Genomic DNA, 56,098 nt, shown 5'->3' on the forward strand with positions numbered 1-56,098 from the left:
CCCAGTCCCCCCCCCGCCCCCCCGCCAGCGCGGAGGCGGCCCCGACCGGCCGGCGGAACCCACCCCGCCGGCGCTTCCTGAGCTTCGCCGCGGCCGCCGGCAGCGTCGGCCTCCTCGCGGCCTGCACGCCCGGCGGCGCCACGTCGGCCGGCCCGCAGGCCACCGGCGGCGCGCTCGAGGACAAGCTCAGCATCTACACGTGGGGCGACTACGACTCCCCCGACGTGATCGCGGCCTTCACGGAGGAGCTCGGCCCGAAGGTCACGCTCGACTCCTACGGCTCGAACGAGGAGCTCATCTCGAAGCTCATCGCGGCCAAGGGCACGAGCGGCTACGACCTCATCGTGCCGACGGGCGCGTACATCCCGCAGATGGTCGAGAACAAGCTCATCCAGCCCCTGAACAAGGACCTGCTCCCGAACATCGAGTTCATGGATCCGGCCTTCCTCGGCCGCGGCTGGGACCCCGACAACGAGTACTCCATCTGCAAGGCCTGGGGCACGACGGGCTTCGTCTACGACAAGACGGTCATCACGCGCGAGCTCAAGACCTGGAACGACTTCCTCGACGCCGCGCAGAACGAGGCCAGCGGCAAGACGAGCGTGCTCGACGACCCGGCCGAGGTCACGGGCATCTACTACTGGGCCAACGGCATCGACTGGACCACGACCGACCAGGCCGACATCGACGCGTGCGAGGACTACATCGTCAACACGCTGGCGCCGCACATCGCCGCGTTCGACTCCTACCCGGGCGGCCAGGCCATCCCGCAGGCCACGCAGGTGCTCATGCAGGCGTGGAACGGCGACGCGCGCATCGGCATGATCGAGAGCCCCGACCCCGACCGGTGGCAGTGGGTGCTCGGCTCGCCCGCGACCGAGCTCTGGATGGACAACTGGGCGATCCCCGTGGGCGCCCCGCACCCGGAGGCGGCGCACGCGTTCATCAACTACACGATGGCGCCCGAGAACCAGCTCCTGCAGGTCGACTACATCGGCTACCACACGGGGGCCACGGGCATCCAGGAGACGGCCGAGGCCGAGGGCCTCGAACTGCTCGGCCTGGTGTTCTTCACTCCCGAGCAGCTCGAGACCATGCACGACGGCGAGGTGAACGAGGCGCAGCAGCGCACCGTCGACATCTGGAACAAGGCGAAGGCCGCTGCCGGTGCGTAGGATCCCCTTCGGCCTGGCCATCCCGGCGTGGGCATGGCTGGTGTTCTTCTTCGTGCTGCCCGTGGGCTCGGTGATCTGGTTCAGCTTCGGGTACAAGCCGGGCATGTTCGGCACGCACGCGAACGACGTCCTCTCGTTCGACCGCTACGCGGAGGCCCTCTCGCCGACGTTCTTCTCCGTGTTCCTCAACACGCTGTGGGTCGGCGTGTGGGGCACGGTCATCTGCCTGCTGATCGGCCTGCCGGTCGCGTACTGGATGGCGGTCAAGTCGCCGCCGTCGCTCCGCGGCCTGCTCATCGCGCTCGTCATGGTGCCGTACTGGGCCAACTTCCTGGTGCGCACGATCGGCTGGCAGATCATCCTCGCGCCCGAGGGCTGGTTCTCGCACCTGCTGCAGGACGTCGGCTTCATCAACGGCCCCCTCGACGTGCTCTACACGCGACCGGCCGTGCTGCTCGGCGTGGTCTACAACTACCTGCCGCTCATGATCCTGCCGCTCTACGTCGCCTTCGACCGGGTCGGCGACCCGCTCCGGGAGGCCAGCAAGGACCTGGGGGCGAACCGGTTCTCCACGTTCCTGCGCGTCACGCTCCCCCTCGCGCGCCCCGGCATCATCGTGGGCGCACTGCTCGTGTACATCCCCCTCATGGGCGACTACATCACGGCGACCGTGCTCGGCGGCGCGCAGGGCAACATGGTCGGCCAGCTCGTCGCCAGCCAGTTCCAGACCGCGCAGAACTGGGCGCTGGGCTCGGCCATGGCGGTGATGCTGATCGTCGTGATCATGGCCTCGGCCGCGGCGATCGGCGGCCTGCTGTGGCTGATCGCGCTCCCGTTCCGCAATCGATACCGCGTCACGCTCGAGGAGGCACGATGACGAACAGCACCGTGAGCAGTGCGCCCGACACCCAGGCGGTGGCGGCGACGGGCATCGGCCCGTCAGGGTCGTCGGATGCCGCGACCCGGCCGGCTGCGGCATCCGCACCCCGTCGTCGTCACCGGCGGTCGGCGCTCGACATCGGCATGACGGTGTGGAGCGTGCTCGTCTTCCTGTTCCTGTTCGCGCCGATCCTCGTGATCATCGTGTACTCGTTCAACACGGGCCGGCTGCTCATCGCGTGGGACGGCTTCGGGTTCGACCCGTACCTGACGCTCTTCCTGAAGCCCGCCGTGCAGGACGCGGTGCTGGTGTCGCTGCGCACCGGCGTCATCGCGGCCCTGGTCGCGACCGTGCTCGGCACGCTCGCCGGCATCGCGCTCGCGCGTCGCCCCGGCAAGTGGACCTTCTGGTTCGTGGGCCTGCTGCTGCTCGTGTCGGTCACGCCCGAGATCGTCGACGCGGTGGCCCTGCTGCCGTGGCTCGTGTTCCTCGGCCAGGACCTCGGCATCGGCCTCTTCAACGACGGCATCGTGCGACTCGTGATCGGCCATTCGCTCTTCGCGACGGCGGTCGTGGCGTACATCGTGCGGGCGCGGCTCGTCGGCCTCGACGAGCAGCTCGAGGAGGCGTCGGCTGACCTCTACGCGACGCCGTTCACGACGTTCCGGCGGGTGACGCTGCCGCTCGCGATGCCCGCCGTGCTCGCCGGCGCCCTGCTCTCGTTCACGCTCTCGCTCGACAACACCGTGGTGGCGTCGTTCGTGCAGGTCTCGGGCTCGACGTCGTGGCCCGTGTACGTGCTGAGCGCGCTGCGCTCCGGTCTCCGGCCCGAGATCGCCGCGGTCTCCACGGTCATGCTGCTGTTGACGCTGGGCGCGCTCGCCCTCGTGGCCGTCGTACTGAAGCGCGCGGGCGACTCGGCGACGCAGATCGCGCGCACCATGGCCGGCAGCTGACGCCGGCCTTCCATCCTCGAACCGACCTTCCGCGACATCCGGATGCCGCGTGCCGGCGCCGTGCGCGCCGTGAAAGGAGCACCATGACCCACGCCGACCTCGTCTTCTCGGGCGGGCCCGTCTTCACCGCGACGACTCAACGCTTCAGGGCGAGCGCCGTGGCCGTCACCGACGGGCGCATCGTCGCCGTAGGCCACGACGAGGTGCTCGAGCTGATCGGCCCCGACACCCGGCACGTCGACCTCGCGGGGCGACTGCTCGTGCCGGGGTTCCAGGACGCGCACGTGCACCCGGTGTGGGGCGGCCTCGACCTCATGCGCTGCAACCTCGCCGAGCTCGACACGCGCGAGGCCTACCTCGAACGCCTCCGCGAGTACGCGGAGGCGAACCCCGACGCCGAATGGATCCTCGGCGGCGGCTGGTCGATGTCGGCGTTCCCGGGCGGCACGCCGACGGCCGCCGACCTCGACTCCGTCGTGCCCGACCGGCCGGCCTTCCTGCCGAACCGCGACGGGCACGGCGCCTGGGTGAACTCGGCCGCGCTGCGCCTCGCGGGCATCGACCGGGACACCCCCGATCCGTCCGACGGGCGCATCGAGCGGGATGCGACGGGCGCGGCATCCGGAACCCTGCACGAGGGCGCCATGGGGCTCGTGAACCGGCTGCTGCCCCGCACGACCGACGAGGAGCTCGAGGAGGCACTGCTCCTCGGGCAGGCGTACCTGCACTCGTTCGGCATCACCGCCTGGCAGGATGCGATCGTCGGCACCTACGGCGATGCCGGCGACCCCGGGCCCGCCTACGTGCGCGCCGCGGAATCGGGCAAGCTCACGGGTCGCGTCGTCGGCGCGCTCTGGTGGGATCGCCTGCGCGGCGTCGAGCAGATCGACGATCTCGTCGACAAGCGCGAGCGCTACCGCGCCGGCCGGTTCGCCTCGACGAGCATCAAGATCATGCAGGACGGCGTGGCCGAGAACTTCACGGCGTCGATGCTCGAACCGTACTGCGACGGGCACGGGCACTTCACCGACAACTCGGGCATCTCGTTCGTCGACCCGGCCGTGCTGCTGCCCGCCGCAGCCGAGCTCGACGCGCTCGGGTTCCAACTGCACTTCCACGCGATCGGCGACCGCGCCGTGCGCGAATGCCTCGACGCCGTGTCGCATGCCATCGAGGCGAACGGGCGCAACGACCACCGACACCACATCGCCCACATCCAGGTCGTGCACCCCGACGACATCGGGCGTTTCCGCGAGCTCGGCGTCGTGGCGAACATGCAGTCGCTCTGGGCCGCGCTGGAGCCGCAGATGGTCGAGCTCACGCTGCCGTTCCTCGGGTCGCCGCGCGACGCCTGGCAGTACCCGTTCGGCGACCTGCAGCGTTCCGGTGCGGTGCTGGCCGCCGGCAGCGACTGGTCGGTGTCGACGCCGAACCCGCTCGCGGCGATCCACGTCGCCGTCAACCGCGTCTCGGCGCCCGGATACGAGGAGGGCGAGTTCGACGTGTTCCTGCCCGAGCAGGCCATCGACCTCGCCACCTCGCTCACCGCCTACACCGCGGGCTCCGCGTACGTGAACCACCTCGACGACGTCACCGGCACGATCGAGGTGGGCAAGTTCGCCGACCTCGTCGTGCTCGATCGCGACCCGTTCGCCGGCCCCGCCTCCGAGATCGGGGCGACCCGCGTGCTGCAGACCTTCGTCGAGGGCGACTGCGTGTACGCGGCATCCGACGACTGACGCCCTGATCGGCCCGGTCGGCGGTCGGGTCGGCCGGGTCGAGGCGTCCGCGGACGCGCCGGCCCGACCGGTCGGCGGATGCCGCCTAGGCCGCCGATTCCTCCAAGGAGTCGTCCGACGCCTGCGAACGGGCGAGCTCGTCGAGCACGCTCGCGTGCCGGGGCTCCCATCCGAGCGAGCGGGCCTTCGCCCCGTCGGCTGCCTGGTCGAGCAGCAGCGCGTCGGCGAACGCGGCGCCGAGCCGCTCACGGGTCGCCTCGACGCCCTCGCCGACCACCCCGCCGGCTCCGGATGCCGCGGCCGCCGCCTCGGCGATCGCACGCACCGTCGTGGGCGAGCCGTCGACGGCGATCACGCGCCCGGACGCATCGACGTTCGTGAGGGCGACCACGTAGAGCCGGGCGAGGTCGTCGACGTGCACGAGCGACCAGCGCTGCTCGCCGTCGCCGATGAGCGAGAGCTCCCCCGCCTCGGTGACGGGTGCATCGACGACGAGGTTCACGAGCCCCTTGCCGTGGCCATGGACGACGCCCGGGGCGAGCACCACTGCGTCGACCTCCGACGCGAGGAGGCGCTCCTCGATCGGCACCCGCCAGGCGACGAGCGCGGGCGGTGCGACGGGGTCGTCGTCGGCGATCTCGCCGGCCCCGAACTCCCAGACGCCGCTCGTCAGGACGAATCGCCGGCCGGTGCCGGCGTACGCGCGAATGGCCGCGTCGACCACGGCGGTGTTGAACGCCTCGGCGTCGGAGTCGGGCGCGGCCGCATGGATCGCGCCGTCGGCGCCGGCGAGCGCGGCGGCGAACCACGCGACATCCGTCACGTCGCCGATGATCGGCGTCGCGCCACGGGCGACGACGCGTTCGGCGGCGGACTGGCTGCGGACGACGGCGTGCACGTCGTGCCCGTCGGCGAGGAGGGCGTCGAGGACGGCCGAACCGATGTACCCGGTCGCGCCGGTCAGGAGAATTGTCATGCCCGTCACGCTACGGATCCGCGTCCGGTATCTTCAACGGAACTTCCCTCGACGAAACCAGGAGTCACATGGCGTCCATCTCCGTCACCCCGGCGGGGCCGGCGAGCCCGGTCGCGGCCGGCACGAGCGAGACCGTCTCGACCTGATCGGCGCGAGCGGCGTCAGCCCTCTGCGGGGGCGAGCCGCTCGGAGAGGAACGCGAACATCGCCTCCCGCTCGGCGAATGCACGGTTCGGCGGGTCCTCGCGCACGCCCTTCGTGAGCACGGAGTGGCCGCCCTTCGGCGTGCCGTCGGTGCTCTCGTCGCCCGAGGGGATGCGAACGACCCTCGCGGCCCGCCCGAGGTGGCGCTCGAGCGCGACCAGTCGCGCATCGCCCGACGTGCGGTCCTGCGAGAACCGGAGCCCGAGCACGCAGTGCGACGATCCGCTGCGCGAGGCTGCATAGCGCTCGAGCGCCTCGGCGGGCACGCCGATGCTCCGCGCGCGCGACGGCGTCACCGGGAACGTCGTCGGTGGTCACGGCGGTCGCGATCGCGAAGCCGCCGGTGAAGCACATGCCGACGATGCCGACGCCGCGTCCGGGCGTGCGCCCGGCGAGCTCGCCGGCCACGAGCCGGAGGAAGTCCGTGACCTCGCCCCTCAGGTCGAGCGAGAACGCGCGGAACTCCGACATCACGCAGAGCCTGGCCACCGCGACGGCCTGCACGAGCGCGCTCGCCCGACGACCCGGCACGCCGAAGAGCGACGGCATGACCACGGTGAAGCCGTGCTCGACGAGGAGGTCGCCGAGCGCGATCGTGCCCGGCATGATGCCCGGGATCTCGGGCAGCAGGATGACGCCGGGGCCCTCGCCGCGCTCGAGGCACTCGACGGCGAGCGTGCCGTCGGCGACCATGGTGCGCTTCCACCTGCTGAGCTCGGGCACCGTGTCGACCTCGGGCATCGGTCCTCCGCTCGTCGGGATGCGGCCAGCCTAGGGCTGCGACGCGCCGTGGCGACAGTGCGTCGGCTAGCGTGGCTCGCGTGACCCGCACCCTGCTCATCATCGACATCCAGAACGACTACTTCGCCGGCGGCGCGCATCCGCTGGTCGGCCCCGACGCCGCGGCCGCGAACGCCGCCCGCCTGCTCGCGTCCCACCGCGAGGCCGGCCAGCCGGTCGTGCACGTGCAGCACGTGTGGGACGCCCCGGATGCCGCGTTCTTCGCGCCCGGCACGCACGGCGTCGAGATCCACCCGCTCGTCGCCCCGGTCGACGGCGAGCCCGTCGTCGTCAAGGCGCACCCGAACTCCTTCCTCGGCACCGACCTCGACGTGCGCCTCCGCGAGGCCGGCGCCGATGCCGACGGCGTCGTGATCGTCGGCATGATGTCGAGCATGTGCGTCGATGCGACCGTGCGCGCGGCGGTCGACGCCGGCTACTCCGTGACGGTCGCGCACGACGCGTGCGCCGCCCCCGACCTCACGTTCGGCGACACGGTGGTGCCCGCGGCGCAGGTGCACGCCGCCTTCATGGCCGCGCTCGGCGACAGCTACGCGCAGGTCGTGAGCGTCGACGACCTGCTCAGCTGACGGGCCCCTCCGAGCGGTTCGCCCCGTAGGCCTCGACGAGCCGCACCCCGAACGCCGCGAGTCGGGCGCGCACCGCCCGTGGCTCGACCACCTCGACGCCCTCGACCCAGGCCGAGAGGCGGCGCGCGAGCGCCATCTCGCTCGGGGCGGTGACCCGCACGAGCACCCGGCCGGCGGCATCGGGTGCCGCGTCGGCGACGAGTTCGGTGCCGCCGACCCACCCCCGGAACTCCTCGAGCACGTCGGGCTCCACGCGCACGGTCGCCGTCGCACGGGCGCGCGCGCGTGCCACCTCGCCGCCGACCTCGGCCCACGCCGCCTCGAGGTCGAAGCCCTCGGGCGGCTCGAACGTCTCGTCGAGCGTCTCGGCGTTCGAGAGACGATCGAGGCGGTAACTGCGAAGAGCGGTGTCGGATGCCGCGGGCCGCCGCGCTGCGGCATCCGGAACGTCCTCGGCGTCCGCGCCGCCCGTGGCATCCGGAACGCCCGCGGCATCCGGAACGCCCGCGTCCACCTCCACCGCTCGGGCGATGAGGTACCACGTGCCGCCCTTGTCGATCAGGCCGAGCGGATGCACCGTGCGAGTGCGCGCCGGTCTGCCCCATGCCGTGTAGTCGAAGCGCACGGCACGGCGCTCGAGCACCGCGGCCTGCAGCAGCGCGACCTCCGGCGGCCGCACGGCGGGCGATCCCCAGCCGCCCGCCTCGACGATGACCGACTCGGCGGCGGCCTCGGCGTCGGCTCGGAACGTCTCGGGCAGGGCCCGCATGACCTTGCGCAGTGCGGACCTGGCCTCGTCGCTCTCGCCGGCGCGGGGCCCGAGCGTCAGGAAGAGGGCGCGCGCCTCCGATGCGGTGAACCCGCTCAGGTCGGTGCGGCCCTCGCCGAGCAGCTGCCAGCCGCCTCCGCGCCCGGTCTGCGGGTAGACCGGGATGCCGGCCGCGGACAACGCCTCGAGGTCGCGGCGAGCGGTGGCCACCGAGATCTCGAGCTCCTCGGCGAGCTCGGCGGCGGTCACCCGTCCGCGCGCCTGCATGAGGAGGAGGGTGGCCACGAGTCGGTCTGCGCGCATGATTCGATTCTCCTCGGAAAAGTAGTCATAAGGTGAGCACTTTTGGGGAGCAGGATGGAATCACCAGGTCGGCATCGGGTCGCCTGGCCGAATGAGGGAGACACCATGCTGCGAGGCATCGCCACCGTCAACTGCTACGTCGAGGACCCCGCGGCCGCCGCGGCCTGGTACGCCGAGGTGCTCGGCTTCGAGCCGTACTTCACCCGCGAAGGGCCCGACGGGCGCGCCGCCTACGTCGAGTTCCGCATCGGCGACCACCAGCAGGAGCTCGGCTTCATCGACCGCCGGTTCAGCCCGGCCGGCTTCGGCGCCGGAACGGGCGGCACGATCATCCACTGGCACACCGACGACCTCGAGGGCACGCTCGACCGCCTGATCGAGCTCGGCGCGACGCCCCTGCTGCCGATCACCGAGCACGGGCCCGGGTTCGTCACGGCCTCCGTCGTCGACCCCTTCGGCACGGTGCTCGGCGTGATGACGAACACGCACTACCTCGAGATGCTCGACCGCGAAACCACGACGCAGGCAGCAGGACGGTGATTCTTCCGTGTGTCTCGGCGGATAAACGCGATGATCTGCCACAATCATCCGCCGATGCGCAGAACTTCGGCGAGAGTTCTGTTTGCGGCATCCGCTCGCGCGTGTGACCATCGAAAGATGATCACCGCCGATCGCAGTCCCCGCCTCGCCGCTCCCGCCCCGCACCACGCGGGCCGGGTCGCCGCCGAGCGCGCCGAGATCGACGACGCTGCGACCACCGAGGTCGACGCCCTCACGCTCGGCCGCCGCATCCGCGAGCACCGCACCGCACGTTCGATGACGCTCGGAGAACTCGCCGCCGCCATCGAACGGGCGCCGTCGCAGGTGAGCGCGATCGAGAACGGCAAGCGCGAACCCCGGCTCTCGATGCTGCGCACGATCGCGTCAGCGCTCGGCACGACCGTCGACGAGCTGCTGAGGACGGATGCCCCGTCCGAGCGCGCCGCCCTCGAGATCGCCGTCGAGCGGGCCCAGCGGGGGCCCGTCTTCGCCGCGCTCGGACTCGACCCGTTCCGCGTGGCGAAGGGCATGAACGACCAGACACTCGCGACGATCCTGGCGCTGCACAACGAGATCGACCGCCTGCACCGCGAGCGTGCGGCGACGCCCGAGGAGGCCCGCCGCGCCAACGCCGTGCTCCGCGCCGAGATGCGCTCGCGCGACAACTTCTACCCCGAGCTCGAGGCGAAGGCCGCCGAGCTGCTCGAGGCGGTCGGCCACACCGGCGGGCCGGTGTCGCACCAGCTCGTCGCCGACATGGCCAGCCATCTCGGCTACTCGCTGCACTACGTCGGCGACCTGCCGCACTCGACCCGCTCGGTGACCGACAAGCGCAACGGCCGCATCTACCTGCCAACGCAGCAGTCGCCGTCGCGCGACTCGCGCTCGCCCATCCTGCAGGCGCTCGCGAGCCACCTGCTCGGCCACTCCGAACCGCACGGCTACGCCGACTTCCTGCGCCAGCGCATCGAGACGAACTACCTCACGGCGGCGATCCTGCTGCCCGAGCAGGCGGCCGTGCGCTTCCTCACCGAGGCGAAGAACCTGCGCCGCATCTCCATGGAGGAACTGCGTGACCACTTCGCCGTGTCGTACGAGACGGCGGCGCACCGCTTCACGAACCTCGCGACGGCGAGGCTCGGCATCCCGGTGCACTTCACGAAGGTGCACGAGTCGGGCACCATCATCAAGGCCTACGAGAACGACCGGGTGCGCTTCCCGAGCGACGCGCTCGGCGCCATCGAGGGCACGACGATGTGCCGCAACTGGACGGCCCGCACCGTGTTCGACGTCGAGGACCGCTTCAGCCCCTGGTACCAGTACACCGACACCCCGTCGGGCACGTTCTGGTGCACGTCGCGCATCGAGAAGGCGAAGGAGGGCGAGTACTCCGTGTCGGTGGGCGTGCCGTTCGAGCACGTGAAGTGGTTCCGCGGGCGGGAGACACCCCACCGTGCGGTTTCACGCTGCCCCGATCCGGCGTGCTGCCAGGCCCCGGCGGGCCTCGCCGAGCGATGGGCGGATGCCTCGTGGCCGGCCGCGCGCACCCCGACCTCGCTGCTCGCGGCGCTGCCGACGGGCACGTTCCCGGGCGTCGACCAGACCGAGGTGTTCGCGTTCCTCGAGGCGCACGCGCCGCGCGCCTGAGCTCGGACCGGCGCAGGCGTCTCGCCGCGCCTCGCTGCGCCGCGCCTCGCTGCGCCGAGCAGCACAGCTTGTCCGAGTGCGAGCGGATGTCCCGACACCGCGCACGTGGCGCCGCGACGTGCTGCGCGGGAGGATGGAGACCTACCCAGACCGCCTTGGAGTGATCGCCGTGGGAACGACCGTATTCGAACGACGCCGACCTCCGGCATCCGTTGTCGAACATGCACTGAAGCCGACCCGACAGGCGGTGTTCTGGCTCGAGGACCTGCCCGAGGGCGCCGTCGGCGGGCGTCCGAAGCTCACCGGCACGAAGGTCGCCGACCTGGTGATCGTCGGCGGCGGCTACACGGGCCTCTGGAGTGCGGTGCTCGCGAAGCGCCGCAACCCCGCCTCGCGCGTCGTGCTCGTCGAGGCGAAGTCGATCGGCTGGGCGGCATCCGGCCGCAACGGTGGGTTCTGCGAGGCGAGCCTCACGCACGGCCACGAGAACGGCATGTCGCGCTGGCCCGCCGAGATGCCCACGCTGACCCGGCTGGGGCTCGAGAACCTCGACGCGATCGAGGCCTCCGAGGCCGAACTCGGCATGGACTTCCACTTCGAGCGCACCGGCCAGCTCGCGCCGGCGATCGAGGAGCACCAGGTCGAGTGGTTGCGCGAGATGCACGCCGAGGCCGTCGCCGAGGGCGATGACGACGTCGTCTTTCTCGACGAGCGCGAGGTGCAGGCGTCCGTCGCCTCGCCGACCTTCCTCGCCGGCGTCTGGGAGAAGCGCTCGAACGCCATGCTGCATCCGGCGCGACTCGCGTCCGAACTGGCGCGCGTCGCCGAGGAGCTCGGCGTCGAGGTCTTCGAGCACTCCCCCGTGAAGCGCATCGACACCCCGGGCTCGACCGGCGCGGTCAGCGTCATCACCGACGGCGGCCGCGTCGACGCGACGAACGCGGTGCTCGCGACGAACGTCTTCCCGTCGCTGCTGAAGCGCAACCGGCTCATGACCGTGCCCGTCTACGACTACGTGCTCATGACCGAGCCGCTCTCCGAGGCGCAGCTGTCGAGCATCGGATGGCGCGACCGCCAGGGCATCGGCGACATGGCGAACCAGTTCCACTACTACCGGCTCTCGAAGGACAACCGCATCCTGTTCGGCGGGTACGACGCGATCTACCACTACGGCCGGCGGGTGCGCACGGGCTACGAGAACCGCCCCGAGACGTGGGAGAAGCTGGCGAACCACTTCTTCACGACCTTCCCGCAGCTCGAGGGCCTGTCGTTCAGCCACCAGTGGGCCGGAGCGATCGACACGAGCACGCAGTTCACGGCGTTCTTCGGCACGGCCCGCGACCACCGCGTCGCCTACGCCGCCGGGTTCACCGGGCTCGGCGTGGGGTCGACCCGCTTCGCCGCCGAGACGATGCTCGACCTGCTCGATCGGCGCGACACCGAGCGCACGCGGCTGCAGATGGTGCGCAAGCGCCCGCTGCCGTTCCCGCCCGAGCCCGCGGCTGCGATCGGCATCAACGCCACGCGGTGGTCGCTCGACCGTGCCGATCACAACCGCGGTGAGCGCAACCTGCTGCTGAAGACGCTCGACGCCCTCGGCCTGGGGTTCGACTCATGACCGGCCTCACCCGGCTCCTCGCGGGTGCCGTGACGGATGCCGCGGGCCTGGCACTCGAGCACGAGCCCGTCGCTGCCGACCAGGTCGTGACAGGTGCTCCGACGACCGGCCATCTCGTGCTCGACTCGACCGAGCCCGACGGCGGTGACGACCCGGATGCCGCAGCCGACGCCGGCCGGACGATCGGCGTCTGGGAGATGACCCCGGGCGCGATGAGCGACGTCGAGGCCGACGAGCTGTTCGTCGTGCTCACGGGCGACGCGACCGTCGAGTTCGTCAGCCCGGCGCTCGCATCGATCGAGCTCCGGCCCGGCTCCGTCGTGCGGCTGACGTCCGGCATGGAGACCGTCTGGACGGTGCGCGAGACGCTGCGCAAGGTCTACGTCGCGCCCTAGCCGGCCTCGATAGGCTCGACGCATGAGCGTTCCCGACGAGCTTCTCACCGCGCCCGCGTCCGTCGTGTCGGTGTCGCGCGACGACGCGCACCACTTCAGCAAGCCGCGACATGACGAGATCCGTCTCGTCACGGGGTTCGGAGTCGAGGGCGACGCCCACTTCGGCAGCACGGTCCAGCACCTCTCGCGGATCAGGCGCGACCCGTCGACACCGAACCTGCGCCAGGTGCACCTCATCCACGCCGAACTGCTCGACGAGCTGGCGACCGACGGCTACGCGGTCGCGCCGGGCGCGCTCGGCGAGAACGTGCTGACCCGTGGCGTCGACCTGCTCGGCCTGCCCCGAGGGTCCCGCCTGCGGCTCGGCGACGAGGCCGAGATCGAGATCACAGGACTCCGCAACCCGTGCGTGCAGATCGACCAGCTCGGCGACGGGCTGATGAAGCGCCTCGTGTCGCGTGGCGACGACGGCGAAGTCGTGCGTCTCGCGGGCGTCATGGCGGTCGTGCTCGCCGACGGCCCCGTGATCCCCGGCGACGCGATCACCGTCACACTGCCCGACGGCGAACACGAGGCGCTGCAACCGGTCTGACCCCGACCGCGAACACCGTTCCCAGCGGGGCCGGGCGCGGTGCGGTGTCGACGCACGGGGTCACGCGTGTTGCACGGCGGTCGATGCCACGGGTAGGAATTGAGCGGCCCCTCCCCCGAACAGTCAGGAAGCACGCCCATGCGCACGCTCGTCACCACCGGATCGCCCTGGGAGACCAAGATCGGCTACTCGAGGGCGGTCGTCGTCGACGACACGATCCACATCTCGGAGACGGCCGGCGCCGGCGACGACCTGTACGCGCAGACGCGGGCCGCGCTCGCGACCATCGAGTCGGTGCTCGTCGAGCACGGCTTCTCGCTCGCAGACGTCGTGCACAGCCGCCTCGCGGTGAGCGACTTCGAGAACTGGGAGGAAGCCGCCCGCGCCCACGGCGAGGTCTACGCCGAGATCCGCCCCGCGTTCACGCTCACGCACGCCCTGCCGTTCGTCGACGCCGCGATCCTCGTCGAGGTCGGCGCGGTGGCGACGCGCAGCCGCGGCTGACCCGGATCAGCCGCACATCTCCTTCGGCGCACTTGGACGCTCCGACGAACCCATCGCCCACACGACGTCGCCGTCCACGATGAAGTCCATCCACCCGTTCTCGTCGTCACCGACCGCGTAGCCGTAGGTGTCGGAGGCGGTCTGCCCGGCGAGCTCGAGCTCGGGGTACGCCGCCGCGAGCTCATCGCCCGATGATCCGAGGTGGATTCCCGCTGCCGTCGTCGGCGCGACCGGAACGACGCCGTCCACGCCGGCGAGACCGCTCACCCAGACCGACGCGATCTCGGTGCCGTCATCTGAGAGTCTCAGCAGGATCTGCGCCGTCGCGTCCTTCGAGAGGTCGATGACACCCGGGCAGTACTCCGTCACCTCGAACGTCGCCAACGGCGCGATCGACTCGGGGTACGGGGCACCGCGCACGATGGGTCCGATGCCGGCCGCCGTGATCTCCCACGACGCGACGTCGGCGAGGTCCGGAACGACCGGCGTCGGGATCGGGGTCTCGGACGGTGGCGGCGTGGTCGCGGACGGCTCAGGTACCTGCGACGCCGTCGAGGTGGGCTCACTCGCATTCGCTCCACCGAGGGCGCAACCTGCGAGTCCCATCAGGGCGAGCGCAGCCAGGCCGAACGCAGCCGGCGCCGATGCGAACGGGCGGAATCGTGACACGGGTTCTCCTCTGGGTGAACGTGCGGGGGGAACCGCATGGTCACGCTATCGGGGTGATCACGCCATCGACATCCGGCCAGCATCTCGCTTCGATAACACCCGCTTCACACGGGTGATTCAGGCCGCGGCATCCGCTGCCGGTGCGCGCTCGGTCGGCGGCGCCGCCGGACCGATGCGGAACGTCAGCACGAATCGCTCGAGCAGCTCATCGTCTCCGGCCAGGACGGTGGCCCGCGCGGCGTCGCCGGCGAGCAGGTCGCGAAGGGAGTCCGGTTCGAGTGCGAGTTCGAGCAGGGCGCCCGGCACGGGCTCGAAGGCCGAGCGCCGCCTGGGCTGCGGCAGGGCGCCGGGACCGATCGGCACGATGTCGAGCGTCGCGCCGAGGACGATGACCGAGAGCGAGACGCCGCCCACGTGGAGCACGTACTCGGTCGGCGGCAGGCCTGCCGCGGCATCCGCTCGGAACGCCGCTCGCAGCGAGATCGCGAGCGCGTCGGCGCCGACCGTGTCACCCTCGACGGGTTCGCCGAGCTCTGACCAGCCCCACCGTTCGAGCGCGACGACGACCGGCTCGAGCGCGAGCCCGAGGCGGGTCAGCTCGTAGCCGCCGCGCACGGTCGGCACGCGGCGGACGACCCCGGCCTCCTGCAGCTCCTTCAACCGGTCGCTGAGGATGTTGGTCGGGATGCGCGGCAGCGAGGCCTTCAGGTCGCCGTATCGACGCGGCCCGACGAGCAGGTCGCGCACGATGAGCAGCGCCCATCGGTCGCCGATGCGCTCGAGCGCGCGGGCCGTGCCGCTGTACTGCCCGTACCCGCGCGCCGCGCGTGTCGCCACGAGGTCGGCCGGATCAGGCGGTGGCCTGGCCGGCGCCCTGCTCGGCCATGTAGGCCTCGGGGCCCTTCTCGGCGGCCACCTGGTCCATGTAGAGGAACCCGAGGATGTTGCCGTCGGGGTCTTCGAGGTCGCGCGAGTACATGAAGCCGTAGTCCTGCGCCTCACGCGGCTCGGTGCCGCCGGCCGCGAGACCCTTCACGAGCACCGCGTCGACCTCGTCGCGCGAGTCGCGGGTGAACGAGATGCTCGTCTGGGCGTGCGTCTTCGGGTCGATGATCTGCTTGTCGGTGAAGGTGCCGAGGTACTCGCGCGTGAGCACCATGAAGTAGATGTTCTCGTCGAGCACGACGCACGCGGCGTTCTCGTCGGTGAACAGCGGGTTGATGCGGAACCCGAGCCCCTCGTAGAACGCCTTCGAGCGCTCGAGGTCATTGGTGGGCAGGTTCACGAAGATGCTGGTCGCGGTCATGATCTCCTCCTGGGGAGCGTCGTCTGAAGTGCTTCGTGCGTCCCAGCTTGCTCTTTGCAAGTGAACTTGTCAATAGCAAGTAAACGAGGCGACCCGGCGGGCCGCGATCAGCGCGACGCGCTCCGCCGCACGAGCAACGCGAGGTGCAGCCCCGTCAGCACCTCGCCGTCGTCGAGGTCGAGCCCGAGCAGGTCGCCGATGAGCGCGAGCCGCTGGTAGAACACCGAACGAGAGAGGTGCGAGGCCGCCGCGGCCGCCGTGCGATTGCCCGGATGCGCGAGCATCGCGCCGAGCACGCTCAGCAGGTCGCCGTCGCGGGCGAGGTCGTACTCGATGAGCGGCGAGAGCATCCGCTCGCTGTGGCGGAGCAGCCGATGGTCGTCACGCAACGACGTCACGAGCCGCATGAGCGGACGGTCGTCGGCACGCCGCACGATGACGCCGCGCACCCCGCGCGGGCGTGCCCCGCGGGCGAGGTCGGTCGCCTCCTGCACCGAGCCGAGCACGCCCTCGAGCCCGGTCGCGGCCGCGCCGATCGAGAGCACCAGCCGATCAGCGGATGCCGCGTCGCCGCCCACGAGCGCCGACCCGAACTCCTTCGCCTGGGCGTCGGACAGCGCCTTCGGCACCGACAGCAGCACGATGCGGGCGCCGGTCGGGGCGCCCGCGGCGTTCGCGGCGCCGTCGATCGCGCGCCCGGCGAGTGCGCGCGCCGCGGCATCCGCAGCCCCCGGCGCGACCGTCGCCCCGGTGGAGACGATGCCGTAGAGCGTCGCGCCGTCGATGGGCAGGCCGGCCGCCTTCACCCGCGCCTCGGCGCCTGCGAGGCCCGCGAAGCGGCCCGCCACGAGCCCATCGACGAGGCGCTGGCGGCCGATGCGGGTCCACTCGTCGTTCTCGCCGTCGGCGAGTCGCCCGAGCGCGAGCGCGATGGCGCCCTGCTCGAGGACGCTCGTGCGTCCGGCGGGGTGCGTCGGGCCGGGCAGCGCGATGAGGTGGCCCCACCGCGTGCCGCGGGCCTCGACCGGCACGATGAGCCAGTCGTCATGCGTCGGATGCGGCGCGACCGGGCCCCCGCCTGCGGGCGCCCCGCGATGGCGCAGCTGCTGGTCGCGGCGATGGGCGAGCCGCGAACGCGCCTCCCAGTTCGTGAAGAGCTCCTCCTCGGCGGCGGGCGGCACCTCGGCCGCGACGACCTCGTGCGCGAGGTTCTCGAGGATGACGGCCGACCCGAGCGTCTGCGCGAGCTGGTGCACGATGAAGTCGGCGGGCGACCCGCGCAGGCTGAGCGCCGTGAACCGCTCGCGCACCTCGTCGCGAGCGCGAAGCGCGGCCGTCTGCTCCGAGATGATGCGGCTGTGCACGGCCTCGGTGAGCGCCACGAACTTCACCTCGCGGTGCAGCACCACGAGGGCGAGCCCGCGGTCGCGCGCGGCCTTCTCGACCACGGCCGGCACGTACCGGTAGTGCACGCCGAGCTCGAGCACGAGCCCCGAGAGCCCCGCCTCGACGAGGCCTCCGATGAACGCGTCGAGGTCGGCCGGCTCGGTCGGCCACCCCGACCCCGTGGACAGCAGCAGTTCGCCGCCGTCGAGCAGCCGGGCGACGCCCGAACTGTCGGACAGGTGCACCCAGCGCACGCGCGCGTCGAGCGCGTCATCGCCCGCGAGCACCTCGGGCAGGCCGTCGACGACGGCGTCGAGCGAGAGGATCTCCCGAACGGTCGGCAGCCCGTCGTCGACGAACGCCGCTCCCAGACGATCCGTCTGGATCGACCGGTCTTCGCGACGTTCTGACATCGATGAGTCCTCGCACCCTCTGAAAAGCTTGAGCTGCAAGCCTAACCGACGGTTCGGGCGAAGTGTCCGGGTGCGAAGGCGTCCGACTCGCGGCATCCGTCACCACCCAGTCACGAAGGAACCACCATGAGCCTCACCGAGACCGCCACCTCGCCCGCGTCGTCCCCGCACGTGCCGGTGATCGGGCACTGGATCGACGGTGCGCCGAGCGCCTCGTCGTCGGGGCGCACGGCCCCCGTGTACAACCCCGCCACGGGTCGTGTGCAGGCCGAGGTCGCGCTGGCCGACCAGGCCGAGATCGATGCGGCGATCGCCTCGGCGCACGCCGGCTACCTCGAGTGGAGCGGCTACTCGATCGCGAAGCGGCAGACCGTGCTGTTCTCGTTCCGCGAGCTGCTGAACGCCCGCAAGGGCGAGCTCGCCGCCATCATCACCGCCGAGCACGGCAAGGTCGTCTCCGATGCGATGGGCGAGATCCTGCGCGGCCAGGAGGTCGTCGAGCTCGCCACCGGGTTCCCGAGCCTCATCAAGGGCGCCTACTCCGAGAACGTCTCGACGGGCGTCGACGTCTACACGCTGAAGCAGCCCGTCGGCGTCGTGGGCATCATCAGCCCGTTCAACTTCCCGGCCATGGTGCCGCTCTGGTTCTTCCCCATCGCGATCGCCGCCGGCAACGCCGTCGTCCTGAAGCCGAGCGAGAAGGACCCCTCGGCCGCACTCTGGATCGCGCAGCTCTGGAAGGAGGCGGGACTCCCCGACGGCGTCTTCACCGTGCTGCAGGGCGACAAGCTCGCCGTCGACGGGCTGCTCACGTCGCCGCTCGTGCAGTCGATCTCGTTCGTCGGCTCGACCCCGATCGCCCAGTACATCTACGAGACCGCGTCCAAGCACGGCAAGCGGGTGCAGGCGCTCGGCGGCGCGAAGAACCACATGCTCGTGCTGCCCGACGCCGACCTGGACCTCGTCGCCGACCAGGCCGTGAACGCCGGGTACGGCGCGGCCGGCGAGCGCTGCATGGCGATCTCGGTCGTGCTGGCCGTCGAGCCGGTCGCCGACGAGCTGATCGCGAAGATCACCGAGCGCATCGCGAAGCTGAAGATCGGCAACGGCGCCGGCATCGACGCCGGTGACGGCAAGCTCAGTGAGCCCGACATGGGCCCGCTGATCACCGACGTGCACCGCGACAAGGTGTCCTCGTACGTCGACATCGCCGAGGCCGACGGCGCGACCGTCGTCGTCGACGGCCGCGGACTCACCGTCGACGGGCACGAGGACGGTTTCTTCTTCGGCCCGACCCTGCTCGACCACGTGCCCACCTCGTCGCGGGCGTACACCGAGGAGATCTTCGGCCCGGTGCTCTCGATCGTCCGCGTCGAGTCGTACGACGAGGGCCTCGACCTCATCAACTCCGGCCAGTTCGGCAACGGCACCGCCATCTTCACGAACGACGGCGGCGCGGCGCGCCGGTTCCAGAACGAGGTGCAGGTCGGCATGATCGGCATCAACGTGCCGATCCCGGTGCCGGTCGCCTACCACTCGTTCGGCGGATGGAAGCAGTCGCTGTTCGGCGATGCGAAGGCCTACGGCGCCCACGGCTTCGACTTCTTCACGCGCGAGAAGGCCATCACGAGCCGCTGGCTCGACCCGGCCACGCGCGGCGACTCCGCGCACACCGGTATCAACCTGGGCTTCCCCCAGAACCACTGATCCCGGCGAATCGCGAAAGGACCACGACATGACCGACACCCTCCTTCCCGACACGGATGCCGCGACGCCGACCGAGGCCGCGACGCCGACGTTCGTCGACCGGGCCGGCACGCGGCATCCGCTGCCCGACGCCTCGGCCGAGGCGCAGGTGCGCGCCGACGACCGTGCGCACGTGTTCCACTCCTGGAGCGCGCAGGCGCTCATCGACCCGCTGCCGATCGCCTCGGGCGAGGGAGCGACGTTCTGGGACTACCAGGGCAACGCGTACCTCGACTTCAGCTCGCAGCTCGTGAACCTGAACCTGGGGCACCAGCACCCCGACCTCGTCACGGCCATCCAGCAGCAGGCGGGCCGCCTGGCGACGATCCAGCCGTCGATGGCGAACGACGTGCGCGGCGAGCTCGCGCGGCGCATCGCCGACGTGGCGCCCGGCGACCTCGACAAGGTGTTCTTCACGAACGGCGGCGCCGACGCCAACGAGTACGCGGTGCGCATGGCGCGCGCCGTGACCGGCCGGCGCAAGGTGCTCTCGATGTACCGCAGCTACCACGGCGGCACCGCGACGGCGATCTCGCTCACGGGCGACCCGCGCCGCTGGGCGAACGAGCCCTCCGACGGGTCGGTCGCGCACTTCATGGGGCCGTACGCCTACCGCTCGTCGTTCCACAGCGACAGCCCCGAGCAGGAGGCCGAGCGGGCGCTCGCGCACCTCGAGCAGGTCATCGTGCTCGAGGGCGCCTCGACCGTGGCCGCGATCATCCTCGAGACGATCGTCGGCACGAACGGCGTGCTCGTGCCGCCGCCCGGCTACCTCGAGGGCGTTCGCGCCCTGGCCGACAAGTACGGCATCGTCTACATCGCCGACGAGGTCATGGTCGGCTTCGGCCGCGTCGGCGAGTGGTTCGCGGTGAACCACTTCGGCGTCGTTCCCGACCTCATCACCTTCGCGAAGGGCGTGAACTCGGGCTACGCGCCGCTCGGCGGCGTCGTCATCTCGCAGCGCATCGCCTCGCACTTCGACACGGTCGCGTTCGCGGGCGGGCTCACGTACTCGGGCCACCCGCTCGCGTGCGCCCCCGGCGTCGCCACGTTCGAGGTCTTCGAGCGCGACGGCATCCTCGAGCGCGTGCGCGACCTCGGCGAGCGCGTCGTCGGCCCCCGCCTGCGCGAGATCGCGGCGAAGCACCCGAGCGTCGGCGAGGTGCGCGGGCTCGGCCTGTTCTGGGCGATCGAGCTCGTGAAGGACCCGGCCACGCGCGAACCGCTCGTGCCGTTCAACGCCGGTGGTGCGGATGCCGCGCCCATGGGCGCCGTCGCCGCGGCCTGCAAGCAGGCGGGCCTCTGGCCGTTCGTGCACTTCAACCGCCTGCACGTCGCCCCGCCGCTCGTGATCTCGGAGGCCGACCTCGTGCGCGGCCTCGACATCATCGACGAGGCGCTCACGGTGGCCGACTCGTACGTCGTCTGACGCGGCGCCGCACGGCCCCTCACGGGCGGTGCGACCTCGATGAACACCGGTGGAGGCCGGGCCTGCGGATGCCGCGGGCCCGGCCTTCGCCGTTCCAGGACGCGGTCGCACCGATGCGCCGCGGCCCTCGTCGGCTAGCCTGAGTCGCATGGACGAACGGGGCGCGTCGGGCGGCATGGCCCGGCGCAGCTTCCTGGCCGCCGGACTCTCGGGCGTGGTCGCGGTCGTGCTCTCGAGCTGCACCTGGGGCGATGAGCCCGTCCCGACCAAGGCGCCGACGCCGGGGCCGACGTCGACCACGCCGCCGTCGCCGGTGCCGCGGCCGACGAACATGCGGCGTTCCGCGTGGGGATCCGACCCGTACGCGCGCGGCTCCTTCAGCTTCCCCGAGTTCGGCTCCACCGACGCCATGCGCGAGCGCCTCGCGACGCCCGTGGGCGGGCGGATCGTCTTCGCCGGCGAGGCCACGTCGACCGCCGCGCCCGGCACGCTCGACGGCGCCCGCCGGTCGGGGCTCCGGGCGGCGGGCGACATCGCCGGCCTGGCCGAGCCGGGTGAGCGCATCGCCGTCATCGGCGCGGGCATGGCGGGCCTCACCGCTGCCCGACAGCTCGCCGACGACGGCTTCGAGGTGCTCGTGATCGAGGCGCGCGAGCGCATCGGGGGCCGGGTCGAGTCCGTCCAGGACGACGCCCTCGGCGGCACGATCGAACTCGGCACCTGGTTCGTCCCGAACGACGACGACCTGCTCGAGGCGATGGCATCGGCATCCGTGACCACGACCACGGTGGGCGGCGACGCCGCCGTCTACCGCAACGACGGTACGCCCGTGGCGCCCTCGCCGGTCGGCGTCGAGGCACTCGAGCAGGCGCACATCTGGGCGGGCGGGCAGCCGCACGACGTCCCGGTCGCCACGGCCCTGCTCGGCGCCGGCATGATCCCGATGTCCGAGACGGCGGGCGACGACGGCGTGAGCCCCGCCGCGTGGCTCCGGCACGCACTCGCGAGCGGCCTGCAGCCGACGACGGGGGCGTCGCCCACGGTCGTGTCGGCGCAGCAGTTCGATCCCACCCGGATGCTCGGCGCGTTCGCGTCCGAGGACGACCCGTACGCCGACATCCGCCTGCCCGCCGCGCCGCTCTCCGACCTGTTCACGCCGCTCGCCGAGGGCCTCGACCTCGTGCTCTCGAGCGCCGTGAGCCGCATCGCCTACGACGAGCAGCGCGTCAGCCTGCGCCTCGACACGGGCGAGTCGATCAACGTCGACCGCGCGGTCGTGACCCTGCCGCTCGGGGTGCTGAAGACCGACCAGGTGCGATTCGAGCCCGCGCTCCCCCGCCCGCAGCAGCACGCCATCGCGCAGATCGGCATGGGCGTCGTCGACGTCGTCTGGCTCGCGTTCGAGGAGCCCTTCTGGCGAGCGGATGCCGCGGGCGAGCCGGATGCCGCCGGCTCGGCCGCGCCCGCGGCATCCCTGCTCAGCGTGGTCGGCGACTACCCGACGGTCGCATTCTGGATCGACGCGGGCGTCGCCACGGGAAGCGGCGACCCCGTGCTCGTCGGCGTCATCGCATCGACGCAGGCGACTCGACTGGAGCAGTTGTCGGACCAGGACTTCGTGGCTGCCGTGCTCGTCGATCTCGAGCCCTTCGCCACAGCAGGCGATTGACGAACACGAGCGTCGACGTCAGCGCGAGGAAGATCCCGAGCACGATCGCGCACGACACGACCACACCCGCCACGCTGCCGACCTGCGCCTCGTCGAGGAAGAAGTACGGGTACCACCCGACGTCCGCGCCGCGGATCAGCGTGTAGACGAGCCATCCGACCGGGAACACGAGCACCCAGCCGACCGTCGACCACGGCACCTTCGGATTCACGGCGAGCACGCTGTCGGTCGTCCACGCGACGAGCGCCAGCGCCGGCACCACGAAGTGCAGCAGGGTGTCCGACCACGGCACGTCGACCCGGTACCCGTGCGACGACGACTCGGCGACGATGACCGCGAACACGAGCCCCGACAGCACCACGTAAACCGTCGCCATCGTGCGGAGGATGCCGAGCCAGGCGGGGTCGCGCGGCGCCCGGAGCGCGAACACCGCGGCGATCGAGAGCGTGACGACGGCGATGAACGCGGACTGGATCGTGAAGTAGCTGAAGAAGTTCGCGGTCGCGAAGCTCTGGAAGCCCTGCACGTACCGGAAGTTGCCGATGAGGGCGACGAGCTCGAGCACGACGAGGCAGAGCCGGAACACGCCGAGCAGTCGCCGGGCCCGCCTGATCCGGGCCTCTGGCGAGAGTCCGGTGGCGGCGGGCATGCCTCAACGCTACGCCAGCGGCCCCGTCAGTCCAGTGGACGCAGGATGCGGTCGAGGAAGCGTCGCGTGCGCTCCTCGGCCGGATTCGTGAAGATGTCCTTCGGCGCGCCGCGCTCGACCACGATGCCGCCGTCCATGAAGAGCACCTCGTCGGCGACCTGCCTGGCGAACCCGAGCTCGTGCGTCACGACGACCATGGTCCAGCCCTCGTCGGCGAGCTCCTTGATGACCTTCAGCACCTCGCCCACGAGTTCGGGGTCGAGCGCGCTCGTCGGCTCGTCGAAGAGCAGCAGGTCGGGCTTCAGCGCGAGCGCCCGCACGATGCCGACGCGCTGCTGCTGCCCGCCCGAGAGCGCGAACGGGTACTCGTCGCGCTTCTCCGACAGGCCCACGCGCCCGAGCAGGGCCTCGGCCTCGGCGATCGCCCGCGCCTTCGGCACGCGCTGCACGCGCACGGGGCCCTCGATCACGTTCTCGAGCACGGTCATGTGCGGGAAGAGGTTGTGCTGCTGGAAGACCATGGCCGAACGGTCGCGCATCGCGAGCCGGCCCTGCCTCGTCACGCTGCCGGCGAAGTCGAGGTCGGGTCCGCCGGCGAAGCTCAGGATGCCGGCGTCCGGCGTCTCGAGCCCGTTGAGCGATCGCAGCACGGTCGTCTTGCCCGAGCCGCTCGGCCCGATGAGCACGACGACCTCGCCCCGGCGCACCTCGAGGTCGATCGAGCGCAGCACCTCGTTGTCGCCGAAGGACTTGCGGATGCCGCGTGCGGTCAACAGCACGGCGTCGTCGGGCGTCGCGGCGGGGGCGAGCGGGTCGCCGGCACTCGGCCGGCCCGCGGCATCCGCCCGGTTCTCGTCGGGTTCGCGCTCAGACGGCGACATAGCGATCGAGCCTCCTCTCGATGACGCTCTGGCCGCTCGAGAGCACCAGGCAGAAGAGCCAGTAGATGAGGGCCGCCTCGAGGTAGATGAGCATGAACTCCTGGCTGAACGCGGCGATCTCCTCGGAGACCCGGAACAGCTCGGTCACGAGGATGAGCGATGCGAGCGAGGTGTCCTTCACGAGCGAGATGAAGGTGTTCGACAGCGGGGGCACCGAGACGCGCGCCGCCTGCGGCAGGATGATGCGTCGCAGCGTCGTGCCGCGGCCCATGCCGATCGTGTACCCGGCCTCCCACTGGCCCTTGGGCACCGAGAGGATGGCCGCGCGGATGATCTCGGCGCCGTAGCCGCCCACGTTCAACGAGAACGCGATGATCGCGCTCGGCCACGGGTCGAGCACGATGCCGATCGCGGGCATGCCGTAGAAGATCACGAAGAGCTGCACGAGCAGCGGCGTGCCCCTGATGACCGAGATGTAGAAGCGCGCCGCGCCCGAGAGCACCCGGTTCTTCGAGATGCGCGCGAGCGCGACGCCCAGGGCGATCACGAGGCCGATCGCGAACGACGCGAGGGCGAGCGGGATCGTCCCGCTCAGCCCGCCCCAGACGATCGGCCAGAAGGAGTCGAGGAACAGCTGCCAGCCGGAGGAATCCACGTCGGCCTCCTTTCGAGGTCGTGTGGTGCGAGGCTACTCGGAGACGTCGGCGCCGAAGTACTTCTCGCCGATCTCGGCGATCGTGCCGTCGGCGCGGAGCGTGTCGAGGGCCTCGTCGACGGCCTTCACGAGCGCCGTCTTGTCCTTCGTGAACGCGAGCGCGCTCTGGGTGGGGTCGGTCTCGGCAGCGACCTCGAGCTTCGCGTCGGGGTTCTGCTTGAGGTAGTCGAGGTAGGTGAGCTTGTCGTTCACGGTGGCGTCGACACGACCCTGCTCGAGCAGCGCGACAGCCTGCGCCCAGCCCTCGACCGACTCGACGTTCGCACCGGCGTCGACGGCGAGCTGGTAGAAGTTGCTCGTCAGCGACTGCGCGGTGGTCTTGCCGGCGAGGTCGTCGAAGCTCGTGATCGACGTGTCGCCCTCGTTGACGACGACGACGCTCGGCGACACCGTGTACGGCGAGCTGAAGAGGTACTTCTCCTCGCGCTCGGGGTTGATCGAGACCTGGTTGGCGATCACGTCGGAGCGGCCGGACTCGAGGCCCGCGAAGATCGCGTCCCACTGGGTCTCCTGGAACTCGACCTTCAGGCCGAGCTCGTCGGCGACCGCCTCGGCGATCTCGACGTCGTAGCCGACGAGGTCGCCGGACCCCTCGTCGTGGTACGTGAACGGACGGTACGTGCCCTCGGTCGCGACGGTGAGCGTGCCCGCCTTCACGAGCCCGAACTCGTCGCCGGCCGCGTCGTCGCTGGCCTCGGGCGCGCTGCTCGAGCAGGCGGCGAGGGCGAGGACGGCGGCGGATGCGGCGGCGAGGCCGAGGATGGTGCGGGCGCGTGACATGCGGGTGGTGCTCCGTTCGAGGCGTGTGGCGTTGTGGGCCGACGTAGCGGATGGCGGGGAGGCGCGTGGTCGCGCCGTCCCATGAGTCCATCACGCAGACGACTCAGGGTGAAACCGGATGACTCCCGGTTGCATTCCCATCTCTTGCATCGGGTGACATACGCCTCGCGGAATACACGGGATCCCGGGCGCGGCGCAACCCCTCGCGACCATCTTCACGGCGTCGATAGTGTTCGGTGACCGGTGGAACCCCCGTCCACCGCATCGGTGCTGCGGCACCGCCACCCGAAAGGAACCTCATGATCACCCTGACCTGGCTCCTGCTCATCGCGCTCGTCGGCGGCATCCTCGCCCTCGTCGACGGCATCCTGCGACTCCGCGCCCGCGGCGGTTCGACCGTCGTCGGCGTCATCGAGGTCATCGTCGCCGCGCTGTTCCTCCTGTCCTTCTTCGTTCCCGGAATCCCGTGGGGCTCGGTCGTGCTCGGCGTCGCGACGCTCATCGTGCTCGTCATCGCCCTCTTCGTCGGCGGCCGCACCGGTCGCGGCATCACCCTGGCCGCGCTCGTCGTCACGGCGATCTGGCTCGTCCTCGTGAACCAGTGGATCGTGGTGCCCGGCGTCAACTGACGCCGCACGGCACGCGCGAAGGGCGCCCCGGCGTCGGCCGGGGCGCCCTTCGTCGTCGACGGCGGGCTACACCGCGTCGTGCCCGCTCGCCCAGGCGAGCGCCTCGACGGCGTCGATGCCGATCTCCGGATGCCGCGTGCGGAACTCCTCCGAGCATCCGCCGTAGTCGGCCTCGAGGCGGCGTGCGGCCATGGCGAGTGCCGGGCCGGCCGTCGCGCCGAACCTGGCGATGACGCGGGCGTCGTCGCGGACCGGGACCGGGGCGGTGCCCCATCCGGTCCACTCGACGACGGCGCGGGTGAGTCGAGGCTCCATTGCCTTCATGACGGCTCCTTGATTGTGGTGCGGTGGTGATGGTGGTGATGGTGGTGCGGTGGTGATGATCGGCCTGCGCTGGAACGCGCGGGCCTAGAACGCGGCGATGCCCGTGAGGGCGCGACCCAGCACGAGCTGGTGGATCTCGTCGGTGCCCTCGTAGGTGCGCACGGACTCGAGGTTCGCCGCATGCCGCATGACGGGGAACGCGTTCGTGATGCCGTCGCCCGCGAGGATCGAACGCGCCTGATGCGCGATCTCGAGGGCCTCGCGCACGCTGTTCAGCTTGCCGACGGAGATCTGCGCGGGCGTCAGCGCCCCGCGCTCCTTGAGCCGGCCGAGGTGCAGGGCGAGCAGCACGCCCTTCTCCACCTCGACGAACATGTCGGCGAGCTTGGCCTGGGTGAGCTGGTTCGCGCCGATCGGCTTGCCGAACACCTCGCGCGTCATCGACCGCTCGAGCGCGGCCTCGAGGCACGAGCGCGCGGCGCCCATGGCCCCCCAGACGATGCCGTAGCGCGCCTCGTTGAGGCAGCCGAACGGCCCCGAGAGTCCGGATGCCCCGGGCAGCATGGCGTCGGCGGGCACGCGCACGCCCTCGAGGTCGATGTCGCACTGCACCGAGGCGCGCATCGAGAGCTTGCCGTCGATCGGGGTGGCCGTGAAACCGGTCGTCGAGGTGGGCACGAGGAACCCGCGCACAGCGCTGCCCCCGGTGCCGAACTCCCCCGACGGGTCGTCGACGCGCGCCCAGACGACGGCGACGTCGGCGAGCGAGGCGAGGCCGATCCAGCGCTTGGCGCCGTCGATGACCCACTCGTCGCCGTCGCGTCGTGCGACCGTGGTCATGGCCGCCGGGTCGCTGCCGCCCTGGGGCTCGGTCAGCGCGAAGCATCCGATCAGGTCGCCCGCGGCCATGCCCGGCAGCCACCGCTGCTTCTGCTCCTCGGAGCCGTACTTGTGGATCGCGCTCATCGCGAGCGAGCCCTGCACCGAGACGAACGTGCGCCAGCCGCTGTCGGCCGCCTCGAGCTCGAGGCACACGAGCCCGTACGCCACGGCGCCCGCGCCGGCGCATCCGTAGCCCTTCAGGTGCATGCCGAGGAACCCGGCGTCGCCCATGACCTTCACGAGCTCGCGGCGGAAGTGCTTGTTCTCGAAGTCGTCCTCGATGATCGGCAGGATGCGCTCCTGCGCGACCGTGCGCGCACGCTGCTGCCACTCGCGCTCCTCCTCGGTGAGGAGGGCGTCGAGGTCGAACACCGTGTCGATGCGGGGGGCGATGGCGGTCATGCGTGCGGTCCTTCCGAGGGTGGTGCGGCGAGCGGATGTCGGGTTCGGTGCGATCGGGGTCTCGATACGGCCCGGCGGCCTACTCGACCCGCGCACGCGGATGCCAGTCGGCGCCCGTGTGCTCGTCGAGCGCGGGCGGCGGCGTGCGGTACGCGGCGGGGGTCGCCGCGAGGTGGATGGGGTTGGCGATCGAGCGGCTGACGATCGCATCGGGCCCCGCCGCGCCGGCGACGTCGGCGCCCGCGGTGCGCCGCGTCTCGGCGACCGGTTCGAGGCCGAGCGCCTCGGCGAACGCGATGGCCTCGCCGATGTCGTTCACGAGTCCGGCCGGCACGCTCGCGGCGGCCAGCTCGTCGATCCAGTGCGCGGCGGATGCGGCGGCGAGCCGCTCCTCGATGATCGAGGACAGCTCGGCCCGGTGCGCGACCCGCGAGGCGTTCGTCGCGAAGCGCGGGTCGTCGGCGAGCCCGCGCTCGGCGAGACCGAGCACGCCGGCGAGCGCCCGGAACTGCTTGTCGTTGCCGACGGCGATGACGAGCTCGCGGTCCTCGGCCGTGAAGACGGCGTAGGGTGCGATGCTCGGGTGCGCGTTGCCGAGTCGGCGGGGTGGTGTGCCGGTCGCTAGCGTGGAGCCGGCCTGGTTCGTGAGCGCGGAGAGCAGGCTGCCGAGCAGGTCGACCTCGACGAGCTGGCCGTCGCCGGTACGGTCCCGCTCGCGGAGGGCGAGCAGGATGCCGGCGAGCGCGTTCTGCCCGGTGAGCACGTCGACGAGGGCGACCCCCGCCTTGGCGGGGCCGCCGTCGGCCTCGCCCGTGATCGACATGAGCCCGCCGACGGCCTGCACGAGCAGGTCGTACCCCGCCAGCGCAGCACCGCGCCCGGCGCCGAAGCCCGTGATCGAGCAGTAGACGACGCCGGAGTTGAGCGCCCGCACGTCCTCGTACGCGAGGCCGAACCGCGCCATGACGCCCGGCCGGAAGTTCTCGATGACGACGTCGGCGGATGCCGCGAGCCGGCGGGCCTCGGCCAGCCCCGCGGCATCCGCGAGGTCGAGCGCGACCGAACGCTTGTTGCGGTTGACGCTGCCGAAGTAGGTGGCCTGCCCGCTCGCGTCGACGGGCGGGGTCCAGTGCCGGGTGTCGTCGCCCGTCGGCGACTCGACCTTCACGACGTCGGCGCCGAAGTCTGCGAGCATCATGGTCGCGTAGGGGCCCGCCAGCACGCGGGAGAAATCGGCCACGCGGATGCCGCGGAGCACCCCTTCGGGTGCGACGTGCCGGGTCTCGGGGGACTCGTCGTGCATCGCTTCCGCCTCTCCGCGTGTGGGGCGGCCACGATGCCGCTCGAATTCATCCTATCTTGAATGATTATTACGCGAGCCGCCAGCCGCGACCGCCTCGCTCGGCTAGCCTGAGCAGATGGAATCGAGGGTGGGACCCGGCGCGCGTGAAGCCGTGTTCGCCCAGCTCGCCGACACCGGCCGCGCCGAGCAGGTCGCCCAGCGCCTCACCGACGGCATCGTGCTCGGCGTGATCGGCCCGGGCGAACGCCTGCCGAGCGAGCCCGAACTCGCCCGCCGCTTCGGCGTCGCGCTCATCACCGTGCGCGAGGGCCTCGGCATCCTCCGCGAGGCCGGTCTCGTGCAGACGCGCCGCGGGCGCGACGGCGGCAGCTTCGTCACCGCGGTCGACGACGACCACCACGCGCTCATCGCCGCACGTCTCCGCTCCCTCGCCCAGGTCGAGCTCAGCGACATGGCCGTGTACTTCGGCGCGATCCTCGGGGGCGCGGCCGAACGCGCCGCCGAGCGCGCCTCCGCCGGCGACGCCGAGCGGCTCGCGGCCTGGCTCGCGGCATCCGACTTCGACACGGCGGCATCCGCCCGCACGAACCAGGGCGGGTTCTTCCTCGAGGTCGCGGTGCTCAGCCAGTCGGCGCGGCTCGTGCGCGAGCAGATCCGCCTGCAGGCCGAGTTCGGCCCCCTCCTGCTCCTCGGCCTCGACGACGCGCAGCAACGAGCGGATGCCGCGGCCCACGACCGTCGCATCGTGCGCGCCGTGGCGGCGCATCGTCCCGCGAAGGCCCGCGAGGCGGCCGGCGACCTGCTCCGCGGCCTCACCGTGCCGCTCCTCGCCGCGAAGGCGCGCATCGAACGAGGAGGTGCGCTCGATGCCCCGCTCACCGCATGAGGTCGCAATCACCGTCGGCGAGGTGTTCGCCGGGGTGTTCGACCAGCTCGTCGCCTGGCGCGCGCCCGTCGAGCACGTCATCGACGCCTCCCCCGAGACCCGGCCCGCCGAGATCGACCAGGTCGTCGCCTCGCTCGTGCTCCCCCGCCTCACCGAGCCCGAACCGCTGCTCGTCGGCGCCGGGTTCATCGCCGACGGCGAGATCGTGCGCGGGCGCGACGTGCACTTCGCGTGGTGGCTCGGCCCGCTCGACGCGAACCCCGTGCTCGGATCGACGACCGAGCCGGTGCGCCTCGACCTCACGACCCGCGGCTACACCGAGTACCTCCGCGACTTCCGCGCGCTCGAGTGGTACCGCATCCCCGCGACCACCCGGCACGCGCACGTCACCGGCCCCTACGTCGACCACCTCTGCACGTGCGACTACATCCTCACGCTCACCATGCCGGTGCACGCGACGGATGCCGCCGGCACAGCCGCTCACGGCGAGACCGGCGAGCCGCGCATGGTCGGCGTGATCGGGGCGGATGTCGCGGTGCGCCGCCTCGAACGCGAGCTCCTCGCCGCGTTCCTCGACGTCGACGTGCCGCTCGCCCTCGTGAACGACGAGGGCCGAGTCGTGCTCTCGACCGAGCCGGCGCTGGAGGTCGGCCAGCTCGCGCCGGTGCCGCCCGCGGATGCCGTCGTCGAACCGTGTCCGGGCACCCCGCTGCGGGTGCTCGTCAACCCCCTCGCATCCGGGTCGAACTGAATCATTCGTTGTTATATCTTTGAGGTGAGCGTAGGCACCGAGGCAGACGAAGCTCTGCGTGCGTGCACCCGATAAGGAGAAACCCCATGAGCTATGCCGTGATCAATCCCGCCACGGGCGAGACGGTCAAGTCCTTCGACACGATCACCGACGAGGGCCTGCAGGCCGCGATCGTCAAGGCGACCGACGCGCACCGCACCTGGTCGAAGAACACCACGGTCGCCGAGCGCGCCGCCCTCATCCGCCGCGTGGCCGAGCTGCACAACGAGCGCGCCCAGGCGCTCGGCGAGATCATCGTCCGCGAGATGGGCAAGCCCATCGAGCAGGCCGTCGGCGAGGTCGAGTTCGCCGCCGCGATCTACGAGTACTACGCCGACCACGCCGAGTCGCTGCTCGCCGACGAGAAGATCGACCTGCTGGCCGGCGAGGGCTCGGCGCTCATCCGCCGCTCGTCGCTCGGTCCGCTGCTCGGCATCATGCCGTGGAACTTCCCGTTCTACCAGGTGGCCCGCTTCGCCGGCCCGAACCTCATCATCGGCAACACGATCCTGCTCAAGCACGCCGAGCAGTGCCCCGAATCGGCCGCCGCGATGGAGCAGATCTTCCTCGACGCCGGGTTCCCCGAGGGCGCGTACGTCAACATCTACGCCTCGCACGACCAGATCGAGCAGGTCATCGCCGACCCGCGCGTGCAGGGCGTCTCGCTCACCGGCTCCGAGCGCGCCGGTGCCGCGGTCGCCGAGATCGCCGGTCGCCACCTGAAGAAGGTCGTGCTCGAGCTCGGCGGCTCCGACCCGTTCATCCTGCTCTCGACCGACGACCTCGACGCGACCGTCGAGGCCGCCGTGTTCGCCCGCGTCGACAACAACGGCCAGGCCTGCAACGCCGCCAAGCGCTTCATCGTCGTCGAGGACCTCTACGAGCCGTTCCTCGAGAAGTTCACCGCCGCGATGAACGCCGTCGAGGAGGGCGACCCGTCGAAGGAGGGCACCGCCCTCGGCCCGCTCTCCTCGGCAAAGGCCGCCGACGGCCTCGCCGACCAGGTCGCCCGTGCCGTCGAACAGGGTGCGACCCTGCACGCGGGCGGCGCCCGCAACGGCAACTACTACTCGGCCACGATCCTCACCGACGTCAAGCCCGGCTCCGACGCGTTCCACGAGGAGTTCTTCGGACCGGTCGCCCAAGTCTTCAAGGTCGCCGACGAAGACGCCGCGATCGAGCTCGCGAACGACACCCCGTTCGGCCTCGGCTCCTACGTGTTCACGACCGACGACGAGCAGGCGCTCCGCGTCGCCGACAGGATCGAGGCGGGCATGGTCTTCGTGAACGTCGTCGGAGCCGACGGCGCCGAGCTGCCCTTCGGCGGCGTCAAGCGCTCCGGCTCCGGCCGCGAGCTCGGCCGCTTCGGCGCCGACGAGTTCGTCAACAAGAAGATGATCCGCATCGGCTGACCTCCGCCGAACGGCTCGCACGAGCGAGCGGATGCCCCGGGCACGACCGATCCACGTCGGCGGCCCGGGGCATCCGTCGTCCTCGCCCTTCGCACCCTTGCCCCTCGACCACGTGCGCCGCCGCGGCGGCGCACGCCACGCGCGCGGGGTAACGTCGATCGGGTGTCGTCTTCCATGCAGCGTTTCCAGGCCGTGCTCTTCGACTGCGACGGCGTGCTCGTCGACTCCGAGGCGATCACGAACGGGGTGCTGCGCACCATGCTGCACGAGCTCGGCTGGCCGATCAGCGCCGAGGAGTGCGTCGAACGCTTCATCGGCCGCGCCCTGAGCGACGAGTTCGACGTGATCGAGGAGCACACCGGGGTCCGCCCCGACCAGGCGTGGCTGCTCGAGTTCCGGGACCGCCGCAACGCCGCGCTCGCGGTCGACCTCGAGCCGATCGACGGCGCGGTCGCCGCGGTCACGGCCGTCGCGACCGCGTACGAGGGGCGCATCGCCTGCGCCTCGGGCGCCGACCGGGCGAAGATCGAACTGCAGCTGGCGAAGGTCGGCCTGGCTGATGCGTTCGGCGGGCACGTGTACAGCGGCATGGAGACGGCGCGCAGCAAGCCGGCCCCCGATGTCTACCTCGCCGCGGCTGCCGGTCTCGGCGTCGACCCGCGCGAGTGCGCCGTCGTCGAGGACACGGTCGCGGGCGTGACCGCCGGCGTGGCCGCGGGCGCGACCGTCTTCGGCTTCGCCTCCGGCGGACTCACGTCCACGAGCCCCGAGGCGCTCACGGCGGCCGGGGCATCGCACGTGTTCACGAGCATGGCGGAGCTGCCGGGACTCCTGGATGCCGGGATTCCGCAGGCCGCCCGCCGCGCCTGAGACGACGCCGTCGACCGCTCGCCCGACGGCGTCGAGAGATCCGCCGGACTAAATCATCCCAATCTATAGTTTTACAACCGGATGTATGGCTATGCTGGCGCAACCACGATGCGGTGGTCGAGGCGCGGGGGGCGCTGCGGGCACCTCATGACGACCCCCGAAAGGCGCACATGTCCGTCGAACCAGCCAAGCCGACCGACCTCGGCGACAGCGATCACCTCGAAGTCCTCGGCTACCAGGACAACTTCAATCGCTCGATGAGCCTCTGGGCGAACTTCGCCCTCGGCTTCACCTACCTCTCGCCCCTCGTCGGCGTGTACTCGCTCTTCGCGGTCGCGCTCACGATCGGCGGGCCGCCCTCCATCTGGTGGATCGTCATCGTCGGCGCCGGGCAGCTGCTCGTCTCGCTCGTGTTCGGCGAGGTCGTGTCGCAGTACCCGATCCACGGCGGCATCTACCCGTGGGCCCGCCGCCTCTGGGGTCGCCGCTACGCCTGGATGGCAGCGTGGATCTACATCTGGGCGATGATCGTGACCATCACGGCGGTCGCCGGCTACGGGTCGGGCTTCGTCGCGAGCCTGTTCGGCATCGCCGCGACGCCCGAGGTCGTCCTCGGCTTCTCGCTCGGCCTGCTGCTGCTCGCGCTCGTCTTCAACTTCACGGGCACGAAGACCCTCGCCCGCGTCGCGCAGATCGGCCTCGCGGCCGAGCTCATCGGCGTCATCGGCGTCGGCCTCTACCTGCTGATCTTCCAGCGCAAGCAGGAGTTCAGCGTCTTCTTCGACACCATGAACGTCGAGGGCGACGGGTCGTACGCGACCGCCTTCATCGGCGCGGCCATCGCCGGACTCTTCCTGTTCTACGGATTCGAGGCCTGCGGCGACGTCGCCGAGGAGGTCGAGAACCCGGGTCGTCGCATCCCGAAGGCGATGATCCTCACCATCCTCGTCGGCGGCGTCTCGGCGCTCTTCTCGTTCGGCGGCTACGTGCTCGCCGCACCCGACCTCGCCTCGATCGTCTCGGGCGAGGACGCCGACCCGATCCCCGGCATCCTCGAGGCCACGCTCGGCCCGGTCGGCGCGAAGGTCTTCCTCGTCGTCGCCGTGCTCGCCTTCATCTCGTGCGTGCTGAGCCTGCAGGCCGCGGCCAGCCGCCTGCTCTACAGCTTCGCGCGCGACGGCATGATCCCGGGCCACCGCTGGCTCGCGAAGGTGAGCGCGAACAAGGTGCCCCGCAACGCACTGATCGTGGCGTGCACTGTTCCGGCCATCATCACGCTGCTCATCTACGTGAACCCCGCGATCACGCTGCCCGTCACGGCGTTCGCGGTGCTCGGCATCTACATCGCGTTCCAGATGGTCGTGCTCGGCGCCCTGCGCCAGCGCCTGCGCGGCTGGAAGCCCGCCGGCACGTTCTCGCTCGGCGCCTGGGGTCTCGTGGTCAACATCGTGGCGCTCGCCTATGGCCTGTTCGCGATCTGGCTCATGGCCACGCCCGGCAGTTCCGGAGACTTCGTCGCCGACTACGCGGTGTGGATCGGCCTCGGCGTCGTGCTCGTCTCGGGCTTCGGGTACCTGTTCATCGCTCGCCCCGACCGCAAGTCCGACGCCCCCGCGGGCGACGCGATCGAGGTCGCGGAACGCCTGCGTCAGCGCCGCGTCGAGACGGCCGCGATGACGACGGTCGACTGACCCGCGCCTCGGCGCGCTTCATCACCAGAGCGGATGCCGCTCCCGAGCTTCGGCCGGGGGCGGCATCCGTCGTTCGTGGGCGGGCGGCTACCGCCTGCGACCGCTGCGGTCGAGCTGCGCGTCGATCTGGGCGATGCGCACCTCGAGGATGCGCCGGAGCAACGGCTCGGGGATCTCGTGGTCGGCGCTGAACTTCAACGCACCGGGCGACCAGTCGAAATCGGTCAGCTCGTCGGCGATGGAGGCGAACACGCTGCCGCTGAACGGGTACAGCCCGAGATGCGCCTTCGCCTCGAGCGCGGCGACGTAGCCCTTGCCGCGATGCAGGAGGGCGGCCATGCCGTAGCTCTCGCCCTCGGTCGCGGTCGGATCGACCTTGCGCGCGATGTCGTATACGCGCGCGAGAGCGGCGCGATTCCCGGCCGCGACGCCGTCGAGCTGCGCGTCGATGAGTCCCATGCGTGCATCTTCCCACCGCACGTTCGCGCCTGCCACCACCCACCCGGGGGTATGCCGAAGGGCCCGTCGGCGAACCGACGGGCCCTTCGTGGATCTCGGAGACGCGCGAGCGCGCCCCGGTCACCGGATGGTTCAGATGGCGTTGACGTCCAGCGGGATGCCGGGGCCGAACGTGGTCGACACGGCGCCCTTCTGGATGTAGCGGCCCTTGGCGCTCGACGGCTTGAGACGGACGACCTCTTCGAGGGCGGCCTTCACGTTCTCGTCGAGCTGCTCGGTGGTGAACGACGCCTTGCCGACGACGAAGTGCACGTTGGCGTGCTTGTCGACGCGGAACTCGATCTTGCCGCCCTTGATGTCGGAGACGGCCTGGCCGACGTTCGGGGTCACGGTGCCGGTCTTCGGGTTCGGCATGAGGCCACGCGGGCCGAGGACCTTGCCGAGACGACCGACCTGGCCCATGAGCTCGGGGGTCGAGACGGCCGAGTCGAAGGCGGTGTAGCCGCCGGCGACCTTCTCGATGAGCTCGGCGCCGCCGACCTCGTCAGCGCCGGCCGCGATCGCGGCTTCGGCAGCGGGGCCGGTCGCGAACACGATGACGCGGGCGGTCTTGCCGGTGCCGTGCGGGAGGATGACGGTGCCGCGCACCATCTGGTCGGCCTTGCGGGGGTCGACGCCGAGCTTCAGCGCGACCTCGATGGTCGAGTCGAACTTCGCCGAACCGGTCTCCTTCGCGAGCGCGACGGCGTCGGTCGGGGTGTAGAACTTGTCGGCCTCGATCTTCTCGGCCGCGGCCCGGTAGGCCTTGGACTTCTGTGCCATGTTGGTTCTCCTTGAGAGAGTGTGGTCATCGCGCCTGGCGGGCGCTGCCACGAGTGAGGAATTCTGAGGTGTCGGACGCCGCGCGGCATCCGTCTGGGTCTCGCACCCCGATCTCGGCGCTTCGCGCTGATCGATCGGTGGGGACTCGACCCGGGCGACTACTCGACCGTGATGCCCATCGAGCGGGCGGTGCCGGCGATGATCTTCGACGCGGCGTCGAGGTCGTTGGCGTTGAGGTCGACCATCTTCGCCTCGGCGATCTCGCGCACCTGCGCCTGGGTCAGCTTGCCGACCTTGGTGGTGTGCGGGACGCCCGAGCCCTTGGCGACGCCGGCAGCCTTCTTGATGAGCTCCGCGGCGGGCGGGGTCTTCAGGATGAAGGTGAACGAACGGTCCTCGTAGACGGTGATCTCGACGGGGATGACGTTGCCGCGCTGCGACTCGGTCTGCGCGTTGTACGCCTTGCAGAACTCCATGATGTTGACGCCGTGCTGACCCAGCGCCGGGCCGATGGGCGGGGCGGGGTTGGCGGCGCCGGCCTTGATCTGAAGCTTGATCAGACCAGTGACCTTCTTCTTCGGTGCCATGATTTCTCTCTTTCTGTTCGAACGCCCATGTCCTGGGCACTCTCCCGCTCGACCGGCGGTTCCGGAGGGCGGTGGATCGGGTGCTGCGTCGGCAGTGCTGACACAGCACAACCCTCCGAGTATACCGGAGGGTTGGCTGAGCTTCGGGTGGGAACCCGAACGCCCGGAGGCTAGAGCTTGGTGACCTGGTCGAAGCTGAGCTCGACCGGGGTCTCGCGCTCGAAGAGCGAGACGAGCACGGTGAGCTTGCCGCTCTCGGGCTTGATCTCGCTGATCGTGCCGGGCAGGCCCGCGAACGAGCCGTCCTTGATCGTGATGGTCTCGCCGACCTCGAAGTCGATCTCGGCGGGGATGACGCGGGCCGCAGCAGTGCCGCCGCCGGCCTTCGCGCCCTTGGCGGGTGCGACGTCCTTGGGCTCGACGAGGCTCTTCAGCATGCCGAAGGCCTCTTCGAAGCGGAGGGGCGTGGGGTTGTGGGCGTTGCCCACGAAGCCCGTGACACCGGGGGTGTGGCGGATGACCGACCAGCTGTCCTCGTTCAGGTCCATGCGGACGAGCACGTAGCCGGGGATGCGCACGCGGGTGACCATCTTGCGCTGGCCGTTCTTGATCTCGACGACGTCTTCCATCGGCACTTCGACCTGGTAGATGTAGTCGGCCATGGCCATCGACTCGCGGCGCTGCTCGATGTTCGCCTTCACGCGGCGCTCGAAGCCCGCGTAGGAGTGGATGACGTACCACTTGCCCGGGAGGAAGCGCAGTTCGTTGCGGAACTCCTCGTAGGGGTCGTGCTCGGGCTCGTCGCTCTCTTCGCTGACGGCCTCGAGTGCGGCGTCGGCCTCTTCGACGGAGTCGATGTCGAGGGCGTCGTCGACGACGGCGTCGGCCTCGGGGTCGTTCGCCTCGGCGATGGCATCGAGAACGGCATCGAGGTCGACGTCGTTGCCCTCGTCGTCGATCACGTGCACCGCACGCTGCTCGGCCGGTTCGACCGACTGCTCGTCGTGCTCGAGCGAGTTGCCCTCCTGGGCCTCGTCGTCTTCGGCCGACTGCTCTGCAGCCGTGGCCCAGTCGACGTCGTCGCGCTCAATCTTTGCCAATTTCTCGATTCCTTCTCATTCGTGCGCCTCGCGGCACGCGGTTCTTCAGGACGAGTGGCTGATCAAGCCCCCGTCGACCCGAAGACGTACAGCACCAGCCAGCCGAACACCGTGTCGAGGACCCAGACGAGCGCCATCATGATGATGACGAACACGAGTACCACGACGGTGAAGCTGAAGAGTTCCTTGCGGGTCGGGGTGACGACCTTCTTCAGCTCGGCGAAGACCTGACGGATGAACAACGCGATCCGCGCGAATGGATTTCGCCGCGCCGCGCGCTCGCGCTTCGCGTTGGCGACGACATCCTCGCTGGGTTCGTCGATGATCTTCCGTGCCACCTCGTACACCTTTCGTGGGCCGGCAATCACTGCCGGCTCGCAGGGCGGACAGGACTCGAACCTGCAACCTGCGGTTTTGGAGACCGCTGCTCTACCAATTGAGCCACCGCCCTTCGGAGGCAACGCCTCCGAAGATCACACCTTGTGACCGGCTCACCCTACCTGAGTTCTCGAGGAATTCGGGCACGGGAAAGCTTGGTCGTCGTGCGCAACCTCAGCAAGTTTAGGCGACGGATGCCCCACCGCCAAACCGGTCCTCCCGACGGCGCCTCGGCGGGGCCCACAGGGCGACGCCGACGACCGCGACGATCGCGCCGACGAGGGTCGCCGACCACGCGGCATCCGCCGGGATGTCGAGGTACACGGTGATGCCGAGGATGCGCGACAGGCCCCACGGGAGCAGCGCCATCTGGTCGTTCCACGCGGTCAGGGCCTGCTCGAGCCCGATCACCGCGACCAGCCCGGCCACGAGCGCGAGGGCGAGCCCGCACGCGCTGAGGACCACGCCGGTCGCCCGCCGGGCGCCGACCGCCTGCGCGAGCGCCCACGCCGCCGCGACGATCACCCAGGCGAACAGGGCGAAGGCGACCGTCGAGTACGCCGACCTCGCGACGGGGTCCGTCCAGAAGCCGAACCAGTAGCCGCCGGGGCCCGTCGGCGCGAGCGCGAACGAGAGCAGCGCGACGCGCAGCATCACGGCGCCGCCGACCGAGGCCGCGACCTGGGCCACGGCCTCGCGCCCGCCGATCCAGCGGGCGAGAAGCAGTACCACGGCGCCGAAGACGAGCCAGGCGCCGAGTGTCGCCACGAGGTGCGCGGGCGCCGCGAACCAGGTGAGGATGCACCGGCTGAGCACGAGCGCGATCGCCGGCACCGCGACGAGGAGCACGCGCTCGACGCGGCCGAGCGAGGCGGTCGCCTCGGCGGCGCGCCACGGACGCGTTCCCGCCACCCACATCGCCCTGGCCAGGCGCGCGCCGGGCCAGGCGCCGATCCGGCGCGAGCGCGCCGCGATGCCGTAGGCGATCCAGAGCAGCGTCAGCACGAGCGTCGCGCCCGCGGCCCAGCCCATGGCCTGGTCGCGTTCGCCGCGCTCGAGCCCCAGCCGCGCCGCCTCGAGGTTGTACGCGGGGTGGTACGGGTCGCCGGCGTAGTCGCGCTCGTGCGCCGCCGAGCTCTCGACGAAGGCGTCGCGGGCGGCCTGCCACTGCCCGTACACCTGCGGATCCCTCGTGTCGTGCCACTGCGCCTTGCGCAGCACCATCTCGCGGTAGCCGGCGAGCATGGCCAGCGTGCTGTGCTCGTACGCGAGCGACTCGCCGAAGGCGTCGCGGAGCGCGGCATCCTTCCACGAGTCCGGGTCGGTGTCGGCGATCACGGCCTGCATGGCGTCGACGGCGTCGAGCGCGCGATGCCCGCCCGCGATCGCCTCGTCGAGGTCGTCGCGCGCGATGGCGTAGATCACGTCGAGGGCGGCGCTGTCGCCCGTGGGGATGTCCCACTCGAAGATCCACATCATGGGCGGCGGCTCGAGGCCGATCGCGTACACGCGATGCTCGGCGAACGGGCCGATGTAGAGCCCGTCGGTGATCGCCTCGCGGCTCTGCGACATCGCCTCGGCGATGGCCTGCACGGTCGCCGGGTCGTCGGAGAACCAGCGCCTCGCCCAGTCGACGGTGACGGATGCCGGATCCAGCGACGGATCCCGCGCGAGGCGCACGGCGAGCTCGGTGTTCAGCTCGGCGAGCTGCCAGAGGCCGGCCTTCAGCTCGAGCGAGAGCGGACCGGCCCGCCAGGGGCCGCCGTCCTGCGTCCAGGTCCAGATGCCCTCGATGTTCGGATTGGCCGCGAGCAGGCGGTCGAGGGCCTGCGCGTAGAGGTCGCCGAGGTCGTTCGGCCACGCCCCGAAGTTCTCGAACTCGCGACGGCTCTGGAACTCGATGATCCTGCGCTGGTCGCCGACCTCGAGCGTGTCGTTGAACGGCAGGTGGCTGTAGAAGTCGCCGAGCGTGTACTTCGTCGAGACGATGAGGCGGTCGGAGTCGATGCCCTCGAACACCGTGCGGTAGGAGTCCGCGTTGGTGTGCAGGTCGCCGACCGCCCCGACGCCCACGGTCCAGGTGCGGAAGATCACCTCGCGGTCGGCGCGCTCGGCCTGGTCGAGCAGGGTCGAGAGCATCGCGCGCACGGCGTCGACGGTCGTCACGGCGAGCGCGGAGCGGTAGTCCCAGTCGGGCAGGTCGTAGACCTGGCCCGCCTCGCCGATGCGGATGAGCACGCCGTCGATGGCGGGCATCTCGCGGTAGAGCTCGTCGAGCCCGGCCGCGTAGACCTCCCAGAACTCGGGGTTCTCGGTGTCGAGGCCGCCGAACCGCTCGGTGAGGTACTCCTCGAGCGGCGTCGTGACGACGAGCATGTCGGTGCGGAGGAACACCTGGAGCCCGGCATCCCTGGCCGACTGCCACATCGGTCCGAACGCCTCGCGCATCGCGAGCGCGCGGGCCACGTGCTCGTCGTCGGGCCCGTAGACCTCCGTGCCGTCGCCGACGTCGGAGAACGTGATGTACTCCAGCAGGCCGGGCACCGCGATCGCCGTGTACCCCTCCGCGAGCAGGTGGTCCACGTACGCGTCGAAGTCCTCGCGGGCGACGGCGAGCGCCGCCTCGTCGATGTAGGGCGCATCGGGCAGGATGACGTCCTCGAACGCCTTGGAGTTGTGCGAGTAGTCGTCGCCCGCGGCCCAGGCCTCCTCGTCGACCGCGACGCCGACCGCGCCGAGGTCGGCCATGCGGAACCCGAGTCGCGACTCGACCTGCTCGCCGAGGTGCTCGGCGGTCGAGCGGCCGTCGCGCACGGCCTGCGCGAGGTCGTAGACACCGCGCACCGCGCCCGTCTCGCTCGCCGCGACCACGCGCAGCGCGCCGGGATCGCCCTCGAGCGAGTACGTCTCGTCCGCGGGGTCGCCGTCGCCGGCCTCGACCGCGAGCGTCGCGGTGCCCGAGGTCGTCGCGGCATCCGCGACGGCCCCCTGCAGTTCGTCGAGCGCCGCGTCGACGCGCGCCGACGGGGGCGAGGCGACCACCTCGAAGACGGGCGGGGGCACGGCCGCCTCGACCTGCGCCACCGAGGAGGCCTCAGTCGGGATGTCGGCATCCTCCGTGCGGATGCCGAGGGCATCGGTCAGCACGAAGGCGATGCCGGCCCCGAGGGCGAGCAGGATCAGGGCCGCCACCGCGGCGAGCAGGGGTCGACCGGGGCGCTTCATCACGCGCGGAGCATACCCCAGACTGGGTCGCGTGACCCACTTGTGATCTTCGGGAGCCGGCAGTCGGGGCGTCGCCCGGGCGCACGGGCACCCGTAGATTGGGAGCGGGCCGGCCGCGGCATCCGTCGTCTCGAGCGGCATCCGTCACCTGAATCGCGGCCGGGGAGGGACGCAGATGTCGATCGAACGCGGAACACGGCTCGTCGCGGAACCGCAGAGCAGCGTGCAGGTCACCGGCGAGCACTCGCAGTTCCGGCTCGACCTCGAGCGCATCCGCTTCTCGCCCTACTTCTCACGCCTCTCGGCGGTCACGCAGGTCATCGCCCAGCCCGGCGCCGGCCCGCTCATCCACAACCGGCTGACCCACTCGATCAAGGTCACCGCGGTCGCGCGCGCCATCGCGGTCGGGCTCACGGATGCCGCGTCGCCGGCGCGCGCCCTCGCCGCCGAGCACGGCTGCGACGCCGTCGTCGTGCAGGCCGCCGCGAGCGCCCACGACCTCGGGCACCCGCCGTTCGGGCACCTCGGCGAACGCGTGCTCGACCGGCTCGCACGCGAGACGCTCGGGCTCTCCGACGGCTTCGAGGGCAACGCCCAGACCTACCGGATCATCGCGACGCTCGACGTCTCGGCGAACGCTCCCCACGGGCTGAACCTCACCGCCGCCGTGCGCTCCGCCGTCGCGAAGTACCCCTGGACCCGCTTCGTCGACGCGGCGTCGCTCGCCCCCGGTCCCCTGCCGCGCGGCATGCGGCGCGTCTCGGGCGGCGTCGACGTGGGCAAGTTCTCGGCGTACGACCTCGACGCCGCCGACCTGTTCTCGGCGCGCACGGGTCTGCCCCCGCTGCAGCAGTCGCTCGAGTGCTCGATCATGGACATCGCCGACGACATCGCGTACTCGATCCACGACGTCGACGACTTCTACCGTGCCGGCCTGCTCAGCCAGGGCTCGGTGGCCCGGGAGTTCCGCGGCTTCATCGAGGACGGCGAGACGCTGCGCGCGCTCGACGAAGCGGCGCTCGGCGCGCGGTCCGCGCCGCCCGGCGCCGCGCTCGAGGGCCTGCGCCGCAAGCTGCTCCGCAGCGACGCCTGGATCGCGTCCGACGAGGCCTTCGCCGAGGCCGTCGACATCGTGGCCGACGACCTCGTCGACGGCCTGCTCGCGACCCCGTTCGACGGCTCCATCGCCACGGAGCGCGGGCTCTCGTCGTTCACGAACCGGTGGATCAACCACCTGCAGACCTCGGTCGTGCCGGCTCCCGCCGACGAGGTGCGCACGGGTCTCGTGACGCTCGACCGGCTCGCCTGGCACGAGGTCGAGGTGCTGAAGTTCGTGCACCGGCACTTCATCCTCGACCGCGCCGACATCGCCATGTACCAGCGCGGGCTCAGCCGCGTGCTCACGCGCGCGGTCAAGGGCCTCACCGCGTGGATCACCGACGACATCGACCGGCACCGCGTGCCGGAACGGCTTCGCGAACTCGTCGAGCTCGCGACCGAGGGCTACGCGCTGCTCCGGGTCACGAGGCCCGAGGGCGTGCCGATCCCCGATGCCGGCGAGGTGCACCGGCTCGGGCTCGGCCGCGGCGTCATCGACTACGTCGCATCGCTCAGCGACGACCAGGCGCTCGCCGTCTCGGAGGCCATCGACGGCCGCCCCGACCGGCTGTGGGACATCGGGCAGAACCTCTGACACCCGCCGCGCGGCAGGGAGGGCGGATGCCGCGGCCTCCGCTCCGGCATCGGCGCTCCGCTCGTTCAGTACAGGCACTGAGTGCGGGCGGCTCGGACCGCGAGTAGCCTCCGGTCATGTCGAAGGCCCCCATGTGGACGACTGCTGGCGCATCCCTCGCAGCGACACTCCTGTTCGCCGGATGCACGGCGGCCCCGTCCGCGAACACGGACGGCGACGGCGCAACGGCCGATGCCGACGCGTCGGCGCCGGCCCCGGCCGGAACGTCGTTCGACGAACTCGTCGAGACCGGCGACGGCCGCTCGCTCGCGGTGACCTGCTGGGGCGAGGGCGACGTGAAGGTGCTCTACCTGCATGGCCTGATCCAGCCAGGCGACGCCTCGAGCTGGGCACACGCACCCGAACTGCAGGAACGGCTCGCGGATGAGGCCGAGTATTGCGAGTACGAGCGCACGAATGTCGGCGAGAGCTCCACGGCGGACGGACCGATCCCGTTCGAGCAGACCGTTGCCGATGTCGACGCGGTCCTGGGCGCGATCGGCGCGACGGATCCCGTCGTGCTCATCGGCGGGTCGTTCGGCGGCCTGGTAGCGACGACGTACGCGGGTCTGCACCCGGATCGCGTGGCCGGCATGGTGCTCCTCGACCCCTCGCTCGCGGGCAGCAATGCGCTGGAAGAGCAGTACCTCCCGGTCGAGTACCGCCTGACGCCCGAGGCGTGGAACGACAGCACGGAGAAGGTCGACGTGTACGGCGCCGACCCGATCGCCGAAACCGCGCTCGATACGCTTCCCGCCGTGCCCGGCGTCGTCTTCGTGACCAGCACCATCGATCTCCCGCCGGTGAACACCGAGGCGTTCCTCGCCGCGATCCGCACGCAGCAGTCGGACCTCGCGAATCGGTTCTCACCCGGTGAACTCGTCACCGTCGATACCCCGCACGCGATGGTTCCCGTGATCCCGGACGAGATAGCCGACGCGGTCGCCGACGTCGTCGCGCAGGCCGGTCTCGCCGGCTGACGGGGAGGCGGTCCCGGCCGGTCGCCCCGCGGCGTCCGGCCCCTGACCGCCTGTGGGACATCGGGCAGAACCTCTAGGAGCATCGGCGCCGGCCTCATGATCGCGGCCGGCCCGCGGCGCCGTGCGCCACCGCGTGGTTCCACGCCGTTCGTCCAAGCTTCGCTCGCAGGCCACCCACACGGTGGGCTGCGGACGATTGGCTCGCGGCATGAGCCGAAACCTCTCGCGACGCGCCCTGCCGCGTCTCATCGCCCTGACCGCCGCGGTCGTCGCCACCGCAGCCGTCCTCGTCCCCGTCTCCGCGGTCGCCGCCCCGGGCGACGACCGCGGCGGCGCCTCGGGGGCGCCGTCCGTGCGCGCCGTCGAGCCCACCCTCGTCGCCCGCGCGACCCTCTCCGCCGATCACCTCGAGTCCGGTCCCGCGTCGGGCGCGCTCGCGTCCCCCGCGAACGGACGAGTCGGCCCGTGGGCCGGGCAGGTCATCCCCGGGTTCTCCGCCGCGATCGACAACGGGGACGGCACGTTCTGGGCCCAACCCGACAACGGCTTCGGCACCAAGGCCAACTCGGCCGACTTCCTCCTGCGCAACTACCTCGTGCGCCCGGACTGGCAGACCGCCGGCGGCGGCGACGGCTCCATCGCCGTCGAGCGCTTCATCTCGTACAACGACCGCAAGCGGGTGCTCGACTTCCCCATCGTGAACGGGAGCACCCCCGAACGCCTGCTCACCGGCGCCGACTTCGACATCGAATCCGTCGTGCGCGCCAAGGACGGCACGTTCTGGGTCGGCGAGGAGTTCGGGCCGTTCCTGCTGCACTTCGATGCGAAGGGCACGCTCCTCGAGAAGCCGTACTCGCTCACCGGAGCGAAGTCGCCGCAGAACCCGTACCTCCTGGCCGGCGAGACCCCGCGCGTCCGCGCGAGCCGAGGCTTCGAGGCGCTCGCGGCATCCGCCGACGGCCGCTACCTGTACCCCGTCGTCGAGGGCTCCTACGCCGATGAGACCGACCTCCGCCGCCGCGAGGTCCACGAGTTCGACACGCGCCGCGGCGCCTACACGGGTCGCACCTGGAGCTACCAGGTCGACCAGGAGGCCAACGTCATCGGCGATGCCTTCACCGTGCGCAAGAACGTGCTGCTCCTCGTCGAGCGCGACGACTTCGAGGGCGACCAGGCGGTCACCAAGCGCATCTACGAGGTCGACCTCCGGCGCGCCGACTCGCAGGGGTACCTCGAGAAGACGCTCGTGGTCGACGCGCTCCACATCGCCAACCCCGACGGCATCGGCGACGGCGACGGGTACGGCACCGGCGCGGTCTTCTCGCTCCCGGTGCAGTCGTTCGAGACGGTCGTGCAGCTGAAGGACGGGAACCTGCTCATCGCCAACGACAACAACTACCCCGGCAACGACGCGCGCGTCCCCGGCACGCCCGATGACACCGAGTTCGACGTGATCGACCTCGACACGGTGCGGATCACGCCGTCCGACGTGACCATCGTCGGCCACCGCGGCGCGAGCGGCTACCGCCCCGAGCACACGCTGGCCTCGTACGAGACCGCGATCGTGCAGTGCGCCGACTACATCGAGCCCGACGTCGTCTCCACGAAGGACGGCGTGCTCGTCGCCCGGCACGAGAACGAGATCGGCGGCACCACGGATGTCTCGGCCAGGGCCGAGTTCGCCTCGCGCAGGACGACCAAGACGATCGACGGTGCGAGCATCACGGGCTGGTTCACCGAGGACTTCACGCTCGCCGAGCTGCGCACGCTGCGCGCCAAGGAGCGCCTGGCGATCACGCGTCCGGCGAACACCGCGTTCGACGGGCTCTACCAGGTGCCGACGCTCGACGAGGTCATCGACCTCGCCCGCCATTCGGTGAGCTGCGACGGCCGCCAGGTCGGCGTCTACCCCGAGACGAAGCACCCCACGTACTTCGACTCGATCGGCCTCTCGCTCGAGGAGCCGCTGGTCGCCGCCCTGCAGGCGAACGGCGTCGACCGCGCCGACGCCCCGGTCATCGTGCAGAGCTTCGAGGTCGGCAACCTCAGGGAGCTCGACGGGATGACGAACGTGCACCTCGCGCAGCTCGTCAACTCCGCCGGCCGTCCCTACGACTTCACAGCCTCCGGCGACCCCCGCACGTACGCCGACCTCGTCACGCCCGCCGGACTCGCCGAGGTCGCGGGCTACGCCGACGGCGTCGGCCTCGAGAAGTCGGTCATGATCCCGCGCACGCCCGCAGGCGCCCTCGGAACGCCGACCGGCGTGATCGCCGACGCCCACGCGGCGGGCCTCACGGTGCACGGCTGGACATTCCGGCTCGAGAACCAGTTCCTCCCGGCCCAGTTCCGTTCGAGCACCGACCCGAACGCGCCGGGCGACCTGCTCGGCGAGCTCCGCGTGTTCGTCGACGCCGGCATGGACGGCGCGTTCAGCGACCAGCCCGACGTCGCGGTCACCGTCGGCTGACCCCGCCGACCCGGACGACGGCGACGGATGCCGCGGCGCACGCCCGTGGCATCCGTCGCCCGGTCATGCGACCAGCGCGCCTCGTGACGGCGCCGCTGCTCGCGCGCTACCGTGACGCAGCACCATCTGCCTCGCCGCAGATCCGCGGCGACGCTGCTTCGACGCCAAAGGGAGCCTCACCATGAGTGACACCGAGAAGACGGGCTGGGTCGGCTGGGGGGTCTTCGCGGCCATCATGCTCATCATCGCCGGCGGATTCGACGTGCTGTACGGATTCATCGCGCTCGCGATGCCCGACAGCGCCTACCTCACGACCGGCGGGGGCGCCCTGTTCCTGTTCGACGTGCAGGGGTGGGGCTGGTGGCACGTGATCAGCGGCGCACTGCTCGTCCTGGTCGGCGCGGCACTCTTCTCGGGCGCCACGTGGGCGCGGGTGGTCGCCGTGATCCTCGTGATCGTCAACGCCATCGGGCAACTGTTCCTGCTGCCGGTGCAGCCGTGGTGGTCGCTCATCGTGCTCGCGATCGACGTCCTCGTGATCTACGCGCTGACGGTGCACGGGCGCGAGCTCAAGACCCGCCGCTGACCCGGACGACGGCGACGGATGCCGCGGCGAGGTGCCGTGGCATCCGTCGCCCTGTCATGCGCGGCTCGCGCGCCGTAGGCTGGTCGTCGTGACCGAACGCACCCGCCTGTCTGCCCGTATCGCCGCCATCGCCGAGTCCGCGACCCTCAAGGTCGATGCGAAGGCGAAGGCCCTGCAGGCCGAGGGCCGCCCCGTCATCTCGTATGCCGCGGGCGAACCCGACTTCGCGACGCCCGACTACATCGTCGAAGCCGCGCTCGCGGCCGTGCACGACCCGAAGAACTACCGCTACACGCCCGCGACCGGCCTGCCCGAACTGCGCGAGGCGATCGCCGCGAAGACGCTCCGCGACTCGGGCCTCGAGGTCTCCCCCAGCCAGGTCGTCGTCACGAACGGCGGCAAGCAGGCCGTGTACCAGGCCTTCCAGGTGCTGCTCGACGCGGGCGACGAGGTGCTCGTTCCGACGCCCTACTGGACCACCTACCCCGAGGCGATCAAGCTCGCCGGCGGCGTGCAGGTCGACGTGTTCGCCGGCTCCGACCAGGGCTACCTCGTCACGGTCGAACAGCTCGAGGCCGCGCGCACCGAGCGCACCAAGGTGCTGCTGTTCGTCTCGCCGTCGAACCCCACCGGCGCCGTGTACTCGTCCGACCAGACGCGCGCCATCGGCGAGTGGGCGCTCGAGCACGGCATCTGGGTCGTCTCCGACGAGATCTACCAGAACCTCACCTACGCGCCCATCGACGGCGACGCGGATGCCCCGGCCCCCCGCGCCCTGTCGATCGTCGAGGCCGTTCCGGGCCTCGCGAACCAGACCATCCTCGTCAACGGCGTCGCCAAGACGTACGCCATGACGGGCTGGCGCCTCGGCTGGATGGTCGGCCCCGCCGACGTCATCAAGGGCGCCGCGAACCTGCAGTCGCACCTGAGCTCGAACGTCTCGAACATCTCGCAGCGCGCCGCGATCGCAGCCCTCAACGGCCCGCAGGACGCGGTCGAGGAGATGCGCCGTGCATTCGACCGCCGTCGCCGGCTCATCGTGTCGGAGCTCTCGAAGATCGACGGGCTCACGGTGCCGGTGCCCGAGGGCGCCTTCTACGTCTACCCCGACGTCACCGGCCTGCTCGGGCGCGAGTGGGGCGGCGTGACGCCGAAGAACTCGCTCGAGCTCGCCGACCTGATCCTCGACCAGGCCGAGGTCGCCGCGGTGCCCGGCGAGGCATTCGGCCCGAGCGGGTTCCTGCGCCTCAGCTACGCGCTGGGCGACGCCCCGCTGCTCGAGGGCGTGCAGCGCCTGCAGCGCCTCTTCGGCTGAGCGCGGCCGACCTCGCGGATACCGCCGTGGACGCGAACGGTCATTTCACCGGCCGCTGAGCGACGATTCGCGTCCGTCGCCGAGCGAACGCGTGGACGCCGGGCGAACGCGTGGACGCCGAGCGAACGCGTGGACGCCGGGCGAACGCGCCCGCCGTACACGCGCGTCCGGACACACGAGAACGCCTGGACTCCCCCCTAGGAGCCAGGCGCTCTCGCCGCAGGCTTCGTCGCGCACCGTCCTCGTGCGCGCCCGAAGCGGTCAGTGCTTGAAGGCGTCCTTGACGTCCTCAGCAGCGTTCTTGAGGTCGGCCTTGGCCTGGTCGGCCTTGCCCTCGGCGACCTTGGAGTCATCCCCGGTCATCTTGCCGTGGGCCTCCTTGGCCTTGCCCTTCAGGTCTTCGGCAGTGTTCTCGACACGATCATCGATCCCCATGGTGGCTCCCTTCGCAAGCTGTCGGCAGTGTGCCGCGCTCGAGAACCAGTCAACGCCAGACCGCGTTCCCCGACTAGGGGTTGAGTTCCCAGCAGGGATCGTCTACCGCGCGATCGCGTGCGTCGCGTCTCGCCTCCGACTCACGCCCGCCACGCCACGCGCCCGTCGCGTCTCGCCTCCGGCTCACGCCCATCACCCCTCACGCCCGTCGCACCCCTCACGCCTCCACCGTCGCGGGGACGCTCGTGGCGGCCTGGAACTCCCGAACACCGCCACAAGCGTCCCCGCCGCGGTCGGAGCATCGGTCATGGTGCCCGTCTATCGGGGGGCCGGAGGGCGGTCGAGGCCTCCTCGGCGAGCGCGTCGGCCACGGCGTCGAGGAGCGGCGAGCGCAGGTTCCACTGCTGCCAGTAGAGCGGCACGTCGACCGGCGCACCGCCGAGTCGGACGAGGTCGCCGGCGGCGAGCTCGGCGAACGATTGGAAGCCGGGCAGCAGCCCCCAGCCGAGCCCGAGCTTCACGGCGGCCGCGAAGTCGCTCGAGGCGGGCACGTAGTGCCGCGACGGGCCGGCGGGGTCGACGCCGCGGCCCGCCAGGTAGTGGCGCTGCAGGTCGTCGCGCCGGTCGAACTCGACGACGGGCGCGGCGGCGAAGGCGCTCGAGGATGCCACGTCGGCGGCCTCCGCACCGTCGGAGGCGACTCCACGGGGCAACGCCCAGCGCGCGGCGAAGCCGGGCGTGGCGACGGCCTCGTACCGCATCACGCCGAGCGGCCGCACGTGGCATCCGGCGACCGGGGTCGCCTGCGACGTGACCGCGCCCATGACGGTGCCCGACTCGAGGAGGCCCGCGGTGAAGTCCTGGTCGTCGCGGTGCAGGTCGAAGACCACCGGATGCCGCTCGGCGACCCGGGCGAGGGCGGGGAGGAACCACGTGGCGAGCGAGTCGGCGTTCACCGCGAGCGGGAGGCTCACGGGTCGCACCGGTGCGGCGTCGAGTCCGAACTCGGCGAGGGTGTCGTGCTCGAGCAGGGCGAGCTGGCGGGCGAGCCGCACGACGGCGGCACCGGCATCCGTCGCCCGCACGGGCTTGGAGCGCACGACGAGCACGCGCCCGAGCTGCTGCTCGAGGGCCTTGATGCGCTGCGACACGGCCGAGGGCGTGACCCGCAGCCGACGCGCGGCCGCGTCGAAGGTGCCCTCGTCGATGACGACGGCGAGCGTGCGGGCGAGGTCGAGCGGGATCTCCATCTGAAGCAACGCTAATGCTTCGGTAGGAACTTGAGCTGGATTGACGGCACGCGCCGACCTACGCTCGTTCCGTGCCCCTCTCCCCCGCCCTCGCCGGATTCGGCCTCGGCCTCTCGCTCATCGTCGCCATCGGCGCGCAGAACCTGTTCGTGCTGCGCCAGGGCGTGCGACGCGAGCACGTGTTCGCCGTCGCCGCCGTCTGCGCGCTCAGCGACATCGTGCTCATCGTCGTCGGGGTCTCCGGAACCGGTGCCGTGCTGCAGGCCGTGCCGTGGCTCGTCGAGGCCGTGCGCTGGGCGGGCGCCGCGTTCCTCGTGGCGTACGGGCTCCTCGCGGCGCGCCGGGTGCTGCGACCGAGCGGCGAGGCCCTCGCGGTCGAACCGGATGCCGCGGCCGGGGCGACCGGACCCGAGAACGATCATCAGGCGACGGGCGCGGGGCACGCGGCATCCGCGACCCCGACGCTCGTGCGCCCCCAGACGGCGGGACCGCGGCGCACGGGACTCGCCGCGGCCCTGCTCACCTGCCTCGCACTGACGTGGCTGAACCCGCACGTGTACCTCGACACGGTGTTCCTGCTCGGGTCGATCGCGAACACGCACGGCGACGGACGTTGGGCGTTCGCCGCCGGCGCGAGCGCGGCGAGCATCGTCTGGTTCTTCGGACTCGCCTACGGCAGCCGACTGCTCGGCGGAGTGCTCGGCAGCCCGCGCGCGTGGCGGATCCTCGACGGGGTGATCGCGATCGTCATGATCACGCTCGGCGTCATGCTCGTGCTGCCGCACTGACCCGGGGCGCGAGGCCCGGGAGCGCGACGCGGGCCACGCGGCATCCGCTCAGGGCTCGAAGCTCTCGCTGAGCGGCCACGCCCGGCGCAGCTCGATGCGCCCGAACCTGGCCATCGGATGCCTCGCCGCCACCTCGATCGCCTCGTCGAGGTCGCGCACCTCGATGACGTCGAAGCCCGCGACCCACTCCTTGGACTCGGTGAAGGGGCCGTCGGTGACGATCGCCTCCTCGCCGCGCACCCGCACGGTCTTCGCGAACTCCGGAGGGCGCAGCCGGTCGCCGGCGATCGAGACGCCGCGCCGGGTCATCTCGGCGTCCCACGCGGCCATGTCGTCCTCCTCGGCCACGTACGGCTCGGCGTCGGGATCGTGCACGACGAACATCATGAACTCCATGGCTCAGTCCTCCCCGTAGAGGGTCCAGAACGGACGCAGCTCGAGGGCGCCGTGGCGCGCGAGCAGGTCGCCCTTGGCGAGTTCGACGGCCTCGTCGAGATCGGCGACCTCGAGGATGTCGTAGCCCGCGATCCACTCCTTGGACTCGGTGAACGGGCCGTCGGTCACGATCGTCTCGCCGCCCCTCACCCGCACGGTCACGGCCTCGTCGGCGGGTCGCAGCCGCATGGCGCGCTTCAGGACCCCCTGCTCGGCCCGCACGCGGTCCCACTCCGCGACCGCCTCCTGGTCGACCTCGCCCGCCTCCACGTCGGGGTCGGCGACCACGAACATCATGATCTCCATCACGTTGCGCTCCTTCCTCGTCACGCTGTTTCCCCTGCGACGAACGGGGTGGGACGGAATCGACATCCGCCGGCCGGTCCGCGAATTCCGGCGCTTCGGGAGGAGCCGGCGAGCGGATGTCGCGACGGGTGTCGATTCATCCTGTCCCCGTTCGTCGTCTGGGCATACCGTGAACACCGAAACCGAGGAGAGCACATGCGCTACTTCATGTTCGTCGCGACCGACACCGCACCCGACCGCTCCGGCGACGAGGGCATCCCCATCGAGCAGTGGGTCGCCGAGAACGACGAGCGCGGCACGCGGGTCGACGGCGAACGCCTGCAGTCCGTGGCGGATGCCACGCTCGTGCGCGTGCGCGACGGCGAGCTGCTCGTGACCGACGGCCCGTTCACCGAGTCCAAGGAGTGGATCGCGGGGTACGACATCCTCGACTGCCGCGACCTCGACGAGGCCATCGAGATCGCGTCGCGGCATCCGATGGCCAGGGCCGGACGCATCGAGCTGCGCCCGTTCTGGAACGGCGAGGAGGACGCGTGATCGGCGGATGAGCGACGCGGGGCGCGAATCGGACGGGCCGACGGATGCCGCCGCCGTGCACGGCGCCGTCGTGCGCGCGTACCGCGAGGAGTGGACGCGCGTCGTCGCGACGCTGATCCGGGCGACCGGCGACTGGGACGTCGCCGAGGAGGCGACGGCCGACGCGTTCGAACGTGCGGCCGTGCGCTGGCCCGCCGAGGGCGTGCCGCGCAATCCGGGCGCCTGGCTCACGACCGTCGCACGCAACCGGGCGCTCGACGTGCTGCGCCGCCGCGGTGTCGAGCTCGACAAGGTCAGGGAGTGGATGGTGATGGACGAGATGCGGGGGCCGGGCGCCCCGACCGATCCGGCCGACCTCGCCGCAGCGGCCGGCGAGATCGACGACCGGCTGCGGCTGGTCTTCACCTGCGCGCACCCGGCGCTGCCGCTCGAGGCGCGCGTCGCGCTGACCCTGCGCACGGTCGGCGGCCTCGAGACGCCCGAGATCGCGCGCGCCTTCTTCGTGCCCGAGGCGACCATGGCGCAGCGCCTCGTGCGGGCCAAGCGCAAGATCCGCAACGCCGGCATCCCGTACCGGGTGCCCGAGGGCGACGAGCTGCGGCGGCGCCTGAACGGCGTTCTCGCGGTGCTCATGCTCGTGCACAACGAGGGCTACCTCGCGAGCTCGGGCGATCGGCTGCTGCGCCTCGACCTGCAGGAGGAGGCGATCCGGCTCGCGCGGCTCGTCGTCGACCTCATGCCCGACGAGCCCGAGGCGGCAGGGCTCCTCGCGCTCCTGCTGCTGCAGCACGCGCGGTCGGCCGCGCGGGTCGACGCCGCCGGCGACCTCGTGCCGCTCGACGAGCAGGACCGCACGCGCTGGAACGCCGACGAGGTCGCGCAGGGGCTCGAGGTGCTCGACCGGCTCGACCGGGCGGATGCCGCGTCCGAGCCCGCGGAGCGAGGACGAGCGGATGCCGCGGCCGGCCCCTACCGCCTGCAGGCCGAGATCCAGCGCGAGCACGCGCGCGCCGCGCACGCCGACGACACCGACTGGACGGCCATCGTGCGGCGCTACGACGCCCTGCTCGCGATCACGCCGTCTCCGGTCGTCGAGCTCAATCGCGCCGTGGCGGTGGGGCTCGCCGGCGACCCACGGGCGGGGCTCGACGAGCTCGATCGGCTCGCGGCATCCGGCGCACTGGGCAACTACCACCTGCTGCCGGCCGCGCAGGCGGACCTGCTGCGCCGACTCGGGCGAGCGGATGCCGCCGCCGACCGCTACCGCCTGGCGATCGGGCTGGCGCCGACGGAGCCCGAACGCCGATTCCTCGCACGGCGCCTCGCCGAGCTCGAAGGCGCGCGAGGCGGCCGCGACCGCTGAGCCCGGATCAGCCCGTGTTCTGCACGCCGGCGGCGACGCCGTTGACCGTGAGCAGCAGCAGGCGGTGGTGGTCGTCGCTCGGCAGGTCGGCCTCGCCGGCCCGCACGGCGGCGAGCGCCCGCAGCTGGAGCAGCGAGAGCGCGTCGACGTAAGGGCTGCGCAGGCGCACGGCCTTGGCCAGCACCGGGCGGGCGACGAGCAGCTCCTCGCTCTGCGTGACCCGGCCGAGCCACGCCTTCGTCAGGCGCATCTCGTCGAGCACGAGCGCGGCGAGGTCGTCGCGATCGCCGAGGCCCAGGTAGCGGGCCGCGATGCGCTCGTCGGTCTTCGCGAGCGACATCGAGAAGTTGTCGATCATGGCGGTGAACAGCGGCCACTCGGCGTAGGCCTCGCGGAGCAGGGCCTCGTCGCCGACCGCCTCGAGCGCGGTGCCCAGGCCGAACCAGGCGGCGAGGTTGATGCGCGCCTGGCTCCAGGAGAAGACCCACGGGATCGCGCGCAGGTCGTCGAGCGACTCGACCGAGAGGCCGCGCCGCGCCGGACGCGAACCGAGGGCGAGGTGCCCGACCTCCTCCATGGGGGTGACGTCGGCGAACCACGGCGCGAAGCCCTCGGCCTTCACGAGCGAGTGGAAGCGGATGCGCGACGCCTCGTCGAGCGTCGTCGCGAGGTCGGCGAAGCGCTCGTCGGCTGCGCGGTTGCGGGCCTCGTTCGACGGGCTGCCCGCGAGCAGCGCGGCGGAGGCCATCTGCTCGAGGTGGCGTCGCGCGATGGCCGGGTCGCCGTACTGGGCGAAGATGACCTCGCCCTGCTCGGTGATCTTGAGGCGCCCGTCGACCGAGCCGGCGGGCTGCGCGAGCACCGCCTCGTTCGCGGGTCCGCCGCCGCGGCCGAGCGCGCCGCCACGACCGTGGAAGAGCGTCAACTCGATGTCGTTGCGCTCCGCCCAGTCGGCGATGCGGGCCTGCGCGTCGTGCAGCGCGAGCGTGGCCGAGACCGGGCCGACGTCCTTCGACGAGTCGGAGTAGCCGAGCATGACCTCGAGCTTGCGGCCGGTCGCCGCGAGGCGGGCCTGCACCCGGTCGAGCTCGAGCATGCGGTCGAGGATGTCGACGCTCGCCTCGAGGTCGGCGAAGGTCTCGAACAGGGGCACGACGTCGATCGCGACCTCGTCGGCGGCGTCGCCGAGCGCGGCGGAGGCCAGTTCGTAGACGTTGGCGAGGTCTTCGGGGCTCTGCGTGAACGACACGATGTACCGGCGCACGGTGCGCACGCCGTACCGCTGCTGCAGCTCGGCGATGACGCGGAACACTGCGAGCACCTCCTCGGTCATCTCGCCGAGCTCGCCGCCCGCGCGGATCTCGGCGAGCGCCTGCCGGTGCACCTTGGAGTGCTGGCGCACCTCGAGCTCGGCGAGGTGGAACCCGAACGTCTCGGCCTGCCAGATGAGGTGCTGCAGCTCGCCGTTCGCGCTCCGGAGCGCGCCGCCGTGACGGAGCGAGTCCTGCAGCACGCGAAGGTCGTCGAGCAGCGCCTCGGGGCCGGCGTACGAGAGCCCGGCGTCACCGCGCCGCGTGGCGGCGATGCGCTCCGCGATGACGAGCAGCACACGGCGGTGCGGCTCGTGCGGGGCACGCGTGCCGATGGTCGCGGTCACCTTCGGCGCGAGCACCTGCTGCGCCTCGAGCAGGGCGGTCAGGGCCTCGGACGGCGGGGTGTCCTGCGCGTCCAGCGTGAGCGTGCGGCCGATGCGGGTGGCCGCCCGCTCGAGGCCGAGCAGCACGTGCTCGGCCGCGATGCCCGCCGCCTCCCGCGTGATCTCGGACGTGACGTACGGGTTGCCGTCGCGGTCGCCGCCGATCCAGCTGCCCACCCTGAGGAACGCCGGCGCGATCGTCGCACCGCGGCCCGCGGCATCCGGCTGCAGGCGGTCGTCGATGCTGCGGTAGACCTGCGGGACGACCTCGAAGAGCGTCTGGTCGAAGACGCCCATCGCGGTGCGCACCTCGTCGAGCGGCGTCGGCCTGGTGGTGCGGATCGGCGCGGTGCGCCAGAGGATCTCGATCTCCTCGAGGAGGCGCCGGTCGAGCTCGGCGACCGTGCGATCGCCGGGCGCCAGGTCGTCGCGCTCGTCGATCAGCTCGCCGATGCGGCGGATGGCCGAGGCGATGGCCCGTCGGCGGGCCTCGGTCGGGTGCGCGGTCAGCACCGGGTGGAACCGCAGGCCGGCGACGCGGGCCCGGGCCTCGTCGACGCCGACCTCGTCGACGAGCACGCGGATGGTCGCGGAGAGCGAGCCGTCGATGTCGTCCTGCGCCGGGTCGGATGCCGCCGCCCCGGGCTCGATCGCATCGCCGGCCGCGCGGGAGTTGCGTTCGCGCTGCTCGGCACGCGCACGCAGGATGCGCACGCGCTGGTGCTCCTCGGCCAGGTTCACGAGGTGGAAGTACACGGTGAAGGCGCGCGCCACCTGCTCGGCGCGCGACGGGTCGAATGCCGCCGCGATGCGCTCCGCCTCGGCGAGCGCGTCGTCGTCGCGCGTCTCGTGCGCGTGGATCGCCGCGTGGCGGAGCCGCTCGACGTCGTCGAAGAGCCCCTGCCCGCCCGCCTCGGTGAGGATCGTGCCGAGGAGACCGCCGAGCAGGCTGACGTCGGCGCGGAACTGCGCGTCGATGTCGCTGACGACGAGTTCGCGGACACGGTCGTATGCGGATTCCGTGGGGTTGGGCATTCCTCGAAACTAGCCCGGTTGCCGCGGGCGTCGAAATCAGATGACGGCGCGATGAAACGCGCGCACCGGCATCCATCGGTCGGTGGATGCCGCGATCGA

General features: G+C 71.4%; 53 protein-coding genes, 1 tRNA gene and 1 pseudogene. 28 read left to right on the forward strand and 27 right to left on the reverse strand.

Annotation, left to right across the window (positions count from 1 at the left end; all coding sequences use genetic code 11):
- The 4 genes from ACR3IO_RS12660 to ACR3IO_RS12675 form a co-directional block, all read left to right on the forward strand.
- Positions 1-1,175, forward strand: a 1,175-nt coding sequence (locus tag ACR3IO_RS12660) for an extracellular solute-binding protein (protein WP_434071572.1), incomplete at its 5' end; no start/stop codon positions are given.
- Entirely contained in the window at positions 1,168-2,052 is an 885-nt protein-coding gene (locus ACR3IO_RS12665) for an ABC transporter permease (protein WP_434071573.1), read from the forward strand. The genes ACR3IO_RS12660 and ACR3IO_RS12665, both read left to right, overlap by 8 nt.
- The gene (locus ACR3IO_RS12670; RefSeq protein WP_434071574.1) at positions 2,049-3,011 is read left to right on the forward strand and encodes an ABC transporter permease; all 963 of its coding nucleotides are present in this window, start codon (positions 2,049-2,051) and stop codon (positions 3,009-3,011) included. The genes ACR3IO_RS12665 and ACR3IO_RS12670 overlap by 4 nt, the downstream gene beginning before the upstream one ends.
- A gap of 83 nt (positions 3,012-3,094) precedes the next feature.
- Entirely contained in the window at positions 3,095-4,750 is a 1,656-nt protein-coding gene (locus ACR3IO_RS12675; protein ID WP_434071575.1) for an amidohydrolase, read from the forward strand.
- Positions 4,751-4,835: 85 nt separating this feature from the next.
- On the opposite strand, the gene ACR3IO_RS12680 is transcribed toward ACR3IO_RS12675, so the two are convergent.
- The 3 genes and pseudogenes from ACR3IO_RS12680 to ACR3IO_RS12690 all read right to left on the reverse strand — a co-directional run.
- Complete coding sequence (locus ACR3IO_RS12680) at positions 4,836-5,726, reverse strand: NAD-dependent epimerase/dehydratase family protein (RefSeq protein ID WP_434071576.1); 891 nt, start codon at positions 5,724-5,726, stop codon at positions 4,836-4,838.
- A 161-nt stretch (positions 5,727-5,887) separates the two neighbouring features.
- A complete protein-coding gene (locus ACR3IO_RS12685) occupies positions 5,888-6,226 on the reverse strand; it encodes a hypothetical protein (RefSeq protein ID WP_434071822.1) in 339 nt (112 codons plus the stop codon).
- Between the two features lie 61 nt (positions 6,227-6,287).
- A pseudogene (locus ACR3IO_RS12690) lies at positions 6,288-6,671 on the reverse strand (dienelactone hydrolase family protein); the annotation flags it as partial.
- An 80-nt stretch (positions 6,672-6,751) separates the two neighbouring features.
- On the opposite strand from ACR3IO_RS12690, the gene ACR3IO_RS12695 reads away from it, so the two are divergent.
- Positions 6,752-7,300, forward strand: a complete 549-nt coding sequence (locus ACR3IO_RS12695; protein WP_434071577.1) for a cysteine hydrolase family protein — start codon at positions 6,752-6,754, stop codon at positions 7,298-7,300.
- Here the strand turns inward: ACR3IO_RS12695 and ACR3IO_RS12700 are convergent.
- Positions 7,293-8,372 (reverse strand): helix-turn-helix transcriptional regulator, encoded by a 1,080-nt coding sequence (locus ACR3IO_RS12700; protein WP_434071578.1) that lies wholly within the window; start codon positions 8,370-8,372, stop codon positions 7,293-7,295. The genes ACR3IO_RS12695 and ACR3IO_RS12700 overlap by 8 nt on opposite strands.
- A 105-nt stretch (positions 8,373-8,477) precedes the next feature.
- Between ACR3IO_RS12700 and ACR3IO_RS12705 the strand changes: the two genes are divergently transcribed.
- From ACR3IO_RS12705 to ACR3IO_RS12730, 6 genes are all read left to right on the forward strand, one after another.
- Entirely contained in the window at positions 8,478-8,912 is a 435-nt protein-coding gene (locus ACR3IO_RS12705) for a VOC family protein (RefSeq protein ID WP_434071579.1), read from the forward strand.
- A gap of 117 nt (positions 8,913-9,029) precedes the next feature.
- Positions 9,030-10,559, forward strand: a complete 1,530-nt coding sequence (locus ACR3IO_RS12710) for a helix-turn-helix domain-containing protein (RefSeq protein ID WP_434071580.1) — start codon at positions 9,030-9,032, stop codon at positions 10,557-10,559.
- Between the two features lie 169 nt (positions 10,560-10,728).
- Positions 10,729-12,177 (forward strand): NAD(P)/FAD-dependent oxidoreductase, encoded by a 1,449-nt coding sequence (locus ACR3IO_RS12715; protein ID WP_434071581.1) that lies wholly within the window; start codon positions 10,729-10,731, stop codon positions 12,175-12,177.
- Positions 12,174-12,572 (forward strand): cupin domain-containing protein, encoded by a 399-nt coding sequence (locus ACR3IO_RS12720; protein WP_434071582.1) that lies wholly within the window; start codon positions 12,174-12,176, stop codon positions 12,570-12,572. Before ACR3IO_RS12715 ends, ACR3IO_RS12720 begins: the two co-directional genes overlap by 4 nt.
- Positions 12,573-12,594: 22 nt before the next feature.
- Entirely contained in the window at positions 12,595-13,164 is a 570-nt protein-coding gene (locus ACR3IO_RS12725; RefSeq protein ID WP_434071583.1) for an MOSC domain-containing protein, read from the forward strand.
- Between the two features lie 138 nt (positions 13,165-13,302).
- Positions 13,303-13,668: a Rid family hydrolase gene (locus ACR3IO_RS12730; protein ID WP_434071584.1), complete on the forward strand. Its 366-nt coding sequence runs from the start codon at positions 13,303-13,305 to the stop codon at positions 13,666-13,668.
- A gap of 6 nt (positions 13,669-13,674) precedes the next feature.
- On the opposite strand, the gene ACR3IO_RS12735 is transcribed toward ACR3IO_RS12730, so the two are convergent.
- The 4 genes from ACR3IO_RS12735 to ACR3IO_RS12750 form a co-directional block, all read right to left on the reverse strand.
- The gene (locus ACR3IO_RS12735) at positions 13,675-14,337 is read right to left on the reverse strand and encodes a hypothetical protein (protein WP_434071585.1); all 663 of its coding nucleotides are present in this window, start codon (positions 14,335-14,337) and stop codon (positions 13,675-13,677) included.
- Between the two features lie 117 nt (positions 14,338-14,454).
- Positions 14,455-15,174 (reverse strand): winged helix-turn-helix transcriptional regulator, encoded by a 720-nt coding sequence (locus tag ACR3IO_RS12740; protein WP_434071586.1) that lies wholly within the window; start codon positions 15,172-15,174, stop codon positions 14,455-14,457.
- Between the two features lie 13 nt (positions 15,175-15,187).
- Entirely contained in the window at positions 15,188-15,643 is a 456-nt protein-coding gene (locus ACR3IO_RS12745; RefSeq protein ID WP_434071587.1) for a VOC family protein, read from the reverse strand.
- Between the two features lie 107 nt (positions 15,644-15,750).
- A complete protein-coding gene (locus ACR3IO_RS12750; protein WP_434071588.1) occupies positions 15,751-17,442 on the reverse strand; it encodes a PucR family transcriptional regulator in 1,692 nt (563 codons plus the stop codon).
- Between the two features lie 126 nt (positions 17,443-17,568).
- Between ACR3IO_RS12750 and ACR3IO_RS12755 the strand changes: the two genes are divergently transcribed.
- The 3 genes from ACR3IO_RS12755 (at position 17,569) to ACR3IO_RS12765 (ending at position 22,286) form a co-directional block, all read left to right on the forward strand.
- Positions 17,569-19,149, forward strand: coding sequence for a CoA-acylating methylmalonate-semialdehyde dehydrogenase (locus ACR3IO_RS12755; RefSeq protein ID WP_434071589.1), 1,581 nt, complete (start codon positions 17,569-17,571; stop codon positions 19,147-19,149).
- Between the two features lie 28 nt (positions 19,150-19,177).
- The gene (locus ACR3IO_RS12760; RefSeq protein ID WP_434071590.1) at positions 19,178-20,617 is read left to right on the forward strand and encodes an aspartate aminotransferase family protein; all 1,440 of its coding nucleotides are present in this window, start codon (positions 19,178-19,180) and stop codon (positions 20,615-20,617) included.
- Positions 20,618-20,765: 148 nt separating this feature from the next.
- A complete protein-coding gene (locus tag ACR3IO_RS12765) occupies positions 20,766-22,286 on the forward strand; it encodes an FAD-dependent oxidoreductase (protein WP_434071591.1) in 1,521 nt (506 codons plus the stop codon).
- Here ACR3IO_RS12765 and ACR3IO_RS12770 read toward each other — a convergent pair.
- The 4 genes from ACR3IO_RS12770 to ACR3IO_RS12785 are packed head-to-tail and all read right to left on the reverse strand — an operon-like array spanning position 22,183 to position 25,311.
- On the reverse strand, positions 22,183-22,935 hold the full coding sequence (locus ACR3IO_RS12770; RefSeq protein ID WP_434071592.1) for a Pr6Pr family membrane protein: 753 nt from the start codon (positions 22,933-22,935) through the stop codon (positions 22,183-22,185). The genes ACR3IO_RS12765 and ACR3IO_RS12770 overlap by 104 nt on opposite strands.
- A gap of 26 nt (positions 22,936-22,961) precedes the next feature.
- Positions 22,962-23,816 carry an amino acid ABC transporter ATP-binding protein gene (locus tag ACR3IO_RS12775; RefSeq protein WP_434071593.1) on the reverse strand — a complete coding sequence of 285 codons (855 nt, stop codon included), beginning with the start codon at positions 23,814-23,816 and terminating at the stop codon, positions 22,962-22,964.
- Positions 23,803-24,471 carry an amino acid ABC transporter permease gene (locus ACR3IO_RS12780; RefSeq protein WP_434071594.1) on the reverse strand — a complete coding sequence of 223 codons (669 nt, stop codon included), beginning with the start codon at positions 24,469-24,471 and terminating at the stop codon, positions 23,803-23,805. The genes ACR3IO_RS12775 and ACR3IO_RS12780 overlap by 14 nt, the downstream gene beginning before the upstream one ends.
- Before the next feature lie 33 nt (positions 24,472-24,504).
- Entirely contained in the window at positions 24,505-25,311 is an 807-nt protein-coding gene (locus ACR3IO_RS12785) for an amino acid ABC transporter substrate-binding protein (RefSeq protein WP_434071595.1), read from the reverse strand.
- A 299-nt stretch (positions 25,312-25,610) separates the two neighbouring features.
- On the opposite strand from ACR3IO_RS12785, the gene ACR3IO_RS12790 reads away from it, so the two are divergent.
- On the forward strand, positions 25,611-25,940 hold the full coding sequence (locus ACR3IO_RS12790; protein ID WP_434071596.1) for a hypothetical protein: 330 nt from the start codon (positions 25,611-25,613) through the stop codon (positions 25,938-25,940).
- Between the two features lie 66 nt (positions 25,941-26,006).
- On the opposite strand, the gene ACR3IO_RS12795 is transcribed toward ACR3IO_RS12790, so the two are convergent.
- The 3 genes from ACR3IO_RS12795 to ACR3IO_RS12805 form a co-directional block, all read right to left on the reverse strand.
- On the reverse strand, positions 26,007-26,264 hold the full coding sequence (locus ACR3IO_RS12795) for a hypothetical protein (RefSeq protein ID WP_434071597.1): 258 nt from the start codon (positions 26,262-26,264) through the stop codon (positions 26,007-26,009).
- 84 nt (positions 26,265-26,348) lie between these two features.
- Positions 26,349-27,548: an acyl-CoA dehydrogenase family protein gene (locus ACR3IO_RS12800; protein WP_434071598.1), complete on the reverse strand. Its 1,200-nt coding sequence runs from the start codon at positions 27,546-27,548 to the stop codon at positions 26,349-26,351.
- Between the two features lie 79 nt (positions 27,549-27,627).
- Positions 27,628-28,851: a CaiB/BaiF CoA transferase family protein gene (locus tag ACR3IO_RS12805; RefSeq protein ID WP_434071599.1), complete on the reverse strand. Its 1,224-nt coding sequence runs from the start codon at positions 28,849-28,851 to the stop codon at positions 27,628-27,630.
- A 115-nt stretch (positions 28,852-28,966) separates the two neighbouring features.
- On the opposite strand from ACR3IO_RS12805, the gene ACR3IO_RS12810 reads away from it, so the two are divergent.
- The 5 genes from ACR3IO_RS12810 to ACR3IO_RS12830 all read left to right on the forward strand — a co-directional run bounded on the left by ACR3IO_RS12810 (position 28,967) and on the right by ACR3IO_RS12830 (position 34,500).
- Positions 28,967-29,737 carry a FadR/GntR family transcriptional regulator gene (locus ACR3IO_RS12810; RefSeq protein ID WP_434071600.1) on the forward strand — a complete coding sequence of 257 codons (771 nt, stop codon included), beginning with the start codon at positions 28,967-28,969 and terminating at the stop codon, positions 29,735-29,737.
- The gene (locus ACR3IO_RS12815; RefSeq protein WP_434071601.1) at positions 29,718-30,488 is read left to right on the forward strand and encodes a cache domain-containing protein; all 771 of its coding nucleotides are present in this window, start codon (positions 29,718-29,720) and stop codon (positions 30,486-30,488) included. The genes ACR3IO_RS12810 and ACR3IO_RS12815 overlap by 20 nt, the downstream gene beginning before the upstream one ends.
- 86 nt (positions 30,489-30,574) lie before the next feature.
- Positions 30,575-31,939 (forward strand): NAD-dependent succinate-semialdehyde dehydrogenase, encoded by a 1,365-nt coding sequence (locus ACR3IO_RS12820; RefSeq protein ID WP_434071602.1) that lies wholly within the window; start codon positions 30,575-30,577, stop codon positions 31,937-31,939.
- Positions 31,940-32,101: 162 nt separating this feature from the next.
- Positions 32,102-32,809, forward strand: coding sequence for an HAD family hydrolase (locus tag ACR3IO_RS12825; protein ID WP_434071603.1), 708 nt, complete (start codon positions 32,102-32,104; stop codon positions 32,807-32,809).
- 170 nt (positions 32,810-32,979) lie between these two features.
- Entirely contained in the window at positions 32,980-34,500 is a 1,521-nt protein-coding gene (locus ACR3IO_RS12830) for an APC family permease (RefSeq protein ID WP_434071604.1), read from the forward strand.
- 87 nt (positions 34,501-34,587) lie between these two features.
- On the opposite strand, the gene ACR3IO_RS12835 is transcribed toward ACR3IO_RS12830, so the two are convergent.
- From ACR3IO_RS12835 to ACR3IO_RS12865, 7 genes are all read right to left on the reverse strand, one after another.
- Positions 34,588-34,959, reverse strand: a complete 372-nt coding sequence (locus tag ACR3IO_RS12835) for an iron chaperone (protein WP_434071605.1) — start codon at positions 34,957-34,959, stop codon at positions 34,588-34,590.
- A 132-nt stretch (positions 34,960-35,091) separates the two neighbouring features.
- Positions 35,092-35,781, reverse strand: a complete 690-nt coding sequence (rplA, locus tag ACR3IO_RS12840) for a 50S ribosomal protein L1 (protein ID WP_434071606.1) — start codon at positions 35,779-35,781, stop codon at positions 35,092-35,094.
- 158 nt (positions 35,782-35,939) lie between these two features.
- Positions 35,940-36,368, reverse strand: a complete 429-nt coding sequence (gene rplK / locus ACR3IO_RS12845) for a 50S ribosomal protein L11 (protein ID WP_055863240.1) — start codon at positions 36,366-36,368, stop codon at positions 35,940-35,942.
- 170 nt (positions 36,369-36,538) lie between these two features.
- Positions 36,539-37,468 (reverse strand): transcription termination/antitermination protein NusG, encoded by a 930-nt coding sequence (gene nusG, locus ACR3IO_RS12850; protein ID WP_434071607.1) that lies wholly within the window; start codon positions 37,466-37,468, stop codon positions 36,539-36,541.
- Between the two features lie 62 nt (positions 37,469-37,530).
- A complete protein-coding gene (gene secE, locus ACR3IO_RS12855) occupies positions 37,531-37,806 on the reverse strand; it encodes a preprotein translocase subunit SecE (RefSeq protein WP_434071608.1) in 276 nt (91 codons plus the stop codon).
- A gap of 40 nt (positions 37,807-37,846) precedes the next feature.
- Positions 37,847-37,919 (reverse strand) — tRNA-Trp (locus tag ACR3IO_RS12860).
- A 110-nt stretch (positions 37,920-38,029) separates the two neighbouring features.
- On the reverse strand, positions 38,030-41,071 hold the full coding sequence (locus tag ACR3IO_RS12865; protein ID WP_434071814.1) for a hypothetical protein: 3,042 nt from the start codon (positions 41,069-41,071) through the stop codon (positions 38,030-38,032).
- Between the two features lie 175 nt (positions 41,072-41,246).
- Between ACR3IO_RS12865 and dgt the strand changes: the two genes are divergently transcribed.
- The 5 genes from dgt (at position 41,247) to ACR3IO_RS12890 (ending at position 48,154) form a co-directional block, all read left to right on the forward strand.
- Complete coding sequence (gene dgt, locus ACR3IO_RS12870) at positions 41,247-42,764, forward strand: dGTP triphosphohydrolase (RefSeq protein WP_434071609.1); 1,518 nt, start codon at positions 41,247-41,249, stop codon at positions 42,762-42,764.
- Between the two features lie 116 nt (positions 42,765-42,880).
- Positions 42,881-43,783 carry an alpha/beta fold hydrolase gene (locus ACR3IO_RS12875; protein ID WP_434071610.1) on the forward strand — a complete coding sequence of 301 codons (903 nt, stop codon included), beginning with the start codon at positions 42,881-42,883 and terminating at the stop codon, positions 43,781-43,783.
- Positions 43,784-43,991: 208 nt separating this feature from the next.
- The gene (locus tag ACR3IO_RS12880; RefSeq protein ID WP_434071611.1) at positions 43,992-46,253 is read left to right on the forward strand and encodes an esterase-like activity of phytase family protein; all 2,262 of its coding nucleotides are present in this window, start codon (positions 43,992-43,994) and stop codon (positions 46,251-46,253) included.
- Between the two features lie 181 nt (positions 46,254-46,434).
- Positions 46,435-46,839: a DUF7144 family membrane protein gene (locus ACR3IO_RS12885; protein WP_434071612.1), complete on the forward strand. Its 405-nt coding sequence runs from the start codon at positions 46,435-46,437 to the stop codon at positions 46,837-46,839.
- A gap of 88 nt (positions 46,840-46,927) precedes the next feature.
- A complete protein-coding gene (locus ACR3IO_RS12890) occupies positions 46,928-48,154 on the forward strand; it encodes a pyridoxal phosphate-dependent aminotransferase (protein WP_434071613.1) in 1,227 nt (408 codons plus the stop codon).
- Between the two features lie 261 nt (positions 48,155-48,415).
- Here the strand turns inward: ACR3IO_RS12890 and ACR3IO_RS12895 are convergent, their stop codons facing one another.
- A complete protein-coding gene (locus tag ACR3IO_RS12895; protein WP_434071614.1) occupies positions 48,416-48,589 on the reverse strand; it encodes a CsbD family protein in 174 nt (57 codons plus the stop codon).
- 305 nt (positions 48,590-48,894) lie between these two features.
- The gene (locus tag ACR3IO_RS12900; RefSeq protein WP_434071615.1) at positions 48,895-49,839 is read right to left on the reverse strand and encodes a LysR family transcriptional regulator ArgP; all 945 of its coding nucleotides are present in this window, start codon (positions 49,837-49,839) and stop codon (positions 48,895-48,897) included.
- Between the two features lie 71 nt (positions 49,840-49,910).
- Here ACR3IO_RS12900 and ACR3IO_RS12905 point away from each other — a divergent pair, with 71 nt between their 5' ends.
- The gene (locus ACR3IO_RS12905; RefSeq protein ID WP_434071616.1) at positions 49,911-50,627 is read left to right on the forward strand and encodes a LysE/ArgO family amino acid transporter; all 717 of its coding nucleotides are present in this window, start codon (positions 49,911-49,913) and stop codon (positions 50,625-50,627) included.
- A 48-nt stretch (positions 50,628-50,675) separates the two neighbouring features.
- On the opposite strand, the gene ACR3IO_RS12910 is transcribed toward ACR3IO_RS12905, so the two are convergent.
- Together ACR3IO_RS12910 and ACR3IO_RS12915 are read right to left on the reverse strand one after the other, a co-directional pair.
- Positions 50,676-51,023, reverse strand: coding sequence for a YciI family protein (locus ACR3IO_RS12910; protein ID WP_434071617.1), 348 nt, complete (start codon positions 51,021-51,023; stop codon positions 50,676-50,678).
- Positions 51,024-51,026: 3 nt separating this feature from the next.
- A complete protein-coding gene (locus ACR3IO_RS12915) occupies positions 51,027-51,368 on the reverse strand; it encodes a YciI family protein (protein WP_434071815.1) in 342 nt (113 codons plus the stop codon).
- 195 nt (positions 51,369-51,563) lie between these two features.
- Here ACR3IO_RS12915 and ACR3IO_RS12920 point away from each other — a divergent pair, with 195 nt between their 5' ends.
- Together ACR3IO_RS12920 and ACR3IO_RS12925 are read left to right on the forward strand one after the other, a co-directional pair.
- Entirely contained in the window at positions 51,564-51,905 is a 342-nt protein-coding gene (locus tag ACR3IO_RS12920; protein ID WP_434071618.1) for a YciI family protein, read from the forward strand.
- A 7-nt stretch (positions 51,906-51,912) separates the two neighbouring features.
- Entirely contained in the window at positions 51,913-53,268 is a 1,356-nt protein-coding gene (locus tag ACR3IO_RS12925) for an RNA polymerase sigma factor (RefSeq protein ID WP_434071619.1), read from the forward strand.
- 7 nt (positions 53,269-53,275) lie between these two features.
- On the opposite strand, the gene ACR3IO_RS12930 is transcribed toward ACR3IO_RS12925, so the two are convergent.
- Entirely contained in the window at positions 53,276-55,999 is a 2,724-nt protein-coding gene (locus ACR3IO_RS12930; protein ID WP_434071620.1) for a phosphoenolpyruvate carboxylase, read from the reverse strand.
- Between the last annotated feature and the right edge of the window lie 99 nt (positions 56,000-56,098).

This window comes from Agromyces sp. Marseille-Q5079 (assembly GCF_051016555.1).
In the GTDB taxonomy this organism is placed as follows: domain Bacteria; phylum Actinomycetota; class Actinomycetes; order Actinomycetales; family Microbacteriaceae; genus Agromyces.

Bases quoted from the DNA above. Each gene is read 5' to 3' on its own strand.
- ACR3IO_RS12670 (WP_434071574.1), top strand. From the start codon at position 2,049: ATGACGAACAGCACCGTGAGCAGTGCGCCCGACACCCAGGCGGTGGCG.
- ACR3IO_RS12675 (WP_434071575.1), top strand. From the start codon at position 3,095: ATGACCCACGCCGACCTCGTCTTCTCGGGCGGGCCCGTCTTCACCGCG.
- ACR3IO_RS12680 (WP_434071576.1), bottom strand. From the start codon at position 5,726: ATGACAATTCTCCTGACCGGCGCGACCGGGTACATCGGTTCGGCCGTC.
- ACR3IO_RS12700 (WP_434071578.1), bottom strand. From the start codon at position 8,372: ATGCGCGCAGACCGACTCGTGGCCACCCTCCTCCTCATGCAGGCGCGC.
- ACR3IO_RS12705 (WP_434071579.1), top strand. From the start codon at position 8,478: ATGCTGCGAGGCATCGCCACCGTCAACTGCTACGTCGAGGACCCCGCG.
- ACR3IO_RS12710 (WP_434071580.1), top strand. From the start codon at position 9,030: ATGATCACCGCCGATCGCAGTCCCCGCCTCGCCGCTCCCGCCCCGCAC.
- ACR3IO_RS12720 (WP_434071582.1), top strand. From the start codon at position 12,174: ATGACCGGCCTCACCCGGCTCCTCGCGGGTGCCGTGACGGATGCCGCG.
- ACR3IO_RS12725 (WP_434071583.1), top strand. From the start codon at position 12,595: ATGAGCGTTCCCGACGAGCTTCTCACCGCGCCCGCGTCCGTCGTGTCG.
- ACR3IO_RS12730 (WP_434071584.1), top strand. From the start codon at position 13,303: ATGCGCACGCTCGTCACCACCGGATCGCCCTGGGAGACCAAGATCGGC.
- ACR3IO_RS12745 (WP_434071587.1), bottom strand. From the start codon at position 15,643: ATGACCGCGACCAGCATCTTCGTGAACCTGCCCACCAATGACCTCGAG.
- ACR3IO_RS12750 (WP_434071588.1), bottom strand. From the start codon at position 17,442: ATGTCAGAACGTCGCGAAGACCGGTCGATCCAGACGGATCGTCTGGGA.
- ACR3IO_RS12755 (WP_434071589.1), top strand. From the start codon at position 17,569: ATGAGCCTCACCGAGACCGCCACCTCGCCCGCGTCGTCCCCGCACGTG.
- ACR3IO_RS12760 (WP_434071590.1), top strand. From the start codon at position 19,178: ATGACCGACACCCTCCTTCCCGACACGGATGCCGCGACGCCGACCGAG.
- ACR3IO_RS12765 (WP_434071591.1), top strand. From the start codon at position 20,766: ATGGACGAACGGGGCGCGTCGGGCGGCATGGCCCGGCGCAGCTTCCTG.
- ACR3IO_RS12770 (WP_434071592.1), bottom strand. From the start codon at position 22,935: ATGCCCGCCGCCACCGGACTCTCGCCAGAGGCCCGGATCAGGCGGGCC.
- ACR3IO_RS12775 (WP_434071593.1), bottom strand. From the start codon at position 23,816: ATGTCGCCGTCTGAGCGCGAACCCGACGAGAACCGGGCGGATGCCGCG.
- ACR3IO_RS12785 (WP_434071595.1), bottom strand. From the start codon at position 25,311: ATGTCACGCGCCCGCACCATCCTCGGCCTCGCCGCCGCATCCGCCGCC.
- ACR3IO_RS12790 (WP_434071596.1), top strand. From the start codon at position 25,611: ATGATCACCCTGACCTGGCTCCTGCTCATCGCGCTCGTCGGCGGCATC.
- ACR3IO_RS12795 (WP_434071597.1), bottom strand. From the start codon at position 26,264: ATGAAGGCAATGGAGCCTCGACTCACCCGCGCCGTCGTCGAGTGGACC.
- ACR3IO_RS12800 (WP_434071598.1), bottom strand. From the start codon at position 27,548: ATGACCGCCATCGCCCCCCGCATCGACACGGTGTTCGACCTCGACGCC.
- ACR3IO_RS12805 (WP_434071599.1), bottom strand. From the start codon at position 28,851: ATGCACGACGAGTCCCCCGAGACCCGGCACGTCGCACCCGAAGGGGTG.
- ACR3IO_RS12810 (WP_434071600.1), top strand. From the start codon at position 28,967: ATGGAATCGAGGGTGGGACCCGGCGCGCGTGAAGCCGTGTTCGCCCAG.
- ACR3IO_RS12815 (WP_434071601.1), top strand. From the start codon at position 29,718: ATGCCCCGCTCACCGCATGAGGTCGCAATCACCGTCGGCGAGGTGTTC.
- ACR3IO_RS12820 (WP_434071602.1), top strand. From the start codon at position 30,575: ATGAGCTATGCCGTGATCAATCCCGCCACGGGCGAGACGGTCAAGTCC.
- ACR3IO_RS12830 (WP_434071604.1), top strand. From the start codon at position 32,980: ATGTCCGTCGAACCAGCCAAGCCGACCGACCTCGGCGACAGCGATCAC.
- ACR3IO_RS12835 (WP_434071605.1), bottom strand. From the start codon at position 34,959: ATGGGACTCATCGACGCGCAGCTCGACGGCGTCGCGGCCGGGAATCGC.
- rplA (WP_434071606.1), bottom strand. From the start codon at position 35,781: ATGGCACAGAAGTCCAAGGCCTACCGGGCCGCGGCCGAGAAGATCGAG.
- rplK (WP_055863240.1), bottom strand. From the start codon at position 36,368: ATGGCACCGAAGAAGAAGGTCACTGGTCTGATCAAGCTTCAGATCAAG.
- ACR3IO_RS12865 (WP_434071814.1), bottom strand. From the start codon at position 41,071: ATGAAGCGCCCCGGTCGACCCCTGCTCGCCGCGGTGGCGGCCCTGATC.
- dgt (WP_434071609.1), top strand. From the start codon at position 41,247: ATGTCGATCGAACGCGGAACACGGCTCGTCGCGGAACCGCAGAGCAGC.
- ACR3IO_RS12875 (WP_434071610.1), top strand. From the start codon at position 42,881: ATGTCGAAGGCCCCCATGTGGACGACTGCTGGCGCATCCCTCGCAGCG.
- ACR3IO_RS12880 (WP_434071611.1), top strand. From the start codon at position 43,992: ATGAGCCGAAACCTCTCGCGACGCGCCCTGCCGCGTCTCATCGCCCTG.
- ACR3IO_RS12885 (WP_434071612.1), top strand. From the start codon at position 46,435: ATGAGTGACACCGAGAAGACGGGCTGGGTCGGCTGGGGGGTCTTCGCG.
- ACR3IO_RS12895 (WP_434071614.1), bottom strand. From the start codon at position 48,589: ATGGGGATCGATGATCGTGTCGAGAACACTGCCGAAGACCTGAAGGGC.
- ACR3IO_RS12900 (WP_434071615.1), bottom strand. From the start codon at position 49,839: ATGGAGATCCCGCTCGACCTCGCCCGCACGCTCGCCGTCGTCATCGAC.
- ACR3IO_RS12910 (WP_434071617.1), bottom strand. From the start codon at position 51,023: ATGGAGTTCATGATGTTCGTCGTGCACGATCCCGACGCCGAGCCGTAC.
- ACR3IO_RS12915 (WP_434071815.1), bottom strand. From the start codon at position 51,368: ATGGAGATCATGATGTTCGTGGTCGCCGACCCCGACGTGGAGGCGGGC.
- ACR3IO_RS12920 (WP_434071618.1), top strand. From the start codon at position 51,564: ATGCGCTACTTCATGTTCGTCGCGACCGACACCGCACCCGACCGCTCC.
- ACR3IO_RS12925 (WP_434071619.1), top strand. From the start codon at position 51,913: ATGAGCGACGCGGGGCGCGAATCGGACGGGCCGACGGATGCCGCCGCC.
- ACR3IO_RS12930 (WP_434071620.1), bottom strand. From the start codon at position 55,999: ATGCCCAACCCCACGGAATCCGCATACGACCGTGTCCGCGAACTCGTC.